Origin of the sequence: Pseudomonas sp. MEJ086 (assembly GCF_030209025.1) — a bacterium.
In the GTDB taxonomy this organism is placed as follows: Bacteria; Pseudomonadota; Gammaproteobacteria; order Pseudomonadales; family Pseudomonadaceae; genus Aquipseudomonas; species Aquipseudomonas fulva_A.
Genome location: NZ_JARVSV010000021.1, coordinates 1 through 57,671, shown reverse-complemented (window position 1 = coordinate 57,671; position 57,671 = coordinate 1). Strand labels below are relative to the sequence as shown.

At 61.1% G+C, this 57,671-nt stretch carries 47 protein-coding genes and 5 pseudogenes (1 of these 52 running past the window's edge); 25 read left to right on the top strand and 27 right to left on the bottom strand.

Translation table 11 applies throughout. From position 1 onward, the window contains the following. From QRN22_RS13975 to QRN22_RS13930, 10 genes are all read left to right on the top strand, one after another. Positions 1 to 1,390, top strand: the 3' portion of a protein-coding gene (locus QRN22_RS13975) for an NAD(P)(+) transhydrogenase (Re/Si-specific) subunit beta (RefSeq protein WP_042555130.1). Its footprint begins 47 nt before the window's first position; 1,390 of the gene's 1,437 nt are visible here — the last part of the coding sequence; the start codon falls outside the window, past its left edge; its stop codon occupies positions 1,388 to 1,390. Positions 1,391 to 1,791: 401 nt separating this feature from the next. Then, positions 1,792 to 2,004 carry a DUF1127 domain-containing protein gene (locus QRN22_RS13970; RefSeq protein ID WP_042555129.1) on the top strand — a complete coding sequence of 71 codons (213 nt, stop codon included), beginning with the start codon at positions 1,792 to 1,794 and terminating at the stop codon, positions 2,002 to 2,004. Between the two features lie 169 nt (positions 2,005 to 2,173). Then, positions 2,174 to 2,491: a DUF2388 domain-containing protein gene (locus QRN22_RS13965; RefSeq protein ID WP_042555128.1), complete on the top strand. Its 318-nt coding sequence runs from the start codon at positions 2,174 to 2,176 to the stop codon at positions 2,489 to 2,491. Between the two features lie 87 nt (positions 2,492 to 2,578). Further along, complete coding sequence (locus QRN22_RS13960) at positions 2,579 to 2,899, top strand: DUF2388 domain-containing protein (protein WP_042555127.1); 321 nt, start codon at positions 2,579 to 2,581, stop codon at positions 2,897 to 2,899. 23 nt (positions 2,900 to 2,922) lie between these two features. After that, positions 2,923 to 4,845 carry a DUF7844 domain-containing protein gene (locus tag QRN22_RS13955; RefSeq protein WP_042555126.1) on the top strand — a complete coding sequence of 641 codons (1,923 nt, stop codon included), beginning with the start codon at positions 2,923 to 2,925 and terminating at the stop codon, positions 4,843 to 4,845. A 152-nt stretch (positions 4,846 to 4,997) separates the two neighbouring features. Then, entirely contained in the window at positions 4,998 to 6,374 is a 1,377-nt protein-coding gene (locus tag QRN22_RS13950; RefSeq protein WP_082045840.1) for a TackOD1 domain-containing metal-binding protein, read from the top strand. Next, a complete protein-coding gene (locus tag QRN22_RS13945) occupies positions 6,374 to 7,702 on the top strand; it encodes a glycosyltransferase family 2 protein (RefSeq protein ID WP_042555125.1) in 1,329 nt (442 codons plus the stop codon). Before QRN22_RS13950 ends, QRN22_RS13945 begins: the two co-directional genes overlap by 1 nt. A gap of 14 nt (positions 7,703 to 7,716) precedes the next feature. Then, on the top strand, positions 7,717 to 9,804 hold the full coding sequence (locus QRN22_RS13940) for a TolC family protein (protein WP_052493830.1): 2,088 nt from the start codon (positions 7,717 to 7,719) through the stop codon (positions 9,802 to 9,804). Continuing rightward, positions 9,801 to 10,838: an HlyD family secretion protein gene (locus QRN22_RS13935; protein WP_042555124.1), complete on the top strand. Its 1,038-nt coding sequence runs from the start codon at positions 9,801 to 9,803 to the stop codon at positions 10,836 to 10,838. The genes QRN22_RS13940 and QRN22_RS13935 overlap by 4 nt, the downstream gene beginning before the upstream one ends. A 15-nt stretch (positions 10,839 to 10,853) precedes the next feature. Continuing rightward, the gene (locus tag QRN22_RS13930; protein WP_156152753.1) at positions 10,854 to 11,174 is read left to right on the top strand and encodes a hypothetical protein; all 321 of its coding nucleotides are present in this window, start codon (positions 10,854 to 10,856) and stop codon (positions 11,172 to 11,174) included. A gap of 38 nt (positions 11,175 to 11,212) precedes the next feature. On the opposite strand, the gene QRN22_RS13925 is transcribed toward QRN22_RS13930, so the two are convergent. Together QRN22_RS13925 and QRN22_RS13920 are read right to left on the bottom strand one after the other, a co-directional pair. Next, positions 11,213 to 12,574, bottom strand: coding sequence for an ATP-binding protein (locus QRN22_RS13925; RefSeq protein WP_042555122.1), 1,362 nt, complete (start codon positions 12,572 to 12,574; stop codon positions 11,213 to 11,215). Further along, complete coding sequence (locus QRN22_RS13920; RefSeq protein ID WP_042555343.1) at positions 12,571 to 13,236, bottom strand: response regulator; 666 nt, start codon at positions 13,234 to 13,236, stop codon at positions 12,571 to 12,573. The genes QRN22_RS13925 and QRN22_RS13920 overlap by 4 nt, the downstream gene beginning before the upstream one ends. 148 nt (positions 13,237 to 13,384) lie before the next feature. On the opposite strand from QRN22_RS13920, the gene QRN22_RS13915 reads away from it, so the two are divergent. From QRN22_RS13915 to QRN22_RS13905, 3 genes are read left to right on the top strand one after another with little or no spacing between them, the layout of a single operon-like run. Further along, positions 13,385 to 13,651: a PepSY domain-containing protein gene (locus QRN22_RS13915; RefSeq protein ID WP_042555121.1), complete on the top strand. Its 267-nt coding sequence runs from the start codon at positions 13,385 to 13,387 to the stop codon at positions 13,649 to 13,651. Next, positions 13,651 to 14,190, top strand: a complete 540-nt coding sequence (locus QRN22_RS13910) for a cytochrome b/b6 domain-containing protein (RefSeq protein ID WP_042555120.1) — start codon at positions 13,651 to 13,653, stop codon at positions 14,188 to 14,190. Before QRN22_RS13915 ends, QRN22_RS13910 begins: the two co-directional genes overlap by 1 nt. Positions 14,191 to 14,207: 17 nt before the next feature. Next, positions 14,208 to 15,878, top strand: a complete 1,671-nt coding sequence (locus QRN22_RS13905) for a phosphoethanolamine transferase (protein WP_042555119.1) — start codon at positions 14,208 to 14,210, stop codon at positions 15,876 to 15,878. 42 nt (positions 15,879 to 15,920) lie between these two features. On the opposite strand, the gene QRN22_RS13900 is transcribed toward QRN22_RS13905, so the two are convergent. From QRN22_RS13900 to QRN22_RS13890, 3 genes are read right to left on the bottom strand one after another with little or no spacing between them, the layout of a single operon-like run. Then, positions 15,921 to 17,141, bottom strand: a complete 1,221-nt coding sequence (locus tag QRN22_RS13900) for a nucleoside permease (RefSeq protein ID WP_042555118.1) — start codon at positions 17,139 to 17,141, stop codon at positions 15,921 to 15,923. Between the two features lie 44 nt (positions 17,142 to 17,185). Continuing rightward, a complete protein-coding gene (locus tag QRN22_RS13895; protein ID WP_042555117.1) occupies positions 17,186 to 18,253 on the bottom strand; it encodes a sugar phosphate isomerase/epimerase family protein in 1,068 nt (355 codons plus the stop codon). Further along, complete coding sequence (locus QRN22_RS13890; protein ID WP_042555116.1) at positions 18,250 to 19,416, bottom strand: Gfo/Idh/MocA family protein; 1,167 nt, start codon at positions 19,414 to 19,416, stop codon at positions 18,250 to 18,252. Before QRN22_RS13890 ends, QRN22_RS13895 begins: the two co-directional genes overlap by 4 nt. 170 nt (positions 19,417 to 19,586) lie before the next feature. On the opposite strand from QRN22_RS13890, the gene QRN22_RS13885 reads away from it, so the two are divergent. From QRN22_RS13885 to QRN22_RS13865, 5 genes are all read left to right on the top strand, one after another. Continuing rightward, positions 19,587 to 20,591: a LacI family DNA-binding transcriptional regulator gene (locus QRN22_RS13885; protein ID WP_042555115.1), complete on the top strand. Its 1,005-nt coding sequence runs from the start codon at positions 19,587 to 19,589 to the stop codon at positions 20,589 to 20,591. Between the two features lie 143 nt (positions 20,592 to 20,734). Further along, a complete protein-coding gene (locus tag QRN22_RS13880) occupies positions 20,735 to 21,628 on the top strand; it encodes a LysR family transcriptional regulator (protein ID WP_042555114.1) in 894 nt (297 codons plus the stop codon). 235 nt (positions 21,629 to 21,863) lie between these two features. Beyond that, positions 21,864 to 22,853, top strand: a complete 990-nt coding sequence (locus QRN22_RS13875; RefSeq protein ID WP_042555342.1) for an aldo/keto reductase — start codon at positions 21,864 to 21,866, stop codon at positions 22,851 to 22,853. A 16-nt stretch (positions 22,854 to 22,869) separates the two neighbouring features. Further along, positions 22,870 to 23,463, top strand: a complete 594-nt coding sequence (locus tag QRN22_RS13870; RefSeq protein WP_042555113.1) for a flavodoxin — start codon at positions 22,870 to 22,872, stop codon at positions 23,461 to 23,463. 37 nt (positions 23,464 to 23,500) lie between these two features. Beyond that, positions 23,501 to 24,007: a (R)-mandelonitrile lyase gene (locus QRN22_RS13865; RefSeq protein ID WP_042555112.1), complete on the top strand. Its 507-nt coding sequence runs from the start codon at positions 23,501 to 23,503 to the stop codon at positions 24,005 to 24,007. A gap of 49 nt (positions 24,008 to 24,056) precedes the next feature. Here QRN22_RS13865 and QRN22_RS13860 read toward each other — a convergent pair whose 3' ends face one another. Both QRN22_RS13860 and QRN22_RS13855 read right to left on the bottom strand, forming a co-directional pair. After that, entirely contained in the window at positions 24,057 to 25,181 is a 1,125-nt protein-coding gene (locus QRN22_RS13860; protein ID WP_042555111.1) for a metallophosphoesterase, read from the bottom strand. Between the two features lie 319 nt (positions 25,182 to 25,500). After that, positions 25,501 to 25,779 carry a hypothetical protein gene (locus tag QRN22_RS13855; RefSeq protein ID WP_156152752.1) on the bottom strand — a complete coding sequence of 93 codons (279 nt, stop codon included), beginning with the start codon at positions 25,777 to 25,779 and terminating at the stop codon, positions 25,501 to 25,503. On the opposite strand from QRN22_RS13855, the gene QRN22_RS13850 reads away from it, so the two are divergent. Continuing rightward, positions 25,778 to 27,034 carry an OprD family porin gene (locus QRN22_RS13850; protein ID WP_042555110.1) on the top strand — a complete coding sequence of 419 codons (1,257 nt, stop codon included), beginning with the start codon at positions 25,778 to 25,780 and terminating at the stop codon, positions 27,032 to 27,034. The two genes, QRN22_RS13855 and QRN22_RS13850, sit on opposite strands and share 2 nt — an antisense overlap. Positions 27,035 to 27,105: 71 nt before the next feature. Here the strand turns inward: QRN22_RS13850 and QRN22_RS13845 are convergent, their stop codons facing one another. The 9 genes from QRN22_RS13845 to QRN22_RS13805 form a co-directional block, all read right to left on the bottom strand. Continuing rightward, positions 27,106 to 27,651, bottom strand: coding sequence for a nucleotidyltransferase family protein (locus tag QRN22_RS13845; RefSeq protein WP_042555109.1), 546 nt, complete (start codon positions 27,649 to 27,651; stop codon positions 27,106 to 27,108). Between the two features lie 2 nt (positions 27,652 to 27,653). Further along, complete coding sequence (locus QRN22_RS13840) at positions 27,654 to 28,622, bottom strand: XdhC family protein (protein WP_042555108.1); 969 nt, start codon at positions 28,620 to 28,622, stop codon at positions 27,654 to 27,656. 73 nt (positions 28,623 to 28,695) lie between these two features. After that, the gene (locus QRN22_RS13835) at positions 28,696 to 30,918 is read right to left on the bottom strand and encodes a xanthine dehydrogenase family protein molybdopterin-binding subunit (RefSeq protein WP_042555107.1); all 2,223 of its coding nucleotides are present in this window, start codon (positions 30,916 to 30,918) and stop codon (positions 28,696 to 28,698) included. A 167-nt stretch (positions 30,919 to 31,085) separates the two neighbouring features. Then, positions 31,086 to 32,069, bottom strand: coding sequence for an FAD binding domain-containing protein (locus tag QRN22_RS13830; RefSeq protein WP_042555106.1), 984 nt, complete (start codon positions 32,067 to 32,069; stop codon positions 31,086 to 31,088). After that, complete coding sequence (locus tag QRN22_RS13825) at positions 32,069 to 32,752, bottom strand: (2Fe-2S)-binding protein (protein ID WP_042555341.1); 684 nt, start codon at positions 32,750 to 32,752, stop codon at positions 32,069 to 32,071. The genes QRN22_RS13830 and QRN22_RS13825 overlap by 1 nt, the downstream gene beginning before the upstream one ends. Positions 32,753 to 33,445: 693 nt before the next feature. Continuing rightward, positions 33,446 to 33,769, bottom strand: a complete 324-nt coding sequence (locus QRN22_RS13820; protein WP_042555105.1) for a hypothetical protein — start codon at positions 33,767 to 33,769, stop codon at positions 33,446 to 33,448. A 106-nt stretch (positions 33,770 to 33,875) separates the two neighbouring features. Further along, positions 33,876 to 34,265: a response regulator gene (locus QRN22_RS13815; protein ID WP_042555104.1), complete on the bottom strand. Its 390-nt coding sequence runs from the start codon at positions 34,263 to 34,265 to the stop codon at positions 33,876 to 33,878. 139 nt (positions 34,266 to 34,404) lie between these two features. Further along, positions 34,405 to 36,366 (bottom strand): methyl-accepting chemotaxis protein, encoded by a 1,962-nt coding sequence (locus tag QRN22_RS13810; protein WP_042555103.1) that lies wholly within the window; start codon positions 36,364 to 36,366, stop codon positions 34,405 to 34,407. Positions 36,367 to 36,615: 249 nt separating this feature from the next. Then, on the bottom strand, positions 36,616 to 37,020 hold the full coding sequence (locus QRN22_RS13805) for a GFA family protein (RefSeq protein ID WP_042555102.1): 405 nt from the start codon (positions 37,018 to 37,020) through the stop codon (positions 36,616 to 36,618). 87 nt (positions 37,021 to 37,107) lie between these two features. Here QRN22_RS13805 and QRN22_RS13800 point away from each other — a divergent pair, with 87 nt between their 5' ends. The 5 genes and pseudogenes from QRN22_RS13800 to QRN22_RS13780 form a co-directional block, all read left to right on the top strand. Continuing rightward, entirely contained in the window at positions 37,108 to 38,022 is a 915-nt protein-coding gene (locus QRN22_RS13800; protein ID WP_042555101.1) for an AEC family transporter, read from the top strand. A gap of 307 nt (positions 38,023 to 38,329) precedes the next feature. After that, positions 38,330 to 39,634 (top strand): CitMHS family transporter, encoded by a 1,305-nt coding sequence (locus QRN22_RS13795; RefSeq protein WP_042555100.1) that lies wholly within the window; start codon positions 38,330 to 38,332, stop codon positions 39,632 to 39,634. Positions 39,635 to 39,792: 158 nt separating this feature from the next. Further along, the gene (locus tag QRN22_RS13790; RefSeq protein ID WP_042555099.1) at positions 39,793 to 40,566 is read left to right on the top strand and encodes a TerC family protein; all 774 of its coding nucleotides are present in this window, start codon (positions 39,793 to 39,795) and stop codon (positions 40,564 to 40,566) included. A 522-nt stretch (positions 40,567 to 41,088) separates the two neighbouring features. Next, a complete protein-coding gene (locus QRN22_RS13785) occupies positions 41,089 to 41,364 on the top strand; it encodes a hypothetical protein (RefSeq protein WP_231570199.1) in 276 nt (91 codons plus the stop codon). A 104-nt stretch (positions 41,365 to 41,468) separates the two neighbouring features. Then, positions 41,469 to 41,576: pseudogene (locus QRN22_RS13780) on the top strand (IS5/IS1182 family transposase); the annotation flags it as partial. 282 nt (positions 41,577 to 41,858) lie between these two features. Here QRN22_RS13780 and QRN22_RS13775 read toward each other — a convergent pair. The 6 genes and pseudogenes from QRN22_RS13775 to QRN22_RS13755 all read right to left on the bottom strand — a co-directional run bounded on the left by QRN22_RS13775 (position 41,859) and on the right by QRN22_RS13755 (position 45,602). Further along, positions 41,859 to 42,137 (bottom strand): hypothetical protein, encoded by a 279-nt coding sequence (locus QRN22_RS13775; protein WP_197077039.1) that lies wholly within the window; start codon positions 42,135 to 42,137, stop codon positions 41,859 to 41,861. A gap of 1,281 nt (positions 42,138 to 43,418) precedes the next feature. Beyond that, positions 43,419 to 43,577: pseudogene (locus QRN22_RS26470) on the bottom strand (CPCC family cysteine-rich protein); the annotation flags it as partial. Positions 43,578 to 43,932: 355 nt separating this feature from the next. Beyond that, a pseudogene (locus QRN22_RS13770) lies at positions 43,933 to 44,139 on the bottom strand (IS4 family transposase); the annotation flags it as partial. Positions 44,140 to 44,150: 11 nt separating this feature from the next. Then, entirely contained in the window at positions 44,151 to 44,636 is a 486-nt protein-coding gene (locus QRN22_RS13765) for a pentapeptide repeat-containing protein (RefSeq protein WP_082045837.1), read from the bottom strand. Between the two features lie 102 nt (positions 44,637 to 44,738). Beyond that, a complete protein-coding gene (locus QRN22_RS13760) occupies positions 44,739 to 45,194 on the bottom strand; it encodes a hypothetical protein (protein ID WP_042555097.1) in 456 nt (151 codons plus the stop codon). Between the two features lie 165 nt (positions 45,195 to 45,359). Continuing rightward, positions 45,360 to 45,602, bottom strand: coding sequence for a hypothetical protein (locus tag QRN22_RS13755; RefSeq protein ID WP_156152751.1), 243 nt, complete (start codon positions 45,600 to 45,602; stop codon positions 45,360 to 45,362). Between the two features lie 326 nt (positions 45,603 to 45,928). Here QRN22_RS13755 and QRN22_RS13750 point away from each other — a divergent pair. Beyond that, positions 45,929 to 46,348: pseudogene (locus QRN22_RS13750) on the top strand (IS4 family transposase); the annotation flags it as partial. Between the two features lie 738 nt (positions 46,349 to 47,086). On the opposite strand, the pseudogene QRN22_RS13745 reads toward QRN22_RS13750, so the two are convergent. From QRN22_RS13745 to QRN22_RS13720, 5 genes and pseudogenes are all read right to left on the bottom strand, one after another. Then, positions 47,087 to 47,486, bottom strand: a pseudogene (locus QRN22_RS13745) (transposase); the annotation flags it as partial. A gap of 13 nt (positions 47,487 to 47,499) precedes the next feature. Then, positions 47,500 to 48,006 (bottom strand): immunity protein RhsI2 family protein, encoded by a 507-nt coding sequence (locus QRN22_RS13740; RefSeq protein WP_042555095.1) that lies wholly within the window; start codon positions 48,004 to 48,006, stop codon positions 47,500 to 47,502. A 467-nt stretch (positions 48,007 to 48,473) separates the two neighbouring features. After that, positions 48,474 to 48,809, bottom strand: coding sequence for a hypothetical protein (locus QRN22_RS13730; protein WP_156152750.1), 336 nt, complete (start codon positions 48,807 to 48,809; stop codon positions 48,474 to 48,476). Continuing rightward, the gene (locus QRN22_RS13725; protein WP_082045836.1) at positions 48,806 to 57,262 is read right to left on the bottom strand and encodes a DUF637 domain-containing protein; all 8,457 of its coding nucleotides are present in this window, start codon (positions 57,260 to 57,262) and stop codon (positions 48,806 to 48,808) included. Before QRN22_RS13725 ends, QRN22_RS13730 begins: the two co-directional genes overlap by 4 nt. Continuing rightward, positions 57,154 to 57,671, bottom strand: a 518-nt coding sequence (locus QRN22_RS13720; RefSeq protein WP_285403112.1) for a hypothetical protein, incomplete at its 5' end; no start/stop codon positions are given. The genes QRN22_RS13725 and QRN22_RS13720, both read right to left, overlap by 109 nt.

Here is a 57,671-nt window from a genome sequence, read left to right as displayed (position 1 = left end):
CTTCATCCAGGCGCTCAAGGGCCTGTCGCACCCGACCACCTCGCGGCGCGGTAACGCCTTCGGCATGATCGGCATGAGCATCGCCGTGCTCACCACCCTCGGCCTTATCTACAAACTCGGCAGTGAACTGGCCGTGCAGGGCATCGGCTACGTGATCGTCGGCCTGCTGGTCGGCGGCACCGCAGGTTCGATCATGGCCAAGCGCGTGGAGATGACCAAGATGCCGGAACTGGTCGCCTTCATGCACAGCATGATCGGCCTGGCCGCCGTGTTCATCGCCATCGCCGCAGTGGTCGAGCCACAGTCCCTGGGTATCGTCGCAGCGATCAGCGACCCGATTCCCCATGGCAATCGCCTGGAGCTGTTCCTTGGCGCAGCGATTGGCGCCATCACCTTCTCCGGCTCGGTGATCGCCTTCGGCAAACTGTCTGGCAAGTACAAGTTCCGTCTGTTTCAGGGTGCGCCGGTACAGTTCGCCGGTCAGCACCTGATCAACCTGGCTGTTGGCCTGGCGATCCTCGCGCTCGGCCTGTACTTCACCTTCACCGGTAATCTGACCGCGTTCGCCGTGCTGGTGGCCCTGGCCTTCATCATCGGCGTGCTGATCATCATCCCGATTGGCGGCGCCGACATGCCGGTGGTGGTGTCGATGCTCAACAGCTACTCGGGCTGGGCGGCGGCCGGCATCGGTTTCTCGCTGAACAACTCGATGCTGATCATCGCAGGCAGCCTGGTCGGCTCGAGCGGCGCGATCCTCTCGTACATCATGTGCAAGGCGATGAATCGCTCGTTCTTCAACGTCATTCTCGGCGGCTTCGGTGGCGCCACGGATGCCGGCCCGGCAGCGGGTAGCGGCGAGCAGCGGCCCGTGAAATCGGGCTCGGCCGACGATGCCGCCTTCCTGCTCGGCAATGCCGACAGCGTGATCATCGTTCCCGGCTACGGCCTGGCCGTGGCCCGCGCACAGCATGCCCTGAAGGAGTTGACCGAAAAACTCGCGCACAAGGGCGTTACGGTCAAATACGCCATCCATCCGGTAGCCGGACGCATGCCAGGGCACATGAACGTATTGCTGGCAGAAGCCGAAGTGCCGTACGACCAGGTGTTCGAGATGGAAGACATCAATGCCGAGTTCGGTCAGGCCGATGTGGTGCTGGTGCTCGGTGCCAACGACGTGGTCAATCCGGCAGCGAAGAACGACCCCAAATCGCCCATCGCCGGCATGCCGATCCTCGAAGCCTTCAAGGCCAAGACCATCATCGTCAACAAGCGCTCGATGGCCAGCGGCTACGCCGGCCTGGACAACGAACTGTTCTATCTGGACAAGACCATGATGGTATTCGGCGACGCCAAGAAGGTCATCGAAGACATGCTCAAGGCCGTCGATTGATCGACCGACGAGAGAGGCGGGGAATGCCCCGCCTTTTCTTTCGCATAACCACAATTCCTTGCACATGCTCTGCCAACAAACACAGCCCAGAGCATCAGCGGCTCGGCGAAGCAAAAATAAAAATGATGAGCTAAGCAACGACAGCGCACAATTCAAACTGTACCCGTCCCTTATCACTGAAAATCTAACGATTTACAGGTCAAAAAACTGCCAAACTTGCCGAGTCACGGCAAATCCACAAACACCGGTACAGTTGCGCTCTAAATCGACGCAACAGTTACAAAGCAACCTATCTAGTACGCTGCTTATTTACTTCAGCTGTGACTACTGCTAACCCCACGCGAGGACGAAAATAGGCACCAGAACTTACCAACCCCGCCAAAAGCGGAAGGATGCACACCATGGAACGTACCCTCAGTTCCGATCTGCTCGTCGACAACTCGTCCAAATCTGCCACCAGCCTGCCGCTGAATTTCCTCGCTACTCTGCTCCTGTGGCAGCGTCGCATCGTCAGCCGTCGCCAACTGGCGCGCCTCGACACTCGCCTGCTGGCCGATGCCGGCATCAGTGAAAGCCAGCGTTACGCCGAACTGAGCAAACCGTTCTGGCGTTGATCGCGACCGTTGAGCTTCTCCCGCAAAACCCCGCCGGCATGCAGCGCCTGCGGGGTTTTGTCGTTCAAGGGGCTGCAGGCGCTCGTACACAAACTGTGCAGGTCTTTTTCAACGGTTCGATGCAGAGCGGTTAGAATGCGCCCTTTCAGTGAACCGTAGAGCCCAGACCATGCCAATCGCCCGCACCCTCGCGTTCTTCAGCCTGTTCAGCCTGGCCGCTGGCGCCTCTGCCAGCAGCTTTCTGGTGACGACCGATACGCTGGTCAATGCCCTCGCTGCCAGTATCGAAGGCACCTCGGACGCGACCTCCTCGGTCGTCGACAACAAGGTCGTTCTGGCCGCCAAAGACGACGCTGCCAGCTTCGTCGCCAGCCAGGGCACCCTGCGTGGTGCGCACCTGGAAGCCGCCCTGCAGCACATCCGCGGCCGCCTGCCGACCCTGCAAGCCGACGACGGCCAACTGGCGCAGGCCATCCTCGCGCTTTAAACAGCTGTCATCGCTGGAACTGCGGCAGGTGTTCCTCGTCCAACCTGCCATTCCAATTTCATTCTCACCCACTCTCGGAGACCGTTCATGAAGCGTCCGTTGTTCGCCGCCGCTGCATCCCTTGCCCTGTTCGCCGGCGCCGTTCAGGCCCAGACCCTGGTGGCCACCAGCAATATCATCGTCCGCGCCCTCGACCGCACCATCGACTTCACCTCGGACACCACCACGTCGGTCCGCGACATGAAAGTGGTGGTCGAAGCGCGTGACGACGCCGCCAGCTTCGTAGCCAGCCAGGGCGACATCCGCGGTGCCCAGCTGGAAGCCGCCTTCGGCGCCCTGCGCAGCCAGGTCCCCGAAGCGCAGAACGCCTCCGATCAGGTACTGGCCGAAGCCATTCTCGCCCTGTGATAGCCCCCCGTGGCTGGTTTCTGATGCTGGCCTTGCTGGTCAGCACGGCCAGTCACGCCCAGCTCAAACTGACGCTGGATGACAACCAGCTGAACAGCGCCGAACGCCGGGCCAGTCAGACGCTGCTCGACGAAGCCGTGGAGGCCATGCCTCCACGGCTGCGCGAGGCACTCGATCGTGACGTCAAAGTGCGCTGGGTCGCACTGCCCGAGCGAATCTATGGTCGCGCCGGGCGCCTCAGCGGTGTCGAACTCAATGCCAGCCTCCTGCCCGCTCTCACCGACGGCAGCGCAGCGAATGCCGCCACCGGACGCCCCCATGGCACCGTGCGCCGCGAATTGCTGGCAACCGTGCTCCATGAAGTGACACACCTCTATGATCGCGGTGCTTTTTGGGGCGCCGAGCAGCGCAGGCTGCTGCAACGCTGCCAGCGCCAGAACCACAGCCTGGGTGCGGTCGGTCTGCCGGCTGAATGCCGTGGCCAGACCGAGCGCCGCTTCACCCTCAGCGACGATCCACGCCTGCTCGACCTGGCCGGCTGGCCACAGCGCGTCGGCACCCGGGGTGAACGCGACCAGCGCAATGGCCAGGTGGCACGCAGCCCGGACATCTACGAACTGAGCAATGCCCGCGAGTTCGTCGCGGTGAACATGGAGTACTTTCTCCTCGACCCCGAATATGCCTGTCGCCGCCCTTCCCTGGCGCGCCTGTTCAGCGAGCATTTCGGCTGGTCACCGGCTAACGCCGCGCCTTGCGGTACTGGCTACGCCTACCTCAATGCAGGCCGCGATTTCGACAAGCAGGCGCTGGCCAACCTCGATCCCGAGCGGGTCTACGAGGTGGATTATCTGCTCGCCGAAGCCAACCAGAACATGGCCAGCCGCTGGGGCCACAGCATGTTGCGCCTGGTGATCTGCGCACCGGGCCGCCCGCGCGGGCCGGACTGCCGACTCGATCTCGACCAGCACCTGGTGCTGTCCTACCGCGCCTTCGTCGGTGACGTCCAGTTGTCGAGCTGGGACGGCCTCACCGGCGCCTACCCATCGCGCCTGTTCGTGCTGCCCCTGGCCCAGGTGATCGAGGAGTACACCAAGGTCGAACTGCGCAGCCTGGCCTCAGTGCCGCTGACCTTGCCCCGCGAACGCCTCGAGCAACTGGTCGCCCGCGCCGTCGAGCAACACTGGAGTTACGACGGCGACTACTTCTTCGTCTCCAACAACTGCGCAGTGGAGACCCTCAAGCTGCTGCGTAGCGGTACCGATCTGCCGCGCCTGCAGGATCTCGACAGCATCACCCCCATCGGCCTGCTGGAAGTGCTCGAGGCACGCGGCCTGGCCGACAGCAGCATGCTCGAGGACTCCCGTGAAGCGCTGCGCCTGGGCTACCGCTTCGACTCGTTCCGCGACCGCTACCAGGCCATGTTCAAGGTATTGCAGCAACGCCTGCCGATCCGTGAACAGCGCGTCGAGGACTGGCTGGAGCAGCCGTCCAGCGAACGTCGTCAGTGGTTCGAACAGGCCGACCTGCGCGCCAGTGCTGCCATGCTGCTGCTCGAGCAGGCCGCGATGCGCCGTCAGTTGCTGCTCTCCCAGGACGAACTCAAGCAGCGCTACCTGACCGGCCGAGCCGCCAAGGACCCGAACCTGGACAAGGCCGGCGACGCGCTGGAGCAGATCCTCGCCGGCACCGGCTTTCTCAGTCGCCCGGCGGAACTGCTCGAGGGCGGCTATGGCCTGCCGCAACAAGGCGAATGGCAGCGCCTGGAAAGCGAAACCCGCAATCGCCAGCAGCAACTGAGCCTGCTCAGCGCCGACCTCGACGAGGAAGTGCGCCGCCTGCTGGAACCTCAGCGCCTGGCCGAGCTGGAAGCCAACGAGGCCAACCTGAAGCTGCTGGGCGAGCACCTGCGCAAACTGCACAAAGCCAGCGGTGGCCTGCAGTTGTAGCGATCGTCGGCGATACTGAAGTTTGTACGCCGATTTTCAGGATTGTGCGCTGGCGCAAATATCCTGCATCGATACTTGTACATCAAATCGTTTATGTAGAACTTTTCGAAGTAAGGCCCAGTCGGACCTCTGCCCCCTGACTGGAATAGCCGATGACCGAATTGACCATTCGCATCGCTGAAGTTGCCCCAGGCCACGATGCGCGCCTTTCTGTCGCCACTCGTTTCAGCGATCTGCCCTCCCTGCTGCAAGCCACGGCTTTCGACGTCGTCGTGCTGAGCGCCACCGATGCCGAGAACCTGACCATGCTGCAGGCGCTGCGTCGGCAACCTGCCTATCGGCTGACACTGATCTACTGCACCAGCCAGGGGCCACTGGCCAAAGCGTTGAGCGAAGGGCCACCGCCGCTGCAGGCCAGCGTGATCCAGCAGGCCTGGCAACAATGGCGCGAACGCCTCAACGTCTTCAATAACGGTCGCACTCCCGAAGGCCTGGAAGCACAGTTGCTCGCCTATCTGTGGTTACGCGCCCCCGGTACGCTCAACGCCGTGCGCGCGCCGCAGTCGGCCCGCCATTACGTCTACCCGCTGGCCGAGGCCCTGGGCGACGACCAGGTCAACGGCCTGGCGCTGGTGCAGAATCTGGCACAACGCAACCTGCTCGACAGCAGCGCGCTGGTCGACCGCATTCGCCTGTGCCGCAGTTGTGGCAGTGGCCACCTGAACTACGTCGACGTGTGCGTGGAATGCAATTCCCTGGATATCGCCCGGCAGCCGTCGCTGCATTGCTTCACCTGCGGGCACATCGGCGCCCAGACCGAATACCTCAAGGATGGCGCGCTGGTCTGCCCCAACTGCCTGACCCGCCTGCGCCATATCGGTACCGACTACGACCGGCCGCTGGAAAACTACAACTGCAACAGCTGCGATGCCTTCTTCGTCGACGCCGACGTGCAGGCCCGCTGCCTGGATTGCGGCGAACACCACGCACCGGACGAGCTGCAGGTCCGCGAGATCCGCGACTACCAGCTTTCCGAAGGTGGCCTGCTCACCGCCCGCCAGGGCCTGGAGCGCAACACCGACAACTACTTCAATGGCCTGTCGGTGGTCGGTGCCAATACCTTCAAGACCTTGCTGGACTGGCAGCTGGAATTGATCGAGCGACACAAGGCACCGACCTTCGCGCTGCTCGGCATGCGTTTTCGCAACCTCGGCCGGGTACTCGAACGTCTCGGCCCGCAGCGTGGCCACGCCTTGCTCGACACGCTGATCGAACGCATTCAGGTGGCCATTCGCGACACCGACCGCTGCACGCGGACCAGCGAGGAACAACTCTGGCTGCTGCTGATGTACACCGACTCCGCAGGCCTGCGCCGGGTGACCGAACGCATCAATGAAATCAGCGAGCTGTTCGTCGGCGAGGATCTGCAGGACATCCGCCTGACCACCAGTGGCTGCGTCGCTCCCGCAGGCCTGATCGACAAGGAAGACGCCGAACTGCTGATGGCGCGCCTCGCCGGAGAACTGTGATGAACGCGCTGGTCGAGCACCTGCACGCCTGGCTGGGCGAGATCTACGGCGCCAACGGCCACTGGCGGCTGTTTCTCATGGTGTTCCCATACTTCCTGCTGCTGGAGGTGCCGCTCAACCTGATGGTATTGCTCGGTACCCTGCGCTGGTTCGTGCGCAAACGCAGCGCGCTGCCGGTGCACAACACCTGGCACCCACGGGTGTCGTGCATCATCACCTGCTACAGCGAGGGTCGCGATGTCGAATTGACCCTGCGCAGCCTGGTGGAGCAGACCTACCCCGGCATGATCGAGATCATTCCGATCATCGATGGCGCCGCCGCCAACGACGCGACCACCTCCGTGGTGCGCCGCTTCAAGGCCGAACAACGGCTGCCGCGCAACCGAGTGCTACGCCCCATCGCCAAATGGCAGCGCGGCGGCCGGGTGTCGTCACTCAATACCGGGCTGGCCTACAGCAGCGGCGAGATTCTCATCAACGTCGATGGCGATACATCGTTCGACAACGACATGGTGGTGCGCATGGTCAGCCACTTTCGCGATCCCAAGGTGCCCGCCGTCGCCGGCAGCCTGCGCGTACGCAACGCCAGGCAGTCATGGGTGGCACGCATTCAGGCGCTGGAATACCTGCTGTCGATCCATATGTGCAAGATCGGCCTGGCCGAGTGGAATCTGGTCAACAACGTGTCCGGGGCCTTCGGCGCCTTCCGCCGCAGCTTCCTCCAGCAGATCGGCGGCTGGGACACCCACACCGCCGAAGACCTGGACCTGACCCTGCGCATCAAGGCGTACTTTCGCCGCTACGGCCTGCGCATCCCGTTCGAACCCCAGGCCATCGGCCACACCGATGCACCGGCGACCCTGCGCAGCTTTCTCGACCAGCGCCTGCGCTGGGACGGTGACCTGTTCTTCGTCTACGTACGCAAGCATCGGCATGTGTTCACGCCGCGCCTGCTCGGCTGGCCGAACTTCCTGATGCTGATGGTCAGCGGGCTGTTCTTCCAACTGGTGCTGCCCTTCATCATCCTTGGCTACAGCCTCGTGGCGGTGATCATCCTGCCGTTCACCGCACTGATTTTCTATTCGCTGCTGATCTACGCGCTGTACCTGATGATGAGTGCATTGCTGTACCTGGGCCTGATGCTGATGGTCAGCGAGCGGCCACGTCAGGACCTGGCGCTGATCTGGGTGCTGCCTTTCTACCCCTTGGCGATGTACGCCCTGCGCTGCTGGAGCGTGGTCGCCATTCTCAATGAAACCCTGCGGCGCGGGCACGAGGAATCGAGCATGGCGCCCTGGTGGGTTCTCAAACGGGCCAACCGCTTCTAGGGCTTTGATATTCGATGACTGCACCACGACCTTCACGTCTGCTGCCGCTGCTGTGCTGCGCGCCGCTGCTGGCCAGCGCCGCACCACTGACCCTGGAGCAGGCCTTGCAACAGGCCGGTGACGGCAACCAGGCGGTCAATGCCGAACTGCAAGCGCGCTATGCCGCTCGCGACCAGCGCGAAAGCGAATCCGGCTGGGAGATGTTCGGCAATGCCAACGTCGGCCGTTACCGCGAACTGGTGACCGACGACGTGCGCGATGATTACTACGGCCGAAGCTTCGCGGTTGGCGTGCGCTATCCCCTGCTCGGCAGCCTGCGCCGCCGTGTGGATGCGGTGCGCGACAGCGAACGCGACATTCGTCTCGGCGAGACCGAACAGGGCTACCAGCGTGCCCAGCAGCGTCTGGCGATCCGCAGCACCTACGCGGACTGGTGGCGCGCGACGGAGGAACAGAAGCTCTGCGAAGGCGTTCAGCAAGCGGCCCGTGATGCCGACCAACAGGTGCAGACGCGTCTTAACGGCAACTGGATTCTGCCCTCCGACGCGCAACTGATGCGCAGCGAATGGACGGCAGTGAGCCGCCGCTGCGCCATGCAGAATGGCCTGCTGGAAGATATCCGCGCCAGCCTGCAAAGCCTCGGCGTACAGGTCGATGCCCATGACACACCGGTCGCAACCGCCCTGGCTAGTGAGCCGCAACCGCTGCAGGCCTGGCAAACGCAGCTGGAGGACAACCCGCGCGTGGCCGGGCGCAGCGCCGAATTGGCCAACGCCGAACTGGGCCGCAAGCAGCCCTGGTACAGCTCCATAGAATCCTATGTGAACGTCGCCCAGACCCTGGAACAGCGCAGTGGAGCGAGCGATGACGGCAGTGGCCTGAGCGCCGGTATCACCTTCTCCGCTCCATTCGACCTGCTCGACTACGGCTCTGCCCGTGGCCGTGAGGGTGAGGCACGCTACCAGGCCGCCGTGCAGGCGCTGGAACGCGAGCGCGGCAACGTGCTGCGCGAACTGGGCAAGGTGCTGGAACAGCAGCGCCGCGAACTCAATGAATACCAGTGGCGCAGCGAGCGCCGTGAGGCGCTGGACACGATCATCGCCGAACGACGCCAGCGCGGCAGCCTGGATGCGGGTGAAGCCAGCCTGCGGCTGCTGCAGGCCCAGGTCGATCACTACAACGCCGGGTTCGCGCAGATCTCCGCCTGGCACGGTGCCTGGCTGCAGGACTCGGCGCTGCGCCTGTTCGGCGATGACAGCGCCGGTTTCGAACGCCTGCTCGGTAACCGTGTGGTGCACTGGCAGGGTGAAAACACCGTGATGCCCGCCCAGGTGGCCACGCAAACCCAATGGAATCAGGGCGTCTACATCTGGGACAGCACGGCGCTGCTCGCCCCCGACCAGCGCCCCGGCCAGTTGAGCGCCTTGCAGCAGGCCGGTATCAGCCAGTTGCACGTCGGGCTGACCAGCTTGCAGGTCGCCGATATGCGCAACACCCGCCAGGCACTGGCCGAACTGCTGCAGGCCGCTCACGCACAGAATATGCAAGTCACCCTGCTGCTCGGTGATCCGGACTGGATGAAAGCGCGCCAGCGCCAGGGGCTGATCAGTCTGATCGGGCAACTCCGGGACCTGCCTTTCGATGCCCTGCACCTGGATCTGGAAGTCGAGCAGCTCGGCTGGCCGGTCCCGGATCAACGCCTGCGCGACTGGCTCGACACCCTGCGCGAAGCCAAGGCTGCCGCACCCTGGCCGATCAACCTGTCCAGCCACCCGCGCTGGTTCGCCGAAGAAGCCGCGCGCAATCCCTGTGTGCCTTGCGAACTGCAGCGCATCGGGGTGGGCGAGATCAGCCTGATGATCTACACCCGCAGCCCGCAGAGCAGCGCCAACCGCGCCCTGGCTATCGCCAGGCAATGGCCGGCGCTGAAGCTGCGTCTGGCGCAGAGCGTGGAGGTCGATCAACCCGCCGATCTGAGCTGGGCCGACGCGTCCCATGAGCAATTGCAACAACAGGTACTGAACTGGCAGAACGTTCTGCACCCGGCTGGATTGGGCGGAATCGACTGGCAATCCTGGACTGATTACCCGAGAAGCCGATGAAGATACGTTTCAATAGCCCCAAGGAAAGACACCCGACCCAGGACAATGGCGTGGAGGTGCTCTACGCCCCCGGCAAGCGCCTGGCGTTTCGCCTGCGCTGGTACCTGATCCTGTTCCTGATTCTGTTGCCCGCCCTGTGGCTGGCCGGTCGCTACGGCCTCGAGCTGGTGCGCATCGAGGCGCCGGCGCTGGTCCGCTTGCCGACCCTGGAAGTACGCGCCATGCAGCCCGGCCAGGTCAGGAACATCGCCGTGCAGGCAGGTGATCACGTGGACGTCGGCGCGCCGCTGGTGGAACTCGACAACCCCGAGTGGCGTTTGCGCCTCAACCTGCTGCAAGGCAGTGCAGCACCTGCCGCCGCGCCGCTCGGTGATCTCGGCACACGCAATCGTGCGGTCCTGCAGAGCCTGGTCAACCGGGCCTCACAGCGGGTCAACGACACCCGTCGCCTGGTGCAGCAAGGTGCCGCCACCCGCGGCGAGCTGGTCGAGGCGCAGAACGCGCTGGATAGCCGTCAGGCCGAATTGCTGGCCTTCGAACGAAGCCTCAGTGGTGGCGGCAGCAGCGAAAGCGACCGCTATGAGCGCCAGCAACAACTCGAACGCCAGTGGCTGACCGGACAATTGCAGCAACTGAAGGTCGCCGCCAGCGAGCCGGGACGGATTGCCGAAGTGGTCACCGCACCGGGCGAGAACGTGGGTCCCGGCACCTTGCTGATGCGCCTGGAGCGCAGCGGCCCGGCGCAACTGTGGGTGTACCTGGACCCCAAGGACGTCGAACATGCCACCCCGGGTTCGCAGCTCGACGTGCGCCTGCCCGACGGCGGCTGGACCAGGGCCGAAGTGATCAACCCCGCGGAAAGTGCCAACCCGCTGCCCAGCGACCTGCGTCAGCCGTTTCGCAGCCCGACCCGCGGCCTGATGGTACCGGCTCGCTTCACCGAACCACTGGCCAACGAATGGCGCGTGGACTCGCTGCCGGTGCGGGTCCGCTTCCCGAACGAGCGCTTCACCCTGTTCGGCATGCGTTTCTAGATGGCTGGCGAAACCATGACCCCAGGTACCAGTCAGGACATGGCGGCACTCTTCCAGCCCGAACCGATACAGTGGGGATTGCGCGGCGATCCCTACCTGTGGGCGGACATGGCCGCGACATTGGCAGGCACCGCTCTTCCGGCAACGGCAGCGCAGCTGGATGAGCTGCTGCAGGCGACCTTCGAACGGCTGGTCGGCACGAGAGCGGACTCGCCGACCTCGTGCGTGTTCGTCGACCGCTACAGCCACGGCGGCATGTCATCCGGGCGGGTCAGTCTGGTGTTCTGGCAGGAAACCGGCCTGCCGCTCCTGCGAACCCGCTACGGCGAATCCTGAACGGCCCGCTCTGCGCCGCGAGCGAATAGCGCCAGTGCTCAACTCGCCGGGTCGGGAAACCTGACCACCGCACTGAAGCCCTGCGGGCTGGCGTTGGCGAAGCCGATGGAGCCGCCCAGATGGCGAGCGATCATACCGACGATGGCCAGCCCCAGCCCTGCGCCCTGAGGGTTGCCCGCACTGTGGAAACGCTCCCCAAGACGCGGCAACCGCGCAGCCTCGACACCGGGCCCCTGGTCGACCACCTGCAGGTGCACGCCCTTGCCTTCGCGGCGAACCCGCACGCTCACTTCGCTGCCGGGTGAGGAGAAGGTCAGCGCGTTGCTGACCAGGTTCTGCAGCAGGATGACGATCAGACCGCGCTCGCCCTGAATCACCACGGCTTCCTCTGCCTCCAGTTCCAGCTCGATCTGCCGATTCAGCGCCAGCGGCGCGAGATCGGCCAGCTCCTCGCGCACCACCGCCGTCAGGTCGAGGGGCTGCAGGCTCTGCGAAGGGGATTCCAGACGGGCCATGGTCAGCAACTGACTGGCGATGCGGGTGGCACGATGCACGCCCTGCTGCAGGAAAGACAGGGCTTCGTCGCGCTCCTGCACGCTGCCGGCCTGCAGCGCGTTGCGCACATGGATATCGAGGATCGCCAGGGGGGTGCGCAGCTCATGGGCCGCATCGGCGATGAAACGTCGCTCCCGCTCGAGCAGCGCACGCAGTTGGCTCAACACGTCATCCAGGGCCAGGCGCATCGGTTCCAGCTCCGGCGGCAGCGGGCCAGCCAGCAAAGGCTCGAGGCTGTGTTCGGGGCGCTCGCGCAGTTGCTGCGCCAGGCGCTGCAAGGGACGCAGCCCCCAGCCCAGCAGCAGCCAGATGAAAGCGGCCAGCAAGGGCAAACAGACCAGAGTCGGCATCAGAGTGTGCTGAAGAATCTGATGGATCAGGTCCTGACGCAGGTCCTCACGCTCGCCGACCCAGATGCGCAGGCCCTGACCGGCATCCTCCAGCAGCACACCACACCATTCCTGATCATTGAGGAAGAAGTCGTGAATCCCGGGTGCGGGCGGTGACGCCAGTGGCGGTGCCTGTTCGGAACGCACCAGCAGCGTGCCGTCTGCGGCCCACACCTGGAACGCTAGGTTGATTTCATAAGGGTGCGAAAAGATGCCTTCGGCGGAGAGGTCCAGGGCGTTGTCCAGCGCGCGCCGAACGAACGGCCAGTCGATCGGCTGGCCATCCGGCTGCTGCAGCATGCCTTGCAGCACCCGGGCGGCTTGCACCAGCTGGGCATCATAGACCGCCTCGGTCTGCCGATGGCTGTCACGCAGGGCGAGCAACACCAGGGCAAGGCTGCCGGCGAGCACCAGGGCGATGGTCGGCGCGAGGATGCGCGTACGGATGGAAATCATGGCGTTCGCTCCACCAGGTAACCGACCCCGCGTACGGTGCGGATGAGATCGCTGCACAACTTGCGGCGCAGATTGTGAATCAGCACTTCCAGCGTGTTGCCCGGGCCGCTTTCCTGCCAGCCATAGAGGGCGTTGCCGAGGCGCTCACGGGTGACCACTACCCCAGGGCGGATCAGCAACTGGTGCAACAGCTGATACTCCATGGGCGTCATCGGCACACTGCGGCCCTGATAACGCACTTCCTGAGTCGCCGGGTCGAGGCTCACACCGGCGAACTCCAGTACCGGCTGGGCCCTGCCCTGGCTGCGACGCAGCAAGGCACGGATACGCGCTTTCAGCTCCTCGGGATCGAAGGGTTTGACCAGGTAGTCGTCGGCGCCGGCATCCAGACCGAGGATGCGATCCTCCATGGCGTCACGGGCGGTGAGCACCAGCACCGGTACGGCATTCTCGCTGCGCGCGCGCAACTGGCGCAGCAGCGTCATGCCATCCAGGCGCGGCAGGCCGAGGTCGAGCAGCACCAGATCGAACTGCTCGCTGCGCAGGGCGTGGGCGGCTTCGACGCCGTCCTCCAGCCAATCCAGCGTATACCCTTCGCCACGCAGGGCGACCCGGATTCCGCGCGCCAGGGCGCGATCGTCTTCAACCAGCAGGACACGCACTGGACGCACCTCGTCAGAAATGGCGGCCGCCATGATGCGCCGCCTGCAGCCCGTTTTGCACGGACAGATGTTACCGAGATTTGCCCATTAAGACTTTCCTAAGCTTCGCGCCGCAAGGTGCTACTCACCATCACAGGAGAGTCACACCATGCGCTACTTCGCCCTTCTCGCACTGCTGCTAGGCAGCCCGCTGGCCCTGGCCAGCACCGAATGCACCACCGCCGACCGCTCGACCTGGCAGGACCCGGAGAAATTCCAGGCGCAACTCAAGGAACAGGGTTACCAGATCAGCAAGTTCAAGATCACCAAAGGCAACTGCTACGAGATCTACGGCTTCGACAAGGACAAGCGCAAGGTCGAGATCTATCACGATCCGGTATCCGGCAAGGCGATCAAGACCGAGATCGAAGACTGATGCACGCGGCGACGATAAGACTCTGGGATCCGCTGATCCGGCTGTTCCATGTGTCGGTGGCCGGGGTCTTCGTCGCCAACTATTTCTTCACCGAGGAAGGTGACGACTGGCATACCTGGCTCGGCTACTACGCCTGCGCCTGGCTGGCGGTTCGTCTGGTGTGGGGCTTCGTCGGTTCACGCAGCGCCCGCTGGGCAGACTTCTGGCCGACTCGCGCGCGCCTCGCCGAACACCTGGCTCACCTGCTCGGGGGCAAAGCCTATCGTCGCCTCGGCCATTCGCCGCTGGGCGCCCTGGTCATGCTGCTGATGATGGCGGCCATCGCCACCCTGGGCATCAGCGGCTTCCTGATGCAGGAAGTGGACGCCCTGTGGGGCGCCGACTGGCCACTCACGTTGCATGGCTGGGTGGCTGACGGCCTGGCCGCTCTGGTGGTCATCCACATGGCCGCCGCACTGATCGAAAGTATCCACCTGCGCGAAAACCTGCCGCTGTCGATGATCACCGGCAAGCGCCGCGCCCATTCCGAAGACCGCTGATCCCTCAGGAAAAACCCATGCTGCCCATACGTGCGCGTTTTAGCTCTGGAGCGCTGCGCTCCTGGTTGTCGCTCGTGGCCCTGGCCACCCTCAGCTGTCTGTTGCTGCTCGCCGATGATTTTCTGCAGCAGTTGTTCACCCCCAACAACCGTGCCGAACTGGAATTCGGCTATGTCACGGTGCTCTGGCTGTTCAGTGCCGGGCTATGGCTATGCAACCTGCGTTGGCTCAGCGCAGCCATCCTGATGCTGTTCGCGGCGATGCAACTGATGCAACTGGCCAACATCAGCTTCTTCGGCGAGCCGCTGACCGCCATCGATATCCAGTCGCTGCTCAACGACCCCGGCGAGGTTCGCGAAACCGCGGCGCACAGCTTCGCTCAGCACTGGCCGGTGCTGCTCTGCGTGGCCATTCCCTACGCCCTGCTGCTCGCCCTGCACCTGCGTCTGCCGGGCAAGATCAGCCTGCCGGAGAGCCGCTGGGCACTGGTGCTGATCGCCGTGGTGCTGCTCTCGAAACCCTATCGAGCCACCTACCGCAACCTCGACTCCTTCGCCGCCAGCCCCAGCCGCAGCGCGCTGCACAACAACCTCAACGTGTTCTCCGCCTGGGCAGTGCGTCTGGCGTTCAAACCGGAGGTCGAGCTGCCACCCGCGCCTTTCGCGCCATACGCGCTCAGCCCCAGCCTGAGCGAGGCGAAACATGTCTGGCTGGTGGTCGCCGATTCGCTGCGCAGTGATCGACTCGGGGTGTTCGGCTACGGCCGCGATACCACGCCACAACTGGCCAGCTACCTGCGAGACCATCCCAGCGCCTTCGTGCGCCCCGGCATCGCCGCCGGGGTGGCCACCGATGTCAGCCTCCCCTACCTGATCAATCCGATTCGTGAACCGGGGCAGGACTCGCAACTGCGCACGGGTGACATCAACCTGTTCCGCTTCGCCAAGCAGGCGGGCTTTCGTACCCACTGGATCTCTTCCCAGGAATCCAAGTTGCTGGCCAATCTGGGCAGCCGCTATCTGGACGTGTCGATTACCCGCGAGGACCACCCGGTACGTTTCCTCAAACAGCAGGATCGCGCCCTGCTCGACCTGCTCGACAAGCAGCGCTGGGGCGAGCGCAATTTCGTGGTGCTCAACCTGCGCACCGCCCACCTGCCCTATGCGCAGAACTACCGCCATGAAGCCAAGCCGGCGCCCTGGGCCGACCAGGGCGCCAACGGGCAGAGCAATGCCTATGACAACTCGGTGCACTACCTCGACAGCCTGCTGGCCGAGGTCATCGCCGATTTCGACCGGCTGGAGGGCGAGCGTTACCTGGTCATCACCGGCGACCATGGCCAGCGCCTGGGCGAGGGAGGCCACTGGGGCCACAACGATCTGGTGCCGGAAGTCAGCGACGTGCCGGTGATCGTCATCGGCCGCGAGGCGCAGCCGCAGGTCATGTCGAGCCTGTCAGCGGAACGCTGGATCAGCCACTACGAGGCCGGCAAATGGCTGGCCGCACGCCTCGGCACGCGCATCCACAACCCCAACCTGCGCCCCAACGAGCACTTCGTGCACGGCAAGCTGCTGTTCACCGACAACTTCATCCAGCGCGTCTGCGAAACCCCAGGCGGCCTGATCCATCACCCGCCGCAGCAACTGAGCATGCTGCTCAAACAGCCCGAGGCGCGCTGCGAGGGCTGACCCGTACGGCGCAGGTGGCTTGCACCACCTGCGCTCCCCCCCTCAGCCAACCGGCTTGCCCGCGGCACGCTCGCGGAAGGTCAGCAGGAAGGCCAGCAGCACGCCAGCCGAGAACACCGCCGGGAACAGCCAGATGCTGAACCAGTCGTGGGCACCCTGGCTGGAATAGTGATCGGACACCATGCCGGCCACCCAGAAACCGATCAGCATGCCGACACCATAGGTGGCCAGGGTGATCAGGCCCTGCGCCGAACTCTTGATGCTCTCGCCGGCCTTGCCGTCGGTGTAGATCTGCCCGGAGACGAAGAAGAAGTCGTAGCACACGCCATGCAGGACGATACCGGCGACCAGGAATGCCACCAGCTCGCCGCTGTTGCCGTAGGCGAACAGCACATAGCGCAGCGCCCATGCCGCCATGCCCACCAGCAAGGTCACCTTGATCCCGAAGCGCTTGATGAACAGCGGCAACAGCAGCATGAACAACACTTCCGAAACCTGGCCGAGGGTCATCATGCCGGTCGGGTTGGCGACGCCGATTTCAGTCAGGAACAGGTTGGCGTTCTGGTAGTAGAAGGCCAGCGGAATGCAGATCAGGATGGAGGCCAGAAAGAAGGTCGCGAAGCCGCGATCCTTGAGCATCTGCAAGGCATCCAGACCGAGCAGGCGCTTGATGCCGGTCTGCTGGCCGGGCACCGGAGGCGTCGCTGGCAGGCTGAAGCTGTAAAGCCCGAGCAGCAGCGAAGCACCGGCACAGAGCAGAAAGGTGTTGCGCAGGGCGCCAGCGGCGATGGCCTGCTGGGCATCCCAGGCGAACACGAAACTGATCACCAGGCCGGCCACGATCCAACCCAGCGTGCCCCACACCCGCACCCTGGAAAATTGCGCCGCCGGGTCGCTCAGCTGCCGGAAGGCCACCGCATTGACCAGCCCGAGCGTCGGCATGTAGACCACCATGTAGCAGAGCACCAGCGGATAGAAGGTGGCGAAATCCTCGGCCCGGTAGAGCTGGTATAGCAGTACCGCGCCGCCTAGGTGGAGGATCGCCAGCAGGCGCTCGGCATTGACGAAGCGGTCGGCGATCAGGCCGACCACGAAGGGCGCCAGAATCGCCCCCCAGGACTGGGTCGCGTAGGCCATGCCGATCTGTCCGCCACTGGCCTCCAGGGTGCGCCCCAGGAAGGTACCCAGGGTGACGAACCAGCCTCCCCAGATGAAGAACTGGAGAAACATCATCACGCCCAACCTGACATTCAAAGTGCTCATGTTCTTATCCTTGTTGTTGTTCACGAGACTGCGTTAAACATTATTCAGTCCAGGCCCAGCAGCCCCCGATTGCGCGACGCGCTGCTGGTGACCCCGGCAAAATCGTCGAAGGCGCGCTCCGCGCGGATAATCAAGTGGCGCGAGATGAACGCCGCCCCTTCGCCAGCGCCCTGGGCGGCGTCCTTGAGGCAGCACTCCCACTCCAGCACCGCCCAGCCCTGGTAGCCGTACTGGGTGAGCTTGCTGAAGATCGCCTTGAAGTCGATCTGCCCATCGCCCAGCGAACGGAAGCGGCCTGGCCGATCGACCCACGACTGATAGCCGCCATACACCCCGGAACGGGCATCGGGCCTGAACTCCGCGTCCTTGACGTGAAACATGCGGATGCGCGGGTGGTAACGGTCGATGAAGCCCAGGTAGTCCATCTGCTGCAGCAGCATGTGGCTGGGGTCATAGAGGATGTTCGCGCGAGAATGACCACCGACCGCGCCCAGGAAGCGTTCGAAGGTGGCGCCGTCGTGCAGGTCTTCGCTGGGGTGCAACTCGTAGCAGAGGTCGACACCCGCCTCATCGAAGGCATCGAGGATCGGCAGCCAGCGCCGCGCCAACTCGGCGAAGCCCTCCTCCACCAGGCCCGCCGGACGCTGCGGCCAGGGATACAGATAGGGCCAGAGCAGTGCGCCGGAGAAGGTCGCATGGGCCGACAGGCCCAGCCGCTGGCTGGCCTGGGCAGCCAGTTTCAACTGGCTGACCGCCCACTCGGTGCGCGCCTGGGGACGACCTCTCAGGTGCGCCGGGGCGAAGTCGTCGAACAGGCTGTCGAACGCCGGATGCACGGCAACCAACTGGCCTTGCAGATGGGTAGACAGTTCGCTGATGGCGACACCGGCCTCGGCACAGATGCCGTTGAGCTCATCGCAATAGGTCTGGCTCTCGGCGGCGCGTTGCAGGTCGATGCACTGCGGCCCCAGCGTCGGCAACTGGATGCCCTTGTAGCCGAGCGACGCCGCCCAGCCGGCCTGGTTTTTCAGGTCGTCGAACGGCGCCTCGGCAGAGAGGAACTGGGCGAGGAAAATACCCGGGCCGCGAATGCCTTTTGTACTGGAGGTCATGGCTGTACTCCTGCGGTCGGTGCCAGCACCGTCCATTTCGCCTCGCTGGCGTGACTGGCCAGCGCCGCTTCGATGAAGGCCATGCCGCGCGCGCCGGTCTCGATGCCTGGCAGGGCGGCAGCAGCGCTGCGGGAGCCGGCAATCGCCCGAGCGAAGTCGCCATACAGATTGGCCATGGCTTCCAGGTAACCCTCGGGATGGCCCGCCGGCAGACGAATGCGGCGCAGCGCCTCGTCGCACAGCCAGCTGTGGTTGGCCCCGGCACGCAGCACGCGCATCGGTTGGTCGAGCGAGCGATGAATCAGGCTATTGGGCTCTTCCTGACGCCACTCCAGGCCACCCTTGTCACCGTAGATGCGGATCTTCAGGGCGTTCTCTTCACCGGCGCAGACCTGGCTGGCGAGCAGCACGCCGCTGGCCCCCTGCTCGGTGAGCAACAGCATCGCGCAATCATCGTCCAGCGCCCGGCCGGGCACGTGGGTAGCGAGGTGCGCGCATATGCGCGCGATACGCTGACCACTGACGAATTCGGCCAGACTGAAAGCATGCGTCCCGATATCGCCGATGCAGCCGCCCTGCCCCGCCAGCTGCGGGTCACCACGCCAGGCAGCCTGGCGGTTGCCCTGGCCAGCAAGGTCGTCGCTAAGCCAGCCCTGTGGGTATTCGACATACAGCTTGCGCACCTGGCCGATCTCGCCGGCCTGCACCATGTGCCGAGCCTGCCAGATCATCGGGTAGCCCTGGTAGGTGTGGGCCAGCCCGTAGAGAACATCGGCGTTATCGAGCAACTGCGCCAGGCTGCGGGTGTCGGCACTGGTCAGTGCTGCGGGTTTCTCGCAGAACACATGGATGCCGGCTTGCAGCGCAGCGGCAGCGATGGGTGCATGCAGGTGATTGGGCGTGACGATCGCCAACAGGTTGATGCGCTCATTGGGATCGAGGCCCGCTTCACCCTCCAGCATCGCCTGCCAACTGGGGTACACACGCTGTGCAGGCAAGCCACATTCACGCCCGGTTTCGGCATTGCTGGCCGGATCACGGCTGAAAGCGCCGGCCACCAGCTCGATGCCTCCGGCCAGGGCAGCCGCCTGACGATGCACCTTGCCGATGAAGGCGCCAGCGCCTCCGCCGATCATTCCCAGCCTTACGCTTGAAGCAGGCATTGAATAACTCCGTCTTGCGCTATTTTTATCGGTATTCTTATCAATGTAACCGGTTACATTGATGAATATATAGACCTCGCCATTATCCAGGTCAAGCGCGCCACGACGGTCGGGTTGCGGTAATCTAACGGCGAACCGGCGCTCGCAGCCGGCCAGAGAACAGAGGCTGCATGACAAATATCCGCAAGGTAGCCGCACTGGCTGGCGTCTCGGTCGCCACGGTATCCCGCACCCTGAAAAGCCCTGCCCAGGTGTCACCGGAAACCCGCGAAAAAGTCCTCGATGCCGTCGAGCACGCCGGCTACAAACCCAACCTGATGGCCATCCAGTTCCGCTCCCAGCGCACCCGCAATCTGGTGGTGCTGGTACCGGATATCGCCAACACCTTCTTCGCCCAGGTCATCCGCGGTATTCAGGAAGCGGCCAGCGCGTTCGACTATCGGGTGCTGCTCTGCAACACCCTGGGCAACCCGGAAACCGAGCGACAGTTCGCCGAGCTGGTGGATGCCAGGCAGGCAGACGGGGTCATCCAGCTGCGCGCCTTCGACCCGTTCGCGCGCCAGGATCATCCGCCGCTGGTGAACATCTGCGAGATCGTCGACGACGCGCCCTGGCCCACGGTCAGCCTGAACAACCGCGGCGCCGCCCGGACCATGACCGAGCACCTGCTGGGCCTCGGTCATCGCCGTATCGGGCTGATCCAGGGGCCACCGGACAGCCCGCTGACCCGCGAGCGCTTCGCCGGTTACCGCGAGGCTCTGGACGCCGCAGGTATCGGGCTCGACCCTGCCCTGCTGCAGGACGGTAATTACGACTGCCAGTCCGGGCATGCCGCGGCGGCGCACCTGCTGGGTGTCGAATCTCGCCCGACGGCGATCTTCTGCGAGAACGACGAGATGGCCATGGGCGCCATCCGCTGTATTCGCCAGGCCGGCCTGCGGATTCCCGAGGACATCTCGGTCGCGGGCTTCGACGACATTTCCTTCGCCGCCTTCTGCGACCCACCGCTGACCACCATCGCGCAACCGGCCGAGGCCTTCGGCAAGCACGCGGTGGCCATGCTGCTCGCCCTGCTGGAAGGAAGGAGCATCGCCGAGCATCGCCTGATCCTGCCTTTCGAACTGGTGGTTCGCTCGAGTACTGCAGCCTGCTCACAGCCGCCTGTCGAGGCCTAGCGGCGGCGGCGAGCCGAGGGCCGACGGTGCTGCTTGCCCGATACTGCGGCTGACATCAAAAGAGAAAATTAGCGCTGAACGAGACGCCCATGACCTGCTTATGATGCTGCGCTGAACATCCTCCTCCCGAGCCCGAATCGTAGATGCCCAGAGAAAATTTCAACGACCTGCAGGCCTTCGTGGTCATTGCCCGGGAGGGCAGTTTTACCCGCGGCGCAGCGCACCTCGGCGTTTCCCAGTCGGCGCTCAGTCACACCATCCGCAGCCTGGAAACACGTCTCGGCGTTCGCCTGCTGACCCGTACCACGCGCAGCCTGGCACTCACCGAAGCCGGTGAGCGGCTCTACGCCACGGTGGCTCCGCGCCTCGAAGAGATCGAGGCGGAGCTCAGCGCTGTCAGCGAGTTTCGTGACAAGCCGGTCGGCACGCTGCGTATCACCACCTCCGAACACGCCGCCAACAACATCCTCTGGCCCAAGTTGCACAAGGTGCTTGGCGACTACCCGGATATCAAGGTGGAGATCACCGTCGACTACGCCCTCACCGATATCGTGGCGCAGCGATACGACGCGGGTGTGCGCCTCGGCGATCAGGTGGCCAAGGACATGATCGCCGTGCCGATCGGCCCGACCCTGCGCATGGCGGTGGTCGCCTCGCCGGAGTACTTCACCCGCTACGAGGTCCCCCTCACTCCTGCGGACCTGGCCCGGCACTGCTGCATCAACCTGCGTCTGCCGACCTACGGTGGCCTGCTGCAGTGGGATTTCGAGAAAGACGGCCATGAAGTGAAGGCCCGCGTCGAGGGCCAGTGGACCTTCAACAGCAGCACGCCGGTACTGCGCGCTGCCATCGCTGGCTGCGGGCTGGCCTTCCTGCCCGACGACATGGTGCAGGAGCAGTTGGCCGACGGCAGTCTGCTGCGCGTGCTGGAGGACTGGTGCGAGCCGTTCGCCGGCTACCACCTGTATTACCCGAACCGCCGCCAGTACTCCCGCGCCCTCGGCGTGATCATCGATGCGTTGCGACACCCAGGCTGAGTAACGACAGGCCCACCTCTGCCCTGCCCACCGCGAGCGAGATCGGCGTCGCACATGAACTTGTGAGCAAGACTCATGAAACCATCCGATCATTTCATGATTTCTTCTCATGACAGCATGCCGACTTTGCTACCTAGTGCTGCCCTCAGCCGCTGACTAAGGTGAGTCAGGCTTATTCGATCCCGCTGCGCTCGATACCAGAAAGCAGCGGCCGAACCTGACGGGAGAAGTGCAGATCCAAACACGCCAACTCGGCAACAGCGGTCTCGACGTCTCGGCCATCGGCCTTGGCTGCATGGGGCTGAGCCACGGTTACGGACCGGCAACCGATCGCAATCAGGCGATAGCGCTGATCCGCGCCGCTGCGGATCGCGGCGTGACCTTCTTCGATACCGCCGAAGTCTACGGGCCGTTCACCAACGAGGACGTGCTTGGCGAAGCCCTGGCGCCCATGCGCGATCAGGTGGTGATCGCCAGCAAGTTCGGTTTCACCTTCGGCGACGACGGCAAGCAGCAGATACTCGACAGCCAGCCACGGCAGATTCGCCTGGCCGTTGAGGGCTCGCTCAAGCGCCTGCGCACCGAACGTATCGACCTGCTTTACCAGCATCGCGTCGACCCGCAGGTGCCCATCGAAGAGGTCGCCGGTACCGTCGCCGAGCTGATTGCCGAGGGCAAGGTCCTGCACTTCGGCCTGTCCGAAGCCGGCGCGAGTACCATCCGCCGCGCCCATGCCGTGCAGCCGCTCGCTGCGCTGCAGAGCGAATACTCGTTGTGGTGGCGCGAGCCCGAGCAGGAAATCCTGCCGCTGCTCGAAGAGCTGGGCATCGGCTTCGTGCCCTTCAGCCCGCTGGGCAAGGGCTTTCTCACCGGCGCGATCAAATCGGGGCAGCAGTTCGGCAGTGACGATTTCCGCAGCCAGGTGCCGCGCTTCGAAGCCAGCGCACTGGACGCCAATCAGCTACTGGTCGAGCTGCTGCAGGAAATCGCCAGGGACAAGGGGGCGACACCGGCACAGGTGGCGATTGCCTGGCTGCTGGCGCGCAAACCCTGGATAGTGCCGATTCCCGGCACCACCAAACTGGCACGGCTGGAAGAAAACCTGGCTGCCGCATCGCTCACCTTCGATGCCGCCGAGATGACCCGGATCAACAATGCGGTCGAACAGATCCCGGTTGCCGGCAATCGCTATCCAGCGGCGCTGCAGGCGAGGGTCGGTCGATGACGGCCGGGCATCGCACATGAGCGATACTCACGACCCACTGCGCCGCACGCTGCTCGCCGCGCTCGCCAGCGCGCCCTTTCTCGCTGGCGTCAGCCCGGCCACCAGGGGTGCAGAGATGCAGCGCCAGGGCTCGCGCCTGCTGGTGGCGTACTTCTCGCGCAGCGGTAATACCCGCGTCATCGCTGGCCTGCTGCAGCGCACGCTGAGTACCGACCTGCTGGAGATCCAGCCGGCCACACCCTATCCCGAGGACTACCTGCAGACCGTCGAGCAGGCCCGTCAGGAGCGCAGCAGTGGCTATCGACCAGCGCTCGCCTCCATGGAAGTGGATCTCGCCTCGTACGACACGCTGCTGCTGGGTTTTCCGATCTGGGGCGGCAGTACACCAGCGGTGATCCGTTCCTTTCTGGCCGCCCACGACCTTTCCGGCAAAACCCTGATTCCGTTCGTCACCCATGGCGGCCATGGGCTGGGGGACAGCGAATCGATCCTCGTCAGCCATGCCAGAGGTGCGCGGGTACTCGAAGGCTTCAGCCTGGAAGCCGATCAGGAGCGCCGCACCATGGAGCGCGTCAACCGCTGGCTCGACACCGCCGGGATCAGCGGCTGAAACGCCCTCACCCATTCATCGATTGAGGAGATACGACATGAGTGCACGTCGAACCAGAGCGTTGGTAACAGCTGCCGCGCTATCGGTGGGCAGCCTCAGCGCAGACGCGCAGGAAGCCACCGATATCCGTATCGCACGAGCTGGCGAGCAGCCGTCCGTGCAGGTACCCGCCGAATACTTCACCGGTAACGTCCGCCTGGATGCGCCGTTCAAGGGCAGCGATGCCGCGCGGGTCAGTGGCGGCACGGTCACCTTCGAACCCGGTGCACGCACCGCCTGGCACAGCCACCCACTCGGGCAGACGCTGATCGTGGTCAGCGGCGTGGGCTACGTGCAGAACTGGAATGGTCCGCGGCGGGAAATCCGCCCAGGCGATACCGTGTGGATCGCGCCGGGGGTCAAACATTGGCATGGCGCGACCGCCACCACGGCGATGAGCCACATCGCCATTGCCGAAGAGTTGGACGGCAAGGTCGCCGAGTGGATGGAAAAGGTCTCGGACGAGCAGTACGCGACGCCGCCACAAGCCACTTCTGCGCAGTAGGGCAAGGCAGCGAGCCGTCGATAGCGACGGCTCGCTCACTCGCTTGAAGCTACCCCTTGGCCGCACGCAAGGTGATTCGGGTGATCTCCGACGGTTTGCCCAGGCGCAGCGGAAAGCCATTCCACAGCCCGGCGCCATTGCTGACGTACAGACGCATATCACCCACCGTGTACAGCCCGGACACGTAGCCCTCGTTGAACGCCTGAGTGACCCAGTGCATACCCAGTACCTGACCACCGTGGGTGTGACCGGACAACTGCAGATCGGCACCGGCCAGGGCATTGCCCGACGCCGCCAGTGGCCGATGGCTGAGCAGGATCACCGCCGCCTCCTGAGGCACCCCGGCGAGTGCGGCCTCGATGTCGGGCAGCGGCTGGCCGAAGCGGCTGGCGGCCGGATCGGTGATGCCGGCCAGCACCAGGCTGGCACCCGCGTCCTCGATGGTCACGTGCTCGTTGAGCAGCATGGGCAGCCCCAGGGATTCGAAGTGGCCAAGCCAGTTCTGATATTCGGCGTAGTACTCGTGGTTGCCGGGAATCGCGTACACGCCAAGCCGTGCACGCAGATCACGCAGCGGCTCGACATCCTGCTCGCGGGCAGCGACGGTGCCATCCACCAGATCGCCGGTGATCAGCATCAGATCCGGCTGCAACGCGTTGGCCTTGGCGACGACTGCTTCCATCCACGGGCGCTGCAGAAGTCGGCTGGCGTGCAGATCGGTGAGCTGCACCAACTGCAGGCCATCCAGTTCGGACGGCAACTGGGCCAGCTCGATCTCGACGTCGCGCACATCCGGCACCCGCACCGCCTGCCAGACGCCAAAGGCCGACAGCAACATGGCGGCCGCCCCAACGCCTGCCCGTAAACCCGGCGCCTTGGCGGCACGGCCGACGGCGCCAGCCCGAGCGAAGACCAGCGCAGTGAAATCCAGCACCAGCAGCACCAGCGCGCTGACGATCAGCGCACCGAATGCCCAGCCCAATAACATCAGTACCTCGCCCGGAATTTCCGGGGAAGCCATGCTACCGAAGAAGCTGCGGGTAATCAGATGGTGCTCGGCAACCAGCAGGATCAGCACGCCCAACAGAGCTTTGACGGGGCGCGACCAACGCTGGATGCAGATCATTCGCCAGAATACATAGAGGGCTATGAGGCCCGTGATCAGGTGAAACACGGTTTATCTCGCTTGTTCAGAAGGTGAATCGGCTGCGGCCTCATGTGACCTCGACAGCACAACGGGGTGCCGCTTTTTCCTGTAAGCCTTTGCGACAGGATTAATCAAACAGACTCTCTATAAAGATAAAAGCGGCGCAAATAAAGTATCAACAAACGAATACCCTCATGAGCAGCAGTCATCAATAACAACATTCAACTGTCAATACCGCGACCTAGCATGAATCAGCACCAACTGTATTGCCCATTCCAATGAGAAACAGCACAAAGCAAACTTCCGTATTAATTCACCCACTTTTCTGCGGGCAAAAAAAACCGCCTCATGATGAGGCGGAAACCAAAGGATGATGAACTGGAGAGACCACCGGCTTCTCTCGAAAGCCAATGGTTATGAGTTCATCACCCCGAATGTTATAGGCAAACACCTGCTGCTCAGCATCATTTGCATCGATAGTAATAATCGACTCCTGTGGTTGGCTCGCGCCCCTGCGCCAATGATAACTATCGCACTGCCTCGATATATCCAGGCGAATAATAATTATGTTTATGGAATGGTGAATCAACACTTCAACACCTGCCAATCGACTAGGAGCATCCATGTTCAAGCACAAGAAACTCGCACTCGTCTGTGCGTGCCTGGCAGCAGGCATTCCACTGGCCCAAGCCAGTGAACAATCCGAATCCAACGGGTTCATCGCCGACAGCAGCCTGAAACTGCTGTTGCGCAATGCGTACTTCAACCGCGACTTCAAGAACAGCGCCCCCGATGCCAAGGTATGGGGCCAGGGCTTCATCACCACCTTCGAGTCCGGCTTCACACAGGGCACCGTCGGTGTAGGCGTGGATGCCTTCGGCCTGCTCGGGGTCAAGCTGGACAGCGGTCGCGGCCGCAATTACAGCGCCTTCTTCGACACCGACGGTGATGGCCGCCCAGTCGACGATCTTTCCCAAGCGGGCGCGGCGGTCAAGCTGCGCTTCTCCAACACGGTGGTCCGTTACGGCAACCAGTTCCCGTCCTTGCCAGTACTCGCCCATGACGACAGCCGTCTGCTGCCGCAATCGTTCACCGGCACGCTGGTCACCAGCAACGAAGTGCAGGGCCTCGAACTGAACGCCGGTCGCTTCACCGCCGACAGCCCGATGGGCGACCCGGCGCGGGACCCGAACCGCCTGAAGAACATCGATGTGCTGGGTGGCAGCTACGCCCTCACCGACAACCTGAGCGCCGCGCTGTATCACTCGGATGTGGAAGACGTTTACGAGAAGTACTACGCCAACCTCAACTACACCACGGCGCTGAGCGATAACCAGGCGCTCAACTTCGATTTCAACCTGTACCGCACCGACTACGACGACAACTCAGCCGCAGCGCTGGATTTCGGCGGCGACGGGCGCAACGACCGCAATACCATCTGGAGCCTCGCGGCGAAATACAGCGTCGGCTACCACGCCTTCATCATCGCCCATCAGAGAAACACCGGCGACGCCGGCTATGCCTATGACTACGGCGATGGCGGCAGCAGCGTCTACCTGGCCAACTCCTACTACTCGGACTTCAACCTGAAGGATGAACGCTCCTGGCAAGCCAGCTACGAGCTGGACTTCGCCGGCTATGGCGTACCGGGCCTGCGCTACAAGTTCGCCTATGTGCGTGGCGACAACATCGACACCGGCGGCGACAAGGAAGGCACGGAGCGCGAGCTGTTCAACCAGGTCAGCTACACCGTGCAGAACGGTGCGGTCAAAGACCTCTCCGTGCGCCTGCGCAACTCCATCTACCGCTCCAGCAATGATGTCGGCCCGGACCTCAACGAGATTCGCGCCTTCGTCGAATACCCGCTGAGCATTCTGTAAGGCAGCCGCAAGGCGAACGACGACCCGCAGGTCGTCGTTCGTCGATCACCTTTGCCAGCCTGCACGACGCCCTATTCGAGCAGCCGGCGCACGCGCTGCAGGTCCTCGAGGGTATCGATGTCCGTGAGGATGCCCGGATCATCGAGCTGCAGTTGCAGCGCGCGCCCCGCAGCACGGTAACGCTGCACGACGGATACGGCACCTGCCTCGCCGCTGAGCGCGATCAGCTCGTCGAAGCACTCGCGAGCGAACCCCACCGGATGGCCTTTGGCGCCATCGAAGACCGGCACCACCACGGCACTCTCCGCCAGGGCAGCGGCCACACTGCGGATGCTCTGTGCGGTCACCAATGGCAGATCGCCCGGCAGCACCAGCCAGCCCGAAGCACCTGCGGTGGCCCGCACGCCTTCGGCAATCGAATCGGCCATGCCATCGCCAGGAGCACTATGTACCACGTGAACGGCGAGCCCGGCGCGTTCGACTGCCGTCAGCACATGCTCGAGAACCGGCTTGCCGTGCAGATCGGCGTGCAGCTTGTTCGACGTCCCCCCGGAGGCCCGGAAGCGCGAGCCGCGACCCGCCGCCAGCACGATCACCACGGGAGCGTTCGAGAGCATGGCTACAGCGCCCCCCGGTCGATGCCGTTGGCGACCCTGAGCACATCGGCCATGGTCGCCAGGGCGATTTCCGCCGGCGACTTGCTGCCCAGTTGCAAACCGATTGGCGCGTGAATCCGCTGCATCTCGTCAGGCGTCAGGCCGCCCAGACGGGCCAGCCGCTCCAGGCGCTTGCCACTGGTGCGTTGCGAGCCCATGGCACCGATGTAGAAGGCATCGGTACGCACGGCTTCGATAAGCGTCAGATCGTCCATGCGCGGATCATGGGTCAAGGCCAGCACCGCGGTGGCGCGGTGGGCGCCCTGCTCGGCGATGAAACGGGCCGGCAGCAGTTCGAGCACCTGCATGCCTGGCAGGCTCACCTCGGCGATCACCTCGGGCCGCGGATCGCAGAGGATCACCTCGTAACCGAGGGACAGCGCAAAGCTGGCGCAGAACTCGGCAACCGGCGACCACCCCGCCAGTATCACCCGCAGCACGGCACCCATGCGGATCGACACATGTTCCTCGCCGCGCTGGATCTTCGTATCGCTCATGCTGCCCGGCCGGCACTCGCCGACCCCATTGCCCAGCGGCACATCGCGGATCAGCAGTTCACCGCCGCCGAGTGCATGCTCGACCTGCGCCAGCATCGCCTCGGCAGCAGCACCAGGCTCGATGTACTCGACCAGCACATCCAGCACACCGCCACAGGGCAAGGCACGGGTCGGCGTCAATCCGCCTTCGCCGTAGCGCACCACCTGATTGCGCGTGGCGAACGAACCGCCCGCCACGCGCTCGAGAAAATCTTCCTCCACGCAGCCGCCGGACAGCGACCCGCAGAATGAACCACACGGCAACGCCACCAGCATCGCGCCGGGTGCGCGGGGCGCGGAACCAAAGGTCGACAGTACGGTGCACAACCAGATCGGTTGCCCTTCCGCCAACCAGGCACGCGCCTGCTGAACGACCTGCAGGTCAAGCTGCTTCATCTACACCACCTCGCCACATCAACCAGGCAACGCAGGCCGCCCGCTTGGCAGCCTGCGCTCGTTCGACCCCACCTTAACGGGTGGCCATCAGTTTTTCCTTGGTGATGGGCAGGCTGCGAATGCGCCGCCCCGTTGCGTGATACACCGCGTTGGCGACGGCGGCAGCCAGCCCCGTCACACCGATCTCGCCAATGCCGCGGGCACCGAATTCGCCAAGTTGGTAATCCGGGTAGTCGAGCAACAGCACGTCGATATCCGGCTGATCACCATGCACCGGCACCATGTATTCGGCGAAGTTGTTGTTCACCGGCAGGCCATTGCGCGGGTCGTGCTCGGCCGCCTCGAACAGCGCCATGCCGATGCCCATGATGATCGCGCCCTCGACCTGATTGCGCGCCGCCAGTGGGTTGACCACCTTGCCGACGTCGATGGCGCTGACCACCCGCGCAACCCGCAGACGCGAGATGCCCGGGTCCCAGCGCACTTCGACGAAGTGCACGCCAAAGGAACGGAAGGAGTACTTGTCGTTCTCCGAGGCACCGCTGTGGTAAGTCGCCTCGGCCCGTGACAGACGCTGACGGGTCAGTACATCGGCAAAGCTGGCATTCACGCCGCCCTTGCTCAACTGCCCGTTTTCCCCCAGTTCGATGCTCTGTGGGTCCTGGCCAGCGAAAGGACCGTCGTTCATCACCGCATACTCGCGCAACGTGTCCAGCGCCTGGCGAGTCGCGCCGGCGACGGCAGGCATCAGGCTGGCCGTCACCCAGGAACCGCCGGACAGGGCGCCGGGCGGGAACGACGAATTGCCCAGTTGCACCTCGACGCGATCCATCGGCAAGCCGGTCAGTTCAGCGACCGTCTGCGCGATGATCGTGTAGGTGCCGGTGCCGATGTCCTGCAGGCCGCACTGCACCAGCGCGCGACCATCGGCGCGGAGGATCACCCGCGCATCGGTCGCCACCTGAAAAGCCTCCCAGTTGCAGGCGCCCACCCCGTAACCGATCAGTTCGTCACCCTCGCGCATGGCGCCGACGGCCGCATCGCGCTGGTGCCAGCCAAAGCGCTCGGCAGCCTTCTCGATGGCTTCCGGCAGGTGGTTGCTGGACCACGGCAGGTTGGTGCTTTCGTCTTTGCTTGCCAGGTTGTTCTGACGGAACACCAGCGGATCGACGCCGCTGGCCAGGGCGATCTCATCGATGGCCGACTCCAGGGCGAACAACCCGGGGGCCGCTCCGGGTGCGCGCATGGAGGTCGGCGTACCGCGATTCACCTGGCCCATGCTGTGGCTGACCAGCACGTTCGGGCAGGAATACAGACTCTTGGTCACCCCGCCGCAGGTCTCGGTGTAGTTATCCAGGGTCGAGGTGCTGTTGTAGGACTCGTGACGGATCGACACCAGTCTGCCTTCGCCATTGGTAGCCAGGCGCATGCGCTGGCGAGTTTCCGGGCGGTGGCCGACGGTGGTGAACATCTGCTCGCGCGGCAACATCAGTTGCACCGGCCGCTTGGTAACCCTGGCAGCCGCGCAGGCGGCGATGGAGTGCGGCCATGGCCACAGCTTGGCGCCGAAACCGGAGCCGATGTAAGGCGCCAGTACCTCGACCTGATCGGTGGACAGGTCGAAGACATTGGCCAGCACGTTGCGGTGGTTGACCACCCCCTGGCTGCTTTCATAGACGAACAGACGACCATCGCGCCAATGGGCGGTGGTGGCATGCATCTCCATGGGATTGTGGGTTTCCACCGGCGTGGTGTAGGTGACGTCGATGCGATGCGCCGCCTGCTGAAACCCCGCTTCGGGATCACCACGTTCGTGACCGCCACCACCGGCACGGGCACCGCGGGTACGCAATGCGTCGTCGAGGCTGTTGATCGACTCGTCCGCCTGGTAATCGACATTCACCTGATAGGCCGCTGCCCTTGCCTGCTCGAAACTCTCGGCCACCACCAGAGCGACGAACTGCCCTGGGTAATAGACCCGGTCGTCCTCGAAGGGCAGCCGGTGCTCGTCCACCTTGCTGGCGGTGAGGATGTTCTTGATCAGGTTCTTGGCGCCACTGGGCGTGCGATGCAGGCGCGGGAAATTGCCATGGTGCAGCACCTCGACGACACCGGGCATGCGCCGCGCCTGCTCGTCGTGAACCGCCAAAATTCGCCCGCTGGAAATGCTGCTGTAAACGCCATAGGCGTAAAGCTGACCGTCCAGATGATGATCCGCGGCATACAACGCCGCGCCACTGACCTTCTGACGACCTTCTACGCGCCGCTGGGCGACGCCGATGATTTTATCGCTCATGAAAAGCTCCTGAAGAGCCTTTTCACGATCTAACGAGCTAGAGCCATACAAGGCCTAGGCGGCCCCAAAAAAATAAGCGAGGAAGCGGAGTTTACGGCTGTAAATGAGCATTCCGAGCTTGTTTTCAACGCAGTAGGGCCGACGCGCAGCAGATCGTGAATAAGGGTCTAAGTCGTAAGGTCGCGCAGGTTGCGCATAACCACCTGCTGCCCCAGTGGAATCTTGAAGGCGTTGTGCTCGTATGCACGCGCCCCTTTGACCGCCAGTTCCGCCACCCGGGCGAAGGTCTCCGGGGTGGCCCGCTGACCGATCAGCGCCCGCTCGGCTTCCGTGGCGCGCCACGGCTTGCTGCCCAGGCCACCGAGGGCGACGCGGGCATCGGCGATTCGCTGCCCGTCGAGCACCAGAATGATCGCGCTGGAGGCCAGGGCAAACTGGTAGGAGGCGCGGTCGCGCAGCTTGAGGTAGGCGGAACGACTGCCGGCAAGCGGCGCGTCCAGGGTCACGTGGGTGATCAGCTCACCGCGCTCCAGCGCATGTTCGCGCCAGGGTGTCGCACCGGGCAGCAGATGGAAGTCGCCGAAGGGGATTTGCCGCTCGCCCGCGGCGCCGTGCACGGTGACCTGTGCACCGATGGCGGCAATGGCCACGCACATGTCCGACGGGTGCGTGGCGATGCAGTGCTCGCTGGTTCCCAGCACCGCATGCACGCTGCGATTGAGCCCGCCGATGGCCGCGCAGCCCGAGCCGGGCTCACGCTTGTTGCAGGCTGAAGTACCGTCGCGGAAGTAATTGCAGCGCACCCGCTGCATGACGTTGCCGGCGGTGGTCGCCTTGTTGCGCAACTGCGTCGAAGCGCCAGCCAGAAGGGCCTGGGACAGTACCGGATAGTGCTCGCGCACCAGCGGGTGATTGGCCAGATCGGTGTTGCTGACCAGCGCGCCGACGCGCAGCCGACCATCGGCCAGGCGCTCGACCTGCTTCAGTTGCAGGTGGTTGATGTCGACGATCTGCTCGGGCTTCATCACGTCCAGCTTGACCAGATCGAGCAGCGTGGTGCCGCCTGCGAGGTAAGAGCGTGGTTCGTCGCCGGTCATCGAGCCGATGGCGTGTGCAGGCGACTCGGCACGCACGAAATTGAAAGTACGCATCAGATCGCCCCTCCCATCTTCGACCGCGCGGACTGCACCGCGCTGAGGATGTTCTTGTAGGCGCCGCAGCGACAGATGTTGCCACTCATGGCTTCGCGAACGCTGGCGTCGTCACTGGGGATGTTCGGGTCCTTGAGAATCGCCACGGCGCTCATGATCTGCCCGGACGTGCAGTAGCCGCACTGATAGGCGTCGTGCTCCCAGAAGGCCTCCTGTACCGGGTGCAGGGTGTCGCCCTGGGCCAGGCCTTCGATGGTGGTGATGCTGTCGCCGTCATGCTGCACCGCGAGGGACAGGCAGGAATTGATCGCCACGTCGTTGACCAGCAGGGTGCAGGCGCCGCATTGACCGTAATCACAGCCCTTCTTGGTGCCGGTCAGTTGCAGGCGGTCACGCAATACATCGAGCAATACCGCATTGGCCGGTACGTTCAGCGCGTGCACCTGACCATTGACGACCAGCCGGATACGCTGCTCGCCGACGCCGGGCGCCGATTTGTCCTCGATACCGGGTAGCGCATTCTGGACGGTCGCCAGGGCGCTGTCGGGAATCAGCCCGGACAGCGTCGCCGCGGCGATGCCAGAGGCACCGAACTTGAGAAAACTACGCCGCGTTGGCGATACCGCCAATGCGGCCGGATCCACTTCAACCACCGGGCTGTGCAACGTCTTGCGATCTTTCATCACGGTCACCTCAAGGTCGCTCATGTCGGCAAACCGCTGAACATCGGCGGCTGCCACGACTCATTTCGTTTTATCGCCACTGCACCAGGCATTGAACTTGGTAGCTGCGGCTCTCACTTCGGTTCACTGTTTTTAGTGTCCGGGACAATAAAGACATCCAGCATCGGCACACAACAGCGAGTGCCCATCCCACCAACGACAGGGCATTCGCGAATACGAACGTATTCGTATAAGCAAGGGCGATATACGAACGACCGTTGAAGCTAGCAGCTATCGGCCCGGGTGATTAGTGGCGAATGGCTGCAAGACCTGATGAATGAGGCTCATGAATGGCTGACACCCAACGGGGCCGCGATTATTCGCAGATTAATAAAGAAAGTTCTTTATATGCCTGACACATGAAGAAGCAACTGCAGGGAGCAGGCAACGGCACTGGAGAAACTTGCCCATGGACAAACTTGCCTATTACCGCGTGAGCCTGCTGATAGTTGCAGCAAGCACCGACACTCCAACCCCGCTATCAGGTATTCATGAACGGCAGGAAGTTGCTTGAAGTTGCCTAAACATGTAATCGACCGAATTACGGCATTGCGCCATCCGGAAAGATGCTGAAGTCAGGGCATGGCAGTATCGAAGGGATGAAGCATCCAGAACCGCAACGCAATCGCCTCACGGTTCTGGCAACGCGGCAGATTACACGTACGCCTGACGCGCCGTACCGCGTGGCAGCCGGTTGCGACCGGGAATCTGCTCCAGCTTCTGCCGCCATGCCTCGCGCACGCTCAGCGCAGCCTTGGGCTCAGGTTGCTTGACCGGCGCCTTGGCCGCACGGGCAGCTGCACGCAGCTCGGCCAGGGTCGGCGTGCGGTTGACCGCCGCGGCTGGGGCAGCCTCCTTCTCGAGCGAGCGCAGGCACAGCTTGCAGGAAACCTGCGCCTGATCCTGGGTGGCGCTGAGGCTCGAACCGGTGCGGCCACAAGCGACAGCATCAGGGGAAGGCGAGTAGTGAATGGCCAACGTGACATCTCCAGCAGTAAAACGGGGCGGCGATTTTACATATCCGCCGACCTTTCTGTGCAGTCAGATGAGAGAAGTCTTGTTCAGCGAGGTGCCCTGGGGGCGATCAAACCGGCTGAATGCCAGCCTGAGGTGCTTTCTCGGGAGTCATCGCCGCGCACATGGCGAGAAGCTGGTTGACCGTCCACGGCTTGGGGATCACCGCCACGTTGAGGCCTTCGAAATCGGTGGTCCCTTCCAGGAAGCCGGAAGAGATGATGATCGGCAGATCCGGAAAACGGTCGCGGATCAGGTGGGCGAGAAAGATACCGTCGATATCGCCGGGCATGCTGAAGTCGGTCAGCACCATCTGCACCTGACCGTCGCTGCTGGACAGGAACTCCCAGGCATCGTCGGCACAGGGGAAGGCTTTCACCTGGTGACCTTCGTCTTCGAAGATCTCCACGAGGAGCTCTCTGATGGAGCGTTCGTCTTCGGCTATGACTATCAGTGGCATCGCATGGATCCGGGCAGTAGGAGTCAGGCTCTGACCAGCGGCCATGAGCAAGATTTCATAAATATACACGGCTGCCGACTGGCGGCAGCAGCGCCAGCGATACCGCAGCCTGCCAGGCAGGCCGCGGTGTCGCGCCGCGTCACTCGAGGCGGAAACGGTTCACCAGTTTCTGCTGGTGCTCGGCCAGTCGCGCCAGCTCCTGACTGGTGGCTGCGGTCTGCTCGGCACCGGAGCTGACCTGAATGGCGACGTCGTTGATCTCGACCACGTTGCGGTTGATGTCCTCGGCGACCGCGCTCTGTTCCTCGGCGGCCGTGGCGATCTGCATGTTGCGGTCGTTGATGCCGGCCACCCCGGCGGCGATCTCGGCCAGCAGGTCACCTGCACGCTCGATGTTGGCCGCCCCGGCCCGGGCCTTGCCGAGGGTCTCCTCCATGGAATGGGTGGCGAGATCCGAGCCTTTCTGCAGATTGGCGATCATCTCCTGAATATTGCCGGTGGACTCCTGGGTCTTCTGCGCCAGGGTCCGTACTTCGGAGGCGACCACAGCGAAGCCGCGACCGTGATCGCCGGCCCGCGCCGCTTCGATGGCCGCGTTGAGGGCCAGCAGGTTGGTCTGATCGGCGATCCCGCGGATCACGTCGAGCACGGTGGAGATCGAATCGCTCTCGTGCTTCAGATCGCCAATGATCCGCGCGGTCTCGTCGGCCTGGGTGGAGAGCTCACGAATGACCGCCACGGTACGCTCGATTTCCTTGCGCCCCTGGGTGGTGCTGAGGTTCACCTGACGGGACATTTCCGCGGCATCGCTGGTGCTCTGCGCCACATCGCGAACCGTCGCACTCATCTCGTTGATCGCCGTGACCACCAGCTCGGTGCCCAGGCGCTGCCGCTCCAGGCTGTTACTGGTCTGCAGGGTCACCGCTGAGGACTCTTCGGCTGCGGTGGCCACCTGCGCGGTGGCGGAACCGATCTCGCGCACGATCTGCGCCAGCTCTTCGGCCATACGGTTGAGGTTGCGGGTGATTTCGCCGAACTCGTCCTTGCCCTGATAGGCCGAGCGTGCAGTCAGATCGCGCTGCGAAAGGGCCAGCAGCGCGGTGTTCGCCTCACGCACGGCGAAGTTGATGTTGTTGATGATCAGGTAGGACAGCACGGTCACCACCGCCAGCGCTGCCAGCACGGCGATCACCGTCATCCACAGTAGGCCGGCGGCCTTGTCGCGTGCCTGGGCGGCCAGGGTGCCGACGTTCTGGCCCAGTTCGGTCTCCACTTCGCCCATCAGGTCGATGCGGTTGGTGGAGGTCTGGAACCAGTCGGTGGCCTTGACGCCAAGCGACTCGCCAAGGGGCGTTTCGAATGCCAGCTTCTGCAGGCGCGCCACTTCCAGCCCACTGGGCTGCTGGAGCTTTTCGTCGAGCTTGGCCACGAAATCCGCCGAGGCATTGCGGCGAAAGCCTTCCGAGTACGCGGAGAACTCGCCAAGGTTACGGCTGAAGGTAGAGAGCAGATCGGCGTCGAAACGGTCCTGGTTGAATACCACGCCGAGCATGGCACGCTCGCGCCCGGCCCGTTCCTTCATCTCGATGAACTGGGTGAGCGATGACAGTGCGCGGGCCAGCGAGGGGTCATCGACACTGCGCTCGAGGCCGTGGGTGTAGCCGATCAGCGTGCGGATGATGGCCGTGTAACGCGCACCCGACTCACGGTTGTCGATCGCCAGCTTGTCGACCTGCCCGCGGGTCGCATCCAGGCCACTCAACGCAGCGAGGGCTTCATCGAGCTGTGCCCCGGAGCTGCCGGACAGCGCACGCACTTCGCCCAGCGCCGTGTCGGTCTGCCCGCGCATGCGCTGCAGAACGTCCTGCATGCTCTTGCCCTTGCTGCCGAGGAACACCCCACTGGCCCCCCGCTCACGCTGTACCACGGTAATCAACTGGCTGACTTTCTGTGCGGCGGCGCTGGCTTCCTGGGTTCGATCCATCTCTTCCAGCGTCTGATAGCTCCCCACCACCTGCAACGCGGCCAACCAGAGAAAACCGAGTACCGGACAGGCGAGGATCAGCAACAGCTTTAGGCTCAACGGGATATTTCTGAGCACGGTGTAGTACCTATTTCATCTGCTTCACCGGTATTCCCTGGCGAAGCGAAAACAATTGCCTGCGGTCGCGCTTTTTATCGACGGCGCGTTGAGCAGGAGGAGGCGCATGAAGATGCGGCACACAGAAGCGTTTGGAAAAGGCAGATGAAGTGTTCATCGGCGCGCCCCGGACATTCTTTAGGCGATATCGGCGGCACCGTCAGCGATAGTCGAGAGGCGGCCGGGACAGCACGCTGCCTGCAGTTCAGGTCAATCGATGCGCTCCTGCGTCTCCTGCGGCAAGTGCGTATCCACCTGCAGCCAGGGCAGCCGACTCTGGGTCCAGATATGCCGGTCAGCCGGCGCCAGCGCTGGGTCATCCAGTGTCGCGACGGTCACATCCATGGTTCGCGGACTCAGGGTAGTGAACAGCGCCAGGTGCGCGCCGCAGGCAGAGCAGAAATGTCGCGTGCAGGTCGCCGAAGAGGCGTAGCGCGCGGGCGCACCCTGCAGCCAGGTGAAGTGCTGCAGCGGCACGGTGATCCAGGTGACCAGAATGCCGCCGGTGCTGCGCCTGCAGATGGAGCAGTGACAATGGGCGATATCGCGCAATGGTGCCTGGAACCGATAACGCACCGCGCCGCACTGGCAACCACCCTCGTGTAGCTCGCTCATGGTTCTCTCCTGACGTGCGTGGGTATCCAGCTTGCCTGATCGTGCGGCACTGGCGAAGATGCACGCTCACCACCACCGGGGGCTCCCGTGACCGAACTGCTTCTGGCCCTCTGGCCACTCTTCGCCTTGATCGTCGGCGGTTACGAACTGCGTCGCCGCGGTTTTCCCAGTGAAGCCTTCTGGCCCGGCGCCGAACGCCTCAACTACTTCATCCTGTTCCCTGCCCTGCTGTTCAACAGCCTGGCCACCGCGCCACTGGACAACCCGCAGTTGCCGCGGCTGGCGCTGGCGGTGCTGCTCGGCCTGGGTATCGCCTGGCTGGTGCTGCTGATCGTACGGCGCCTGCAAGGCTGGCCAGCGTCGCGCTTCGGCGCGTTCAGCCAGGGCATTCTGCGCTTCAATACCTACCTGGGCCTGGCAGCGGTGGGCAGCCTGTTCGGCCAGCCGGGCCTGACCCTGGCAGCACTGATGCTGGCGCTGATGGTGCCGGCCGTCAACGTGCTGTCGGTGTGGTCGCTGACCGCCGAGCGCGGCGTCAGCGTACGCAGCCTGCTGCTGCCGATCATCCGCAACCCGCTGATCCTCGCCTGCCTGGCCGGAGCCCTGGTCAACCTCAGCGGCCTGGGCTTGCCGGGCGGCAGCGACCGCCTGCTCAGCCTGCTCGCTGCCGCCAGCCTGCCCCTGGGCCTGCTGTGCGTCGGTGCGGCGCTGAAACCGGAACAACTGGGTGGTGAGGTTCCGGCTCTGGCCTGGAACAGCCTGCTGCGTCTGTTACTGATGCCACTGCTGGCCTTCGCTGTCGCCTACCTTCTGCAGTTGCCGGCCATGGAAAGCACCGTGCTGGTGCTGTTCTTCGCCCTGCCCACCGCACCCACTTCCTATGTGCTCACCCGCCAGTTGGGCGGTGATGGAAACCTGATGGCCGGCATCATCACCCTGCAGCATCTGATGGCCGCCGCCTCGCTGGTAGGCGTCCTTTATCTGCTCGAGCATCTGCTCTAGCGGGCGGCCAGTGCGGGCTTGCCAACCTGCACCGGCATCTGCGAAAACACCTGACGCAACGAAAATTACCTGCATTTGGCGAAAGCTGGCTGAAAGGTTCGTGCTCTAGCATCCGCCCACTGACCGACAAAGATCGGTCGATGAGCTGCCGCCAGAGAGGCCCGCAGCTGCCGTCAACAAGAACAAAACAGGTGATTAACCATGCTCCGCCCTAGTTCTCCACGCCTGCTGCACCCCCTCCGTTCGCCCCGTCGCTAACGCTGACCGCCTTTTCGCACCGTAGCCGAATCACGTCCGGAGAATCTCCATGCTGACTTTCCTTGGCTTTGCCATGGTTTCGACTTTCATGTACCTGATCATGAGCAAACGCCTGTCGGCGCTCATCGCTCTGATCATCATCCCGATCATCTTCGCCCTGATCGGCGGTTTCGCCGCCCAGATCGGTCCGATGATGCTCGAAGGCATCAGCAAGCTCGCCCCAACCGGCGTGATGCTGATGTTCGCCATCCTCTACTTCGCCATCATGATCGACTCGGGCCTGTTCGATCCGCCCGTTCGCCTGATCCTCAAGCTGGTCAAGGGTGACCCGCTGAAGGTCGCTGTCGGCACCGTGGCCCTGGCGCTGATCGTTTCCCTGGATGGCGACGGTTCGACCACCTACATGATCTGCGTCGGCGCCATGCTGCCGCTGTACAGCCGTCTGAAGATGAGCCCGACCATCATGGCCGGCCTGATCATCATGGCTGGCGGCATCATGAACATGACCCCATGGGGCGGCCCGACCGCTCGCGCAGCCAGCGCCCTGCACGTCGACCCATCGGACGTATTCGTACCGATGATTCCGGGCATGATCGTGGGTGCCATCGTGCTGTTCGGCGTTGCCTACTACTATGGTCTGCGTGAGCGCAAGCGCCTGGGCGTGCTGCAACTGCCGGAAGGCAAGATCACCCAGGACGAGATCAGCGTTTCGCAGTTCCCGGAAGCTCGTCGTCCCAAGCTGATTCTGATCAACGCCCTGCTCACCGTGATCCTGATGACCACGCTGATCGCCGGCCTGCTGCCGATGCCCGTGCTGTTCATGATCGCCTTCAGTATCGCCATGATCATCAACTACCCGTGCCTGCAACAGCAGAAGGACCGCATCTCCGCCCATGCCGGTAACGTGCTGGCGGTGGTCGGCCTGATCTTCGCTGCCGGCATCTTCACCGGCATCCTGACCGGTACCGGCATGGTCGACGCCATGTCGAAGAGCCTGCTGGCCGTGATCCCCGATGCCCTGGGCCCACACCTGGCGGTGATCACCGCACTGGTGAGCCTGCCGTTCACCTTCTTCATGTCCAACGACGCCTTCTATTACGGCATCCTGCCGGTACTCAACCAGGCGGCATCGGGCTACGGCATCAGCGCCGTGGAGATGGCCCGTGCGTCCATCGTTGGTCAGCCGGTGCACCTGCTCAGCCCGTTGGTTCCCTCGACCTACCTGCTGATCGGCCTGGCGAAGATCGAATTCGGTGACCTGCAGCGCTTCACCCTGAAATGGGCAGTCCTGATCTGCATGGCCATCCTGGCTGCAGCCCTGGTACTGGGCGTGTTTCCACTATTCGGTAGCTAGCGGATCAGTCGACGTTTCAGCGCAAACTGCGGTGTGCTGAAACGTCGATAGCCCTCGATGCACACATTTTGACGAAATTTTCACACGACTAGCGCTAGAATTCGGCACCCTGGCCGCGTTTTCGCGCTAGTCGTCCACTCACTCGCAAGGAACATCTAATGGAATGGCTGACCAACCCGGAAATCTGGGTTGCCTTCTTGACCCTGACTGCCCTGGAAATCGTCCTGGGCATCGACAACATCATCATGATCGCAATTCTGGTCAGCCGCATGCCGCAGCACCTGCAAGCGCGCACTCGCTTCTTCGGCCTGGCCCTGGCGATGGTTACGCGCATCCTGCTGCTGCTGTCCATCACCTGGATCATGCGCCTGACCGCTGACCTGTTCTTCATCTTCGGCCAGGGTATTTCCGGTCGTGACCTGATCCTGTTCTTCGGTGGCCTGTTCCTGCTCTGGAAGAGCAGCAGCGAGATCTATCACAGCCTGGAAGGTGAAGAAGATAACGTGGAAGCGCCCAAGGGCGCGGCCAAGCACTTCATCGGCACCATCATTCAGATCGCCATCATCGACATCGTGTTCTCTCTGGATTCGGTGATCACCGCGGTCGGCATGGTTTCCCATGTACCGGTCATGGTCGCGGCCATCGTCGTTGCCGTCATCGTGATGATGATCTGCGCCGGCACCATCAGCGACTTCATCGAGAAACACCCGAGCCTGAAGATACTCGCCCTGTCGTTCCTCATCGTGGTCGGCACCGTGCTGATCGCCGAGAGCTTCGAAGTCCACGTACCGAAAGGCTACGTCTACTTCGCCATGGCCTTCTCGCTGGGCGTTGAAGCCCTGAACATCCGCCTGCGTAACGCCCGCCGCCGCAAGGAAGGCCTGGACGACGTAGAACCGGTGAAACTGCGCAAGGACGTTCCTGGGCAGTGATCGGCTCACGCTGATGCAATGAAAAACGGGGCCTTTCAAGGCCCCGTTTTTTTATGCCTGCTCGATGGGCCCGGTACCCGGAAGAGCACCTGCCTGACAAACTCGCTGGCGTTAACCCGAGACACGGCATGCCCCGCTCCACCACGCCGCAGCTTGAACGAGCTCACCGGATTGCACTGCAACCGTCGCCACGCTAATCTGCCCACGTCGCTGCCTATTCAGCGACCGGGTTTGGCGACCCGATCAGCAAAAGGCGCACAGGCGCCCATATCTCCATTGCAGGCGCTTTTTTGTGCCCGTAGCAATGCAGTGTTATGGCGGCCGTGCGTGGGAGACCTTCGGGTCTGCCGGGTTCCTTTTGCCCCGGTTCGCCAACCTGCGCACGGCTGCCACCCATAATCGTTTGGCGACGGTTCGTGGCAGCTTCCAGCATGCAAAAGGAGTATTGCCACATGAAGCACTCGCACAGCCCCGATCCGTCAGCACGAACCCATGCCGATTGCGAAAAAGGGGGCCAGCACCATGACTGACCTTCTCCCGCTATCCAGCAACCCGAGCAGCACACCCGTACTGCTGATCGATACCAGCCGCTCCTACATCGACCTGCAGGAAAGCGCCGAACAACGCCTCGGCGCGGTTCGTGGCCTGCTGCAGAGCCTCGCGCTCATGAACATCACCCTGGCGGATGCCAAGGACCTGCGCTACCTCTGCGAAGCCGCGTACCTGCTGACCGAGGACGCCTATGATCTGGCCAGAGCCGCCCACCATGCGGCAATGCGCGAGGGGCGCCAACACTGAGAAGGTATGGACGAAAAACGGGGCCTGGAAACAGGCCCCATTTACGTCTGACGCCGGGCACGCCGCTGTTCATGAATGGCAGCGTGAAGGCAGGGACCGATGCGCGTATTGAGCGGACCACCGCACAGACTCAATTCCAGGCCGAGCATCCGTTTCGAGTGATCAGGCACCAGTGTGATTACACCAAGGTGCGCTTTCGCGGCTTGGTGCAACCAAGCTCAGGTGCTGGGGTAGATTTGTGGGGATTCCTCAGGCTCTGCCCCCATAAACCCAGTATTAGCTTTAAATTCTTAGCAAATCACCCTCAGTAGCAAGTGTATGCGTGCAGCTCCCCTCGGCAGCAAGGACCTTCAAGAAACCTGGAAGATCAAACTCAGCTTTCTCAACAACTTCAGAATTTGAGTCATAGCAATATACAGACTCACTATCTGGCAGTGCTGTTTGCAAGAAACAATACTAAGCCTCAGAAACAAACGAGAAAACAAACGGCTTATTTAAATACTCAAAGAAACCCATCTCTTGCATTTCGAAAAAAAGCCAAATTGAAAAAGCAAGTGATCACGAACAAACCAATGAGGCCGATAAATATGAATAACATCATCACCTATCAATCCTCCACTGCTCTTACCCATTTCAACTAGAAAAGCCCTAAGGGAATCCTTCACCTCAATATTGTAGAGCCTACCGACCCTGTCTAAGTCCTCGAGAGTATAACCTATACAGCCCTCCCCCCTAGAATCAGCACCAAAAAGAGATTTAACTAAATTGCTCATGGGTCCTTCCTAGCACTACGCTGAAAAATAAAACATCAAACAACGGGTTCTCCCCAAAAAAATCCTACTTATTAAAGCACAACGAGCACACACCTGTCTTAGAGGGCGAAGCATTCTGAACACCAATTGAAACCGTCGCAGTACCTCCAGAATAAACATCCTGCAAATAGTCCATAAGTTTCTGTTTAGCTTGATTAACATTGATAGAGCCTCTAGTTCCGGCTGAAACACAAGAAATAGAATTAGAGCCCTTCGCAACTACTTTGTAATCCACTCCATTGACATTTAACGTTCTGAGGAGCGTTCCCTCATCAACAAAAGCGCTTTTCGGTCTTCCAATTACTCGGTCGGCGAAAACAGGCGCTCCCGGTAATCTGGCAGTAGCGAATCAACCTGTTCAAACAACTCGGGGCCGGTCTACAGATTGAAGAACGTATAGGCATCTGCATTGGATGTGAGATGATGGCTACGGCGATGTTGAAGAATTGCAGCTCGGCGCCTAGGATTCACCTGGGCTGCCCCGTGGGCTCGGTGTGCGTTCGCAACTATCACCGTAGCCTGAGAGCAGCCTTTCTTCTTCTAGATCAATCGGTTAACGCGCAAGCAAGTGCCATTCGACTCTGACCTCATCGACTCTGTGAGTGCCCCTTTCTGCTCATTATCTATTTTCTCTATTCCCAACCCAATACGCCGCCGCACCAGCCCCAATTAAGTAATCGTGGTCATTGTGACATAGCAAAAGGCTGAATTTATCATCAGTTAGATAAAACACGAATCCGGGACACTCTGACAAAATTCTGACTACATCATTACCTGTAGCAATAGAGAACATAGTAGCTTCATCATCCCTATCGAAAAACATAGTAACCCTGCTAAAAAATGGAAACTCAGAAATTGCTCTCCATCCGTCTGGCTCATAACTACTGCAATCACCACTCAACCGCTCCCATAGAGGAGAGCCTCCATTCCCATGGGAATATTTCCTCTCAATGCAAACCCTGACAGTCGCCGTCTCTTCACTATTAAGCTGCGCCACAGAACACCCTAGAGCATTACTAGCACTCAAAACTGCGTCTTTAATAAAACCCATAAAAGTCACCGTTCATGGGGAGCATCATCTAAAATTATGAAAGGTATTAGGGGACAGACCACGATTCACTCAAAGATCGAGAAATAATCGTGATCTGCCCCCTATTACTCCGTACTCCGGAGATTTTTTGACCAGTGAACACATGAGTGCAATCGGCTCTAAATTCTCCCCATTGGCCTTCACTCAGCAATCTATCCAGGCAGCGGCCGCCTGACAGCACCCAAGCTCTCCTTGTTAATGGCGCCTATAGCGCTGAAGTTAACTTTGGCCTGCTCAAGGCTAACGGAATTTGCACCGCCCTCATATGTTGGGTCACGATATTGTACCTCGTCATCCTCCCATCCACAGACGGGACAACCTGAAAAGTACCGGGCGGACCTTCATCAAATGTTAGATTTTTACAGCAAGGACAAACATAACTCATATCTAAAACCTCTCACCGCCTGTTCCAATAATTAATTCCATCTGCGGGGCGAAACATAGTTCTCGAAGCTCCATCCTGCCCCAGCACGCCAAAGGTATTAGTTTTTGGATCATATCTGAGAGTATCACCGCGAGAGTTTTTTGGTCAGTGTGCTTTGAGGCGGATTCGTTAAAAAATTTTAGCTTGCTCAGCATACTGCTTCGCATTCTTCGGTATTAGGGGACAGACCATGACTCACTCAAAGATCGAGAATAATCGTGGTCTTTTCCCTATTACTTATTCAGCTCCCGGACCTCCAGATGGGCAGGCGCTTGATCGCAGCTGGCCTGACTCATCCAGGTGGGCCGCCTGGATGGCCTCTCTAGGGTGATTAGGTGATCGCGTATGCCAAAGCGCTCGCCTCGCCGGAAGTCGGTACTCCGTCGGCGAGCACCATATTTTTCGAACACATCTTCAATGCCTCTGCGCGGCAATTCGCAGAGAAAAAAACAGACAACGCTTAGGTTTTTTTCTTTAACAAACCGTGTTCATCGGGGTTGAAATTTTTTGGCCAGATAGTTTTACTATCATATAATGCCCCCTGAAGCTTACATTGATCCAGTCCGAAGACACTAAAGTCCGCACCAGATAATTCTGCACCGCGAAAGTCTCCCCCTTCCACATTGGAATTTTTAAGACTTGCTAAGCTAAATTCTGTTTCAGTGAAATCAGAATACATAAGTAACGATTCAGAAAGATCACTCCCCCTCATTCTAGACCCCGTTAATACCGCATTAACCAAAGAAACCTTCTTCATTTTTGAATCATTCAACACAGAGCAATAAAAAACAGAACCCCTTAAATCACAACCGGTAAAATCTGCTTTACTAAAATCCAAATATTCAAATATAGCGCGATGAAAATTAATACCTTTAATATCAGCACCAACAAAGCTATCAATAGAAAGCTCAAGGGAATCGCCCGTCTCAAACCTCACAGTAATCATCTGTTATCCCATTCCAATAGAAAAGGAGACAGATTTATTTAATCTTAACCACCCGAAAAATAAATCAGTCCGCTTTCCGCTTGCCCCCTTTTCCTGCTACGTTTAAAGAATCAAGCGTTTCAGGCCCTCACAAAAGCTCTTGAAATCAGAAACCTCAACAACAGTCTCTAATCCAAAATATGTATTAGAAGACGCCTCATCTGCCTTACCACAATTAAACAATATAATTATAGAAAAATACCCATCAGAAACATCAATCACTTCACCATCTAAGAACTGTATCTGAATATCGCTCTCCAAAGGAACATAAGAAAGTGACTGCGCATATTCACCAAGGATTAATCCTCGCACATGCTTATCAAACTGAGCAACCAACCTCTCTATATCTTTACCGTACAGTCTACAGGCAAAATCCCCCTGTAAGAACCTAGAAAAATTCTTAGCCAAAGCACAGGAAATCTTGAAGTCAAAAAAACCTTCATCGTCACACACTTTGACAGGCGAAAACATTAAGCACCCAGCTTCTGTCTGGAAAACAATATCTGAAAAATTATTCATTTTAAAAAGGCAAATCCTCCCAGTCTTGGTTACGAGCCATTTTCGCTACTTCTTGCTTTGTGAAATTGGGTATTAGGGGACAGACCACGATTCACTCAAAGATCGATAAATAATCGTGGCCTGCCCCCTATTACTATTTTCCCCTATTACTACTTTCTTATGCTTTCAACAGCCTTTCTTTTTATATCTATCAAATATGATACACGCACAAGTAATCAATGCAATTAAGCCACCAACCTTCAACCCTAGCTCGCCTGCTCTGACAGCTTCCTTTATAAAATCGAAATGGTTGATTCCCAAATAATAAGAAACAGCAAAAATACGAGCAACATAGATCGTCGCAAACACTCCGGCAATATAAAATACTGGTATAAAAAAAATAAACCCATACTTTCTTATCATTTTCATCTACCACCACCTGCTGTTGATTCTGCCACGCCACCCACTTCTTTTGCCACAACAGAGCCTAACACGGCATTGAGAACCGACTTAATATTACCCATAGACCGCCCACCAAAAACTGCTGCTGCCTCAGCCATTTTCCACCCTGCAGCGCTACCCACAGAAGCACCCGCCATAGAGGCACCAGGGCTTTCTCCTTTAAGAGTCTTATAAACGTACTCCCCTCCCACATTCGTCATGATAGTAACTGGCAAATTTTTTCCTTAGGTCAACCCTCCAATTAAAGAGGCCTTGCCAACACTCACCAAATCCACCGATCCGGTTTTTAAGACAGATGGCACGTCGAGCTGGACCTACGCAACCTCAAGAGCACCATGGGACTGGAAATGCTGAGCTGCAAAACGGCCGCTATGGCAGTGAAGGAGCTTTGGGTTTATCTATTGGCGCACAACTTGATCCGACTGCTCATGGTGCAATCGGCATCAATCGCGGATTGTTTACCACGCCGACTGAGTTTCAAGCACACCCTGCAACTGTGGCTTGCCTGGCGGCAATTTGAGGATTCGGATATTGACGGGCGCCTTCACCAGTTACTGATGCTCATCGCCCAGCAGCGTGTAGGTAGCCGGCCTGGGCGAGTGGAGCCGCGAGCACTCAAACGAAGGCCAAGACCCTATCCACTACTGACCCAAGCGCGCCAAGTGGAACGCACGGAAGTTCAGAAAAAGGGACATCCAAGGAGGGCTAAGTAAGTGCCATTCAAATCTGTCCCTTTTTTCCAAGCTATGGCGGCAAATAGCCAAGTGGCTCACTTTACCAAAATCAAGAATTGCTACTGCTGACTCCGCGCTCGAAAGCCGAAGCAATCATCACCTCGGTGATATCTACACACGATAATAACCCTGCTAAAGTCGCCCCTATCCTTTCAAAGATAACCTCACTAGAGGAAGCATCTCCAAATGCCGCACAGCGTATATATATCTTTAAAAAACTCCGTACGCCATCGCAGACCAACCCTCTCTCGAGACCTCTGATCGAGGCTTCTTCGTATTCGGAAGGGAGCCCAAAATGCCCATATTCAAACGGGCTAACTAAAGATTCTTTATAAATTTCATTTAAAATAGATTTTCTTGTAAGCCTAACCTGGATCCCAGACTCGACAGAACATCGCCGAAAAGTTATGCCTAGGAGCCCGTACATACAGCGCGCGCCGTGTGGAATCATTACCTCGAGTACAAAGCAATCATTTCCAGAACCGGACCCACAGATTCCTTGCTCATCAATACCTGTAAAAAACTCATTTTCCCAGAAACGAAAACGACCTAATCCATCTAGCCTCCCAGAAATCATCTTTTGTCACTCCAAAATCTCAGCCAGTTACCGTTAAAATAACCAGGCTGTTCTTTATTTAACCTATCTATCACTTCTGGATGGTAAACACTGAATGGCGAAACCTGATACTTTTTGAGAGCCTGACCATGAGCCACACTACGTAGCTCTATCCGTTGCCCCTGAACTCTCTCTATTTCATCCACAAAACGAGCACTACCGGTTAACTGCCCTCTCTGAAGTGCAGTCCGGATCAGTTCAATTTCACTTGACGTTACAGCTCGGCGCATGAACTCCATATAACGAATACGACGCCTTTCAGGTATCGCCAAGTGCGATGACGCAAGGGTCAATATCCAACCAATCACTGCCCGCTTGATCAGTGGTGCGCATCTGGTAACTCGACTAGGGGAAGTCGGCGGCCTCGGCAACCATACGGGCCCGAACCGGGTTTAACTCGATATAGCGGCAGCAGACAAGTAAGTAGGCGTCTGACTCGACCACACTGGATTTGTAACGGCTCTCCCAGAGCAATAAAGTTAGTCTGTCCCTTTTCCTTGTTTAGCTTAGCTGATCAGGTAGAAAATAAATCTGTCGACTTATCCGAAAAACCCAACGACACCGCCACCTCAAGTGCAACTTTGGCATAATTTATATTACCATCCGGGCCTGGCTGCTTTTTCATCTCATCAAGCGCATATACAATTTGTAACTTACAGCCAACTCGAAACAATTCAACATCAGAGCTTTCATTTACGTATATACCAATGTCAATCACTGAGCCGTCTTCCACCAACAACTCAACAGTGTTGTTTTCTGCTTTATTATCCTGACCAGCCGCGTAGGCGCGAACAATAATCCCAGAAAAGAAAAGGAGCGGTATATTTCCGAGATAAATATTATCCCACCACTCCTGAGACCCATACAACCCATACTTACCTTTAAGCCCCAGCAGAGGCCTGCCAGAATTCAAAGTTAACGCTTGAGCAGCGGCAACGCGGGCTGGATCTTTCTGTAACTCTTTCCAGTGCGAATAGACGACTTTCATTTGACGATGTGCGCCATCATTCTTTAACAACATCACTACTTACCTTTACGCACGGCTTTAGGGGACAGACCACAACTCACTCAAAGATCGATAAATAATCGTGGTCTGTCCCCTATTACTCTATGGATAACGCCTCGGTTGGAGGAAACAGGCGCTCCCGGTGGTCTGGCAATAGCGATTCGACCTGTTCAAATAACTTGGGACCGGTCAACAGATTGAAGAATGCATAAGCATCCGTATTGGATGTGAGGCGATGGGTACGGCTTTGTTGAAGGATGGCTGCTTGGCGCCTAGGATTCATCTGGGCTGCTCCTTGGGCTCGGTGTGTGTTCGCAACTATCACCGTAGACCAAGAGCAGCCTTTCTTCTTCTAGATCAACTGGTTAACGCGTAAGTAAGCGCCATTCAAATCTGTCCCCTTTTCCTCTAAAGTGCCAGATCAGCTCGACACGAGACTTTTACAGATAAACCAACATCAGCGCGAAAATACCAATGTGATACTACCTCAAGAACATATCGATATCGTCTAGAGCATCCGCAATTTGCCCTGAGATGATGTTGTCATCTAGATGTTCACGAAGAGCAATGAGTACCTTTTCTTTGTCAAGCTGGCGGTGAATCCTTGCTATATGTCCAAGACAAGTTGCTGCAAGCCCTCTAACATCAGGGCTTTCGTTGCGGAGAAATTCTAAGCATTTACTCTGTGCCCACCTCCAATCAGGATCATTTAAAGCAACGGAGACAAGTGCCTCACAAATACTCTTAACATCCCTCGAAGCAAAAGCTTTTTCTAAAGCTCGCTTATTATAAGGTTGGGGGGCTTGATAGTTCATCATCGTTTCCCACCAGTAAGAATATTACCTTTACGATCAACCATACCTGCCTGTTGCAAGGCTTTTTGCATGTCTGGATGCAAATCACTCCAAGAACGGACGTGGCCGTGATAAGTCGTATCTAGCGTTTTGTCAAAAACAACAAAATCTTTAGAATCGTAGTCAATTCCGACTCGGCGAGAGGATGTCGGTTTAACTTGGATCGAAAAATCTAGCACTTCTTGACCATTAACCGGAGCACGACTCTTAACTGCATTATCGATTTTCCCGTGGTAGGAAGCAGCTTCATAGTCCAATCGGCGCATGGCGCCTGCACTTTCACCGGCAGCTCCTGTCGCTTTTGCCCCGCCCTCCAGTGCAGCCGCATGGATTGAGCAGCTCCCATTGCTGCAGCTAACACAAGGCCCGATATTGTGCACCCATGCCCCAAGCGTTCCAACATAGAACGTATGCCCAGCGTCTACCGTCAGGTTGTAGGTCTGCCCCTGCGGCTGATACAACGTGATGGACTCCACGGTGATGGAGCTGCCATCACCGCCATCTCCCAAGGACTGCAGGCGATCACCGGACTTCAGGTCGATGACCGGAACGAATCCTTTCTGAGCAGGCACATAGAAAGGGTGCCCAGGTGTCACCTCCAGTGTTTCTGAAGCGCTAGCACCATCTACGGCGTCTTTGCTCAGCACCACCTTGTAAATGGGCTGGTCAGTACGCGTGTGAGTAGCAGTGATTGCAGCCGCGAACGGCTCTCCGCCACCTTCGGGCTTGCTCCAAACAACATCGCCTACGTTCAGGGACTCGATTACGCGCTCGCCTTCCGGGGTGGCTACCAAAGTGCCTGCAGCGAAGCAACAAGGCTTATAGCCCTCCTTCTGAGCCTGTGCCTGGGTAATGGTCCGACTCGATGAAGCACCTTGTGACGAACCCCCACCGCTGGTGATGACCTGCCCCGTCCGACCTCGTATCCCCAGCAAAGCTTCTTCCGAGAACGAGGCTAGAATCGTGGCGCGCTCTTGAAGGCTGAGAGGTCGCTCATAAGTACGCTCCAGCCACTGAGTAGAATCCATCCAACCATCGAGGAATTTGGTTTCCTCTGCAGTAAGCCATCCCTCTTTAATGTACTTGGCGAAAGCAACCTGATTGTCAGTAACAAACCGATCACCATGCTTGTTGTAAGGATTAACCGAAGGCGCAGACACTGCATCAGGATTGCCTTGTAACAGGCCCGGCACGTCATATCGACCTTGGAAGAACCGCAGCAGCTCCTTGGCAACGGGATCGTCCATGGCGATGGTTTTGTCGAGGATCGACTCAACGCACTTCCTGTTACCGCACTCATTTATCCCCTTGGAACGTGCAGCCGATAGTTCCTTGTACTTCGCGTCGATGGCGTCGATCTTCGCTGCGGTGCACTGACCACTGGCCCTACAGTCCTTCAGTTCTTTGAGCATCCGCTCAGCAGTCGGATGCTCCAGTCCATTGTAAAGAGAGGCCTGCTGAGCCACCCAACCAGCTTTCTGCTGTTCCTTCTCATCGCCCCCCACCAATGCGGCGCTTGTCATGCCTACAAGCTGCGAGGTCATGGCCACGAGCTGTGCGTGTTGAGGCCCTTGGAAGAACTCCAAATCGATAATGGTATCGACCAGCGCCTCATTCAGCCCCGCAGCAATCGCTCCCGTTTTAAAGCTGCCTCCCGCCGCCTCAGCCACGAGGCCGCCTACTATGCCGTGGGTGATGACCTTGCCTGTCGTGCCAGAGAAACGCAGTTCATCGCCAAGGTTTTTGTAGATCAGGCCGCTAACGATATTGGCCGCATGACCGACGGCTGCTTGACCCAAATTATCTGTAAAATTGCCGCCAACAATGGCAGTTCGCAGTCCAGCCTCTACAAACGTGGTTCTCGCAACCTGCTGAACACTTTGCACGTTGAATCCAAGGCTTGAAGGATTAACCCCAGTGCCAATACCAGCTGTGGCGGCACTGAGCGCATACCCCCTCATTGCATCAGAAGACGTGATATCCCTGGATGTAGCGCTCAAGTTACCCTTGTTACTAATGGTGCTTATCGCGGCCTGGCTAACTACGGCGTGGAATCCAGCCTGGGCAGCCAAGCCCATACCGGCCGAAGAGGTTGCACTTGCAGCCGCCCCGGCTACAGACGTACCGGCACCTGCTGTAAGAACCGTGACCAGAATTGCGATGATGATCGCGGCGCCAGCCCCCACCCCCGAATGGCTGTATTTAAAGGAGTCGTGCACTTCTTTCACGCGATGCCAGTCGACATCACCGCGCTGCTCCATCTTCTTCAACCAGGCCAACTCGGGATCAGCCTTGACCATCGCATCAATGGTCTGACTGACGGTCTGCCGATTGACCTGTTTGATATCGATGTTCAGGCCTTCGACCGCGCTGATGACGGTGTCACCTTTGGCAATCATCTGGCTCTGAAGAAGCGTCTCGTCTGTAGTGCCCTTCCCTTTGGCCGACGTCCACATCGAGCTGTTCTTGCTCTTCTCATGGCTCTCCTGATCCAGATCCTTCACCGCTTCGAAGGTGATGGCACCGCCACTAGCAAGGGTCAGGTCGGCACCGCTTTCCAGGCGCGCTTTCTGGTACAGCTGGTCGCCCTCACTGACCAGGGTCAGGTCCCCGCCGGTGCTTATGCTGGTGCCGACGTTACGCACCGTGGTGATTTCATCGCGCTGGGTTTTCTTGCTGCCCCCGGAGCCCTTTTGCTTCATGTCGTACAGCGAGTGGTGGCTGCTTTGCGCAGCCACCACCGCCAGTTGCTGGCCTGCGTACAGGTAGGCTTCACCGTCGGTTTGCAGGTTGCTGGCACTGAGGGCAAGGTTATTCTTGGCATTCACATGCAGATCACCACCGGCCTCGACCTCGGCCGCCTGCTGGGTCACCAGGCTGCGCTCGATGTCGACCCTTTTGCCGCCGCTCTTGCGGTGCGACTCGAAGTGGCTCTCGTTGGCTGCGGCAGCGATCAGGATGTCGCCGCCCGCTCCCATGGCCAGATCCCGGCCGGCCGTCACGCGGCTGGCCACCACGGCAAGTTCGCGCTCGGTCGAGAGCGTAAGGTCTCGGCCGGCACTGGCCTCGGAGCCGTATTGGGTCACTTGCTCGCGACGGCTGTTGCCTTTGCGGTCTGTCTGGCGGCTCAGGTCATGCTGCTGGGCCGATACGATCTGCAGGTCACGCCCGGCGATTACCCGTAGGTCGTGCCCGGCGTTGAGGGCTCCGCCGACGTTCTGTACATCGCGTCCTGCACTCAGGTTGAGGTCGTTGAGGGCCTCGATGCGCGCCGCGCTGTCGACGTAGTCCTGGCGATAGTCATGGTTGCGCCCAGCAGACTCGAAGGTGGTGACACTGCGTTCGTTGATGAGGTCGCCGCTCACGGCCCTGGCCGTGACATCGCGCCCGGCGATGATGCCGCCCTGGGCGTTGCGGATGCTCTCGGTCGCCAGCAGTTGCAGGCGCTCGTTGGCCTGCATGAGGCCGCTGTTGGCGATGTTCCGACCTTGTACATCCAACGCACCGCTGGCTCGCAGGGTGCCCTGGTTGCTCAGGTCGCCACCGCCGATCAACGCCACGTCACGGCCCTGGATCAACGCGCCGTTGGGGGCCAGGCGGCCTTCGGCCTGGGCCAGGTAGAGCACCGGCACCAGGACCTTTTCGCCGAGGACTTCCTGCTCTTCCATCCACACGATGTCGTGGGTCAGGGCAGCCACCTGCTGGGCGCTCAGGCTGACGCCAAGGCCCAGGTTCAGTGCGTCCTTGCTGGCGATGGCGTTGTTCATCAGGTAGCGGAACATCGCCTCGTCGCTGGTCAGCCCGGTCAGGTAACGCTGGCCGGTACGGGCGACGATGGCGTCGCGGATCAGGCGCTGTTCGTAGAGGCCATCGCCCAGGCGTTTCTGGGCCTGATCGGGGTCGTAACCCAGTTGGCCAAGCATGTAGTCGGAGCTGAGGAAGCGGCTCAGTTCGGTCAGTGCCGGATTGGTTTCGATCAGGTATTTGTGGCCGATGCTGGGCTGCACGTTGCTGGGCACTGGCCCTACGCCGAGCGGCATCTGTGCACCGGTCTCCAGCAGGCTGGCGGTAGCGCTCAGGCCGTCCTGCACCCGCCAGGGGCTGCCAGCGTTCTGGTTCTGGGTCTGGCTGGCACTGTCAGCGCTGCCCGCTTGGGTATTCAGGCGAAACAGGCCGTTTTCGCCTTGCGGCAGGCTGAAACCGGGCAGACTCAGCGGGTTGACCTGCCGCTGCTGAAGGTCAGGCGGCAGCTCTGCGCTGAGCACGACGACGGGCTGGGTGCTGCGCCCCAGCGTGACATCGGCGCCACGGTACGGGCCGTAATCGATGGCGCTGTTGGGGTAGGTTTGCAGGTTAGCCAGGCCGTTGCTGGCCTCGATGGTGACATTACCGCCCGCCTGGATGACGGCCGGTGCCAGTAGGTGCTCGCTGCCTGAAACGGCGAGCGGCGCATCGATCCCCGCGTAGTAAGCCGGACTGAAGCCCGCCTTCATGGCCAGGTAGGCCGCTTCGCTGAAGGTGGCAGCCGTACCATGCTGCGCCATGAAGTCGCTCACTCGCGCCTGGTGAGCGTAGTAGGTTCGGTTGCGCTCCCGGGGTTGCGCCGTGAAGACCGCCGTTGCGCTGCCGGCCATGGCCTGGGCACCGATGTTCTGCAGGTCACCGGTCTGCACGACGAGGTCCTTGCGGGCGGACAAGGTGCTGTAACGGTTGATCAGGCTATCGCTGTCGATCCGCAGATCTGCGCCGGACAGAATCTCGCCTGCAGGGGAGTCTTCGGCGATGACCGCGCCCCACTCTTCGTGCAGGGTCAGGCGACCCCGTTTGCTTGACCAACTGCGACTACAGTGCTGGATACAGGTCAGGTACGCCTGCGCAGACAGCAGCTTGCCCTGCATGACGAACGCATCCTTGGCGTTCTCCAGGGTTTCTACGGCCAGGCGCATGTCCTTTGCGCTTTCCAGGGTGGCGGACATGTTTTCGACCAGGCTGGAGCGTTGCAGCTGGTCATCTCTGGCGATGCTCAATGCCCCGAGGCTGTAGATGTCGGCATAGCGGTTGGTGAGTTGACTCAGCCGCAAGGCCATGTCCTCGCCGCTGAAGATCAGGCCTCTTTGGTTGAGCAGCGTTGGCGTCTCGAGCCGCAACACTGCGCCACTGCCGAGGGTGCCGTGGTTGTTCAGACCGGCGGCGCTGACCGTCAAGTTGCCCGCGGCGGTGAGCCGCCCCTCGTTACGAAACAGCCCGCGGGTAACGACCGTGCTTGCCGCCGCGCTGGCGATACGGGCGCTGCTGGAAAGATCAAGGCTGCCGGTACCCAGGGTCATGGCAGCGAGGCTGGTAAGCTGACCGTCCCCCGCATAGGCTCCGCTCAGGTTCAGGCTGAACGTGCCATCGCTGGCCAGCAGGCCTTGGTTGCTCCAGTTGTCACCACGGCCACTGAAGGCTCGCCGCGCGACCAGCTGGCCAGCGACGGTCTGCGTGAAGGTGCCGATATCGAGGACCAGTTCATCCGCCTCGATCACCGCGCTGTTGGTCCAGTTGCTGGCGCTGAGGCTCAGCACGGCGTTGGTGCTCAGGGTGCCGCCAGCGCCCATGATCAGGGCAGCACTGAGGCCGAAGCGACCCGCACCGGTATGCAGGATACGGCCGTCGCGGCCATGCAGGTCGGCGACGCTCAGCTCCAGCTCGGCATTGGCGGTTTCCAGCACGCCGTTGCGGTTGTCCAGCACACCGCCGCTGATCTGCGTGGTTCCAGCCTTGCCCAGTGCCCGCAAACGACCGTATGGGTTGTCGATGCGAGCGGCCGCAAGGTGCAGCGTCGTCGCGCTTTCGAGGATGCCGCTGCCATTGCGCAGCGCACCGGACAGGCTGAAGTCGATTCGCTCGGCAGCCACCTTGCCGCCCTGATTCAGGATGTCGAGCTGGTTGTCGAAGTCACCCGCAATCACGCTCACCCGTTGATGGGCATAGAGCCCACCGCCCTGGTTATCGAAGGCGCTGCTGCCCACGTCGACCCGGGCATCGCCACCGAGCGCGGACAGGTGTCCCCCTCGGTTATCCAGCCCCTTGGCAGTCACTGTCACGGCCTGCCCCTGGGCAGTGCCGGAGGCGTTGTCGAACAGGCCTGCACTGGTCAGTTTCAATACGCCGTGCAGGCTGTTGAGGACGCCGGCGCGGTTGTCCACGGCACTGGCGCCGTGCAGATCCAGCGGGCCCTGCGCGCTCTCGATGCGGCCACCTCGATTGTCCAGTGCGCCACTCAGCCTGGCGATCACGGCCTGCTGACCACTGAGGCTGCCGCCACTGTTATCGAGTCGCTGCGCGTGCAGGTCGATGCGTCCCTGCTGGCTGTGTACCAGGCCATCGGCGCTGTTGTTGAGCACACCACTGAGCAGCAACTCCAGGCTGCTGCGAGCGCCGAGGGTTCCGCCGCTATTGTCGAGGTCGCTGGCAGTCAGTTGCAGTAAATGCTGGCTGAGCAGGCTGCCACCCTGGTTGTCGATGGCTGCGGCCTGCAGCACGAGGGGGCCGCCACTGGCCAGGCTGGCCTTCTGCGCGTTGATCAGGAGCCCGCTGAGGGTGAGGTCCATCGCGGCCGTGCTGGTCAGCTGACCGGCGCTGTTATCGAGGCCACTGGCGCGGAGGCTGGCAGCCTGCTGGCTGCTGATCTGCCCCGCGCGGTTGTTCACTGCGCCGCTGTGAACGCTGAGCGAGCCCAGGGTGTCGATCAGACCGCCACTGCCGTTGTCGAGCGTGTCGGCGAGTGCCAGGCTGAGATCCCCTGCGCTGGAGATAACGCCCCCGGCACTGTTATCGAGACGTTGCGCGTCCACCGAAAGCTGGCCCTTGCTGACCAGTGCGCCCGCCGTTCGGTTGTGCAGCGCTCCACTCAACTCGACATGCAGGTCGCCATCGCGGCTGGACACGGTGCCCTGGCCGCTGTTTTCCAGGCTACCGGCCTTGATCGCCAGGCCCTGCCAACCAGAGACCAGACCGCCTTCGGCATTGCGCAGGACGCCCTGACCCAGGTCGATAGCCAAGGTGCCGGCGCTGATCAGCCTGCCCTCATCACCATTGTCGATGGCACCCGCGCTCAGGCTGTAGCCCTGACGGCTGGAAATTTCGCCCCCTCTGTTATCCAGCCTGGCCAGGCGCTCCAGGGTCATCGGCCCCCTGGCACTCAGCAGGCCGCCGCGGTTATCCAGATCACCGCCTTGCAGATCCAGATGCACGCCGGCTTCGCCGATCAGCCGGCCTTGCTGCTGAATCAGCCGAGCGACGCTCAGGCGCAGGTCACCCTTGGCCGAGACCTCTCCGGCCTCGCTGGCGTCGAGGTGGGCCGCGCTGATAGCCAGGCCGGCAGCGCTGGTGATCAAGCCCTGCCGCTGGTTATCCAACCGCCCCACCAGCGTCAGCGTCAGGTCCCCATGGCTGCTCAGCACCCCACCCGCGCTGTTGTCCAGGCTGTCACCAACCACCAGTAGATCGTCACCCCCGGTGAGCATCCCCTTGGTGTGGTTGAGCAGCCGCTGGACCGCGAGGGTCAGGCCCTGCCCTCCAGAGACCAGCCCGGCCTGGCTATTGTCCAATACGGCAGCGGCTTGCCCGGCGCCTGCCCACACCCGAACGTCGGACCGCCCCCGGGTGGAGATTTCCCCGCGGCTGTTTTGCAGCGCTTCGTCGACACGCAGCTCGATGCCCTGGTGCGCGGCAATCAGGCCGCCGTCGCGATTATCCAGCTGGCGCGCAGCGACGCTCAGTTGGCCCTGGCTGAGCAATTCGCCAGCCTGCTGACCAAGAACGCCTGCTCGTACCTCGACATCGCCCTTGGCCCCGATCTGCCCGCCTGCGTGGTTGCGCAGTTCACCAGCGGCAATGCTGAGACGGCCTTCACTGACCACGCGGCTCGCACCGGCGTTGTCCAAGACGCCGTCCACCGCGATGCTGGCATCGGCCTTGCCGCTGACCACCCCACCCCGGTTATCCAGGCTCTGCCCGCTGATATCCAGGCGTCGATCCGCGACGAGGGTTCCACCCTGGTTATCCAGCGCCGCCTCGCGCACGGTCAGGCTTCCACGACTGCTCAGGGTACCCTTGGCGCTGTTGTCCAGCTCATGGGCTGTCACCGTCAGTACGCTGCCCGCACTGAGCCGCCCGCTGCGGTTATCCAGCTGCCCCGCGTTGACGCTCGCCACGCCCTGGCTGGAAATCTCACCGTCCCGATTGTCCAGGCGCTTGGCAGCGCTCACGTCCAGCGACTCGTCAGCGACGACCAGCCCCCCGCGGTTGTCCAGCGTCTTGGCCGTCACCCGGGTGCTGGCCTTGGCGCCAAGGGCACCCGCCCGATTGTCCAACGTGCCGCTGAGGGCCAGGTCGAGATCGCCACTGGCCAACAGGCGGCCCCGATTGCGCACACCATCGGCCGTGAGCGTGACATTGCCACTCGCATTGCGGGTGGCAATGTCACGCTCACGGCCGCCTCGATCACGCCCTGGTTGCTGATCTGCCGTGCGTTCAGCGTGATCCGCTCACCCGCCGCCAGACTCCGTTCCTTATCCAGGCTCAGGGTCTGCGTGGCACGGGCTGCGACACTGCGCCCGGCATAGGCATCGCCACCGAGTTCGATTGCACTGGCGGCCAACTCGATGTCATCACTGGCCACCACACGGTTGAGGCTCAATCGCCCGCTGGCATCGATCTGAATATCCCCGGCACTGGCGGCCATGTCGCCGGCCAGCTTCACGCCCACGCCCGCCTCGGTACCCACTAGACGAATCGCCCCGGCGTACATGCCGCCCAGGGCCGAGCTGTCGATGGCCAGTT

What these genes read in the sequence shown, in the direction of transcription:
- QRN22_RS13850 (WP_042555110.1), top strand. Translation starts at nt 25,778, where the DNA reads ATGTTCAAGCACAAGAAACTCGCACTCGTCTGTGCGTGCCTGGCAGCA.
- QRN22_RS13730 (WP_156152750.1), bottom strand. Translation starts at nt 48,809, where the DNA reads ATGATGAACTATCAAGCCCCCCAACCTTATAATAAGCGAGCTTTAGAA.
- QRN22_RS13775 (WP_197077039.1), bottom strand. Translation starts at nt 42,137, where the DNA reads ATGAGCAATTTAGTTAAATCTCTTTTTGGTGCTGATTCTAGGGGGGAG.
- QRN22_RS13905 (WP_042555119.1), top strand. Translation starts at nt 14,208, where the DNA reads ATGCTGCCCATACGTGCGCGTTTTAGCTCTGGAGCGCTGCGCTCCTGG.
- QRN22_RS13890 (WP_042555116.1), bottom strand. Translation starts at nt 19,416, where the DNA reads ATGCCTGCTTCAAGCGTAAGGCTGGGAATGATCGGCGGAGGCGCTGGC.
- QRN22_RS13915 (WP_042555121.1), top strand. Translation starts at nt 13,385, where the DNA reads ATGCGCTACTTCGCCCTTCTCGCACTGCTGCTAGGCAGCCCGCTGGCC.
- QRN22_RS13900 (WP_042555118.1), bottom strand. Translation starts at nt 17,141, where the DNA reads ATGAGCACTTTGAATGTCAGGTTGGGCGTGATGATGTTTCTCCAGTTC.
- QRN22_RS13965 (WP_042555128.1), top strand. Translation starts at nt 2,174, where the DNA reads ATGCCAATCGCCCGCACCCTCGCGTTCTTCAGCCTGTTCAGCCTGGCC.
- QRN22_RS13935 (WP_042555124.1), top strand. Translation starts at nt 9,801, where the DNA reads ATGAAGATACGTTTCAATAGCCCCAAGGAAAGACACCCGACCCAGGAC.
- QRN22_RS13785 (WP_231570199.1), top strand. Translation starts at nt 41,089, where the DNA reads ATGACTGACCTTCTCCCGCTATCCAGCAACCCGAGCAGCACACCCGTA.
- QRN22_RS13830 (WP_042555106.1), bottom strand. Translation starts at nt 32,069, where the DNA reads ATGCGTACTTTCAATTTCGTGCGTGCCGAGTCGCCTGCACACGCCATC.
- QRN22_RS13880 (WP_042555114.1), top strand. Translation starts at nt 20,735, where the DNA reads ATGCCCAGAGAAAATTTCAACGACCTGCAGGCCTTCGTGGTCATTGCC.
- QRN22_RS13955 (WP_042555126.1), top strand. Translation starts at nt 2,923, where the DNA reads ATGCTGGCCTTGCTGGTCAGCACGGCCAGTCACGCCCAGCTCAAACTG.
- QRN22_RS13930 (WP_156152753.1), top strand. Translation starts at nt 10,854, where the DNA reads ATGACCCCAGGTACCAGTCAGGACATGGCGGCACTCTTCCAGCCCGAA.
- QRN22_RS13805 (WP_042555102.1), bottom strand. Translation starts at nt 37,020, where the DNA reads ATGAGCGAGCTACACGAGGGTGGTTGCCAGTGCGGCGCGGTGCGTTAT.
- QRN22_RS13845 (WP_042555109.1), bottom strand. Translation starts at nt 27,651, where the DNA reads ATGCTCTCGAACGCTCCCGTGGTGATCGTGCTGGCGGCGGGTCGCGGC.
- QRN22_RS13940 (WP_052493830.1), top strand. Translation starts at nt 7,717, where the DNA reads ATGACTGCACCACGACCTTCACGTCTGCTGCCGCTGCTGTGCTGCGCG.
- QRN22_RS13825 (WP_042555341.1), bottom strand. Translation starts at nt 32,752, where the DNA reads ATGAAAGATCGCAAGACGTTGCACAGCCCGGTGGTTGAAGTGGATCCG.
- QRN22_RS13885 (WP_042555115.1), top strand. Translation starts at nt 19,587, where the DNA reads ATGACAAATATCCGCAAGGTAGCCGCACTGGCTGGCGTCTCGGTCGCC.
- QRN22_RS13865 (WP_042555112.1), top strand. Translation starts at nt 23,501, where the DNA reads ATGAGTGCACGTCGAACCAGAGCGTTGGTAACAGCTGCCGCGCTATCG.
- QRN22_RS13795 (WP_042555100.1), top strand. Translation starts at nt 38,330, where the DNA reads ATGCTGACTTTCCTTGGCTTTGCCATGGTTTCGACTTTCATGTACCTG.
- QRN22_RS13840 (WP_042555108.1), bottom strand. Translation starts at nt 28,622, where the DNA reads ATGAAGCAGCTTGACCTGCAGGTCGTTCAGCAGGCGCGTGCCTGGTTG.
- QRN22_RS13910 (WP_042555120.1), top strand. Translation starts at nt 13,651, where the DNA reads ATGCACGCGGCGACGATAAGACTCTGGGATCCGCTGATCCGGCTGTTC.
- QRN22_RS13835 (WP_042555107.1), bottom strand. Translation starts at nt 30,918, where the DNA reads ATGAGCGATAAAATCATCGGCGTCGCCCAGCGGCGCGTAGAAGGTCGT.
- QRN22_RS13945 (WP_042555125.1), top strand. Translation starts at nt 6,374, where the DNA reads ATGAACGCGCTGGTCGAGCACCTGCACGCCTGGCTGGGCGAGATCTAC.
- QRN22_RS13790 (WP_042555099.1), top strand. Translation starts at nt 39,793, where the DNA reads ATGGAATGGCTGACCAACCCGGAAATCTGGGTTGCCTTCTTGACCCTG.
- QRN22_RS13970 (WP_042555129.1), top strand. Translation starts at nt 1,792, where the DNA reads ATGGAACGTACCCTCAGTTCCGATCTGCTCGTCGACAACTCGTCCAAA.
- QRN22_RS13855 (WP_156152752.1), bottom strand. Translation starts at nt 25,779, where the DNA reads ATGGATGCTCCTAGTCGATTGGCAGGTGTTGAAGTGTTGATTCACCAT.
- QRN22_RS13765 (WP_082045837.1), bottom strand. Translation starts at nt 44,636, where the DNA reads ATGATTACTGTGAGGTTTGAGACGGGCGATTCCCTTGAGCTTTCTATT.
- QRN22_RS13815 (WP_042555104.1), bottom strand. Translation starts at nt 34,265, where the DNA reads ATGCCACTGATAGTCATAGCCGAAGACGAACGCTCCATCAGAGAGCTC.
- QRN22_RS13740 (WP_042555095.1), bottom strand. Translation starts at nt 48,006, where the DNA reads ATGTTGTTAAAGAATGATGGCGCACATCGTCAAATGAAAGTCGTCTAT.
- QRN22_RS13950 (WP_082045840.1), top strand. Translation starts at nt 4,998, where the DNA reads ATGACCGAATTGACCATTCGCATCGCTGAAGTTGCCCCAGGCCACGAT.
- QRN22_RS13760 (WP_042555097.1), bottom strand. Translation starts at nt 45,194, where the DNA reads ATGAATAATTTTTCAGATATTGTTTTCCAGACAGAAGCTGGGTGCTTA.
- QRN22_RS13960 (WP_042555127.1), top strand. Translation starts at nt 2,579, where the DNA reads ATGAAGCGTCCGTTGTTCGCCGCCGCTGCATCCCTTGCCCTGTTCGCC.
- QRN22_RS13870 (WP_042555113.1), top strand. Translation starts at nt 22,870, where the DNA reads ATGAGCGATACTCACGACCCACTGCGCCGCACGCTGCTCGCCGCGCTC.
- QRN22_RS13755 (WP_156152751.1), bottom strand. Translation starts at nt 45,602, where the DNA reads ATGAAAATGATAAGAAAGTATGGGTTTATTTTTTTTATACCAGTATTT.
- QRN22_RS13895 (WP_042555117.1), bottom strand. Translation starts at nt 18,253, where the DNA reads ATGACCTCCAGTACAAAAGGCATTCGCGGCCCGGGTATTTTCCTCGCC.
- QRN22_RS13925 (WP_042555122.1), bottom strand. Translation starts at nt 12,574, where the DNA reads ATGATTTCCATCCGTACGCGCATCCTCGCGCCGACCATCGCCCTGGTG.